Annotated in this window: 55 protein-coding genes (2 of these 55 cut by a window edge); 18 read left to right on the plus strand and 37 right to left on the minus strand. The window is 64.7% G+C overall.

Annotated features, from left to right (window positions below; genetic code table 11):
* From ACN6KF_RS17360 to ACN6KF_RS17390, 7 genes are all read right to left on the minus strand, one after another.
* On the minus strand, positions 1-2092 hold the 5' portion of the coding sequence (locus ACN6KF_RS17360; protein WP_434958038.1) for an FAD-dependent oxidoreductase. Its footprint begins 110 nt before the window's first position; 2092 of the gene's 2202 nt are visible here — the first part of the coding sequence; its start codon is at positions 2090-2092; the stop codon falls past the left edge of the window.
* Position 2093: 1 nt separating this feature from the next.
* The gene (locus tag ACN6KF_RS17365; RefSeq protein ID WP_434958039.1) at positions 2094-3302 is read right to left on the minus strand and encodes an acetyl-CoA C-acetyltransferase; all 1209 of its coding nucleotides are present in this window, start codon (positions 3300-3302) and stop codon (positions 2094-2096) included.
* A gap of 114 nt (positions 3303-3416) precedes the next feature.
* A complete protein-coding gene (locus ACN6KF_RS17370) occupies positions 3417-5195 on the minus strand; it encodes an acyl-CoA dehydrogenase C-terminal domain-containing protein (protein WP_434958040.1) in 1779 nt (592 codons plus the stop codon).
* Between the two features lie 18 nt (positions 5196-5213).
* Complete coding sequence (locus ACN6KF_RS17375; RefSeq protein ID WP_434958041.1) at positions 5214-5654, minus strand: MerR family transcriptional regulator; 441 nt, start codon at positions 5652-5654, stop codon at positions 5214-5216.
* 287 nt (positions 5655-5941) lie between these two features.
* Positions 5942-6082, minus strand: coding sequence for a GNAT family N-acetyltransferase (locus ACN6KF_RS17380; protein WP_434958042.1), 141 nt, complete (start codon positions 6080-6082; stop codon positions 5942-5944).
* An 8-nt stretch (positions 6083-6090) separates the two neighbouring features.
* A complete protein-coding gene (locus ACN6KF_RS17385) occupies positions 6091-6216 on the minus strand; it encodes a hypothetical protein (protein WP_434958043.1) in 126 nt (41 codons plus the stop codon).
* Positions 6217-6302: 86 nt separating this feature from the next.
* Positions 6303-6551, minus strand: coding sequence for a hypothetical protein (locus ACN6KF_RS17390; RefSeq protein WP_434958044.1), 249 nt, complete (start codon positions 6549-6551; stop codon positions 6303-6305).
* Positions 6552-6757: 206 nt separating this feature from the next.
* On the opposite strand from ACN6KF_RS17390, the gene ACN6KF_RS17395 reads away from it, so the two are divergent.
* The gene (locus ACN6KF_RS17395; protein WP_434958045.1) at positions 6758-7003 is read left to right on the plus strand and encodes a class I SAM-dependent methyltransferase; all 246 of its coding nucleotides are present in this window, start codon (positions 6758-6760) and stop codon (positions 7001-7003) included.
* Between the two features lie 40 nt (positions 7004-7043).
* On the opposite strand, the gene ACN6KF_RS17400 is transcribed toward ACN6KF_RS17395, so the two are convergent.
* From ACN6KF_RS17400 to ACN6KF_RS17490, 19 genes are all read right to left on the minus strand, one after another.
* Positions 7044-7175: a hypothetical protein gene (locus tag ACN6KF_RS17400; protein WP_434958046.1), complete on the minus strand. Its 132-nt coding sequence runs from the start codon at positions 7173-7175 to the stop codon at positions 7044-7046.
* A 62-nt stretch (positions 7176-7237) separates the two neighbouring features.
* Positions 7238-7906: an outer membrane protein gene (locus tag ACN6KF_RS17405; protein ID WP_434958047.1), complete on the minus strand. Its 669-nt coding sequence runs from the start codon at positions 7904-7906 to the stop codon at positions 7238-7240.
* A gap of 130 nt (positions 7907-8036) precedes the next feature.
* Positions 8037-9044 carry a nitroreductase family protein gene (locus ACN6KF_RS17410; protein ID WP_434958048.1) on the minus strand — a complete coding sequence of 336 codons (1008 nt, stop codon included), beginning with the start codon at positions 9042-9044 and terminating at the stop codon, positions 8037-8039.
* Between the two features lie 3 nt (positions 9045-9047).
* Positions 9048-10157 carry a GNAT family N-acetyltransferase gene (locus tag ACN6KF_RS17415; protein ID WP_434958049.1) on the minus strand — a complete coding sequence of 370 codons (1110 nt, stop codon included), beginning with the start codon at positions 10155-10157 and terminating at the stop codon, positions 9048-9050.
* Positions 10138-11349, minus strand: coding sequence for a hypothetical protein (locus tag ACN6KF_RS17420; protein WP_434958050.1), 1212 nt, complete (start codon positions 11347-11349; stop codon positions 10138-10140). Before ACN6KF_RS17420 ends, ACN6KF_RS17415 begins: the two co-directional genes overlap by 20 nt.
* On the minus strand, positions 11346-12266 hold the full coding sequence (locus ACN6KF_RS17425) for a HesA/MoeB/ThiF family protein (protein ID WP_434958051.1): 921 nt from the start codon (positions 12264-12266) through the stop codon (positions 11346-11348). Before ACN6KF_RS17425 ends, ACN6KF_RS17420 begins: the two co-directional genes overlap by 4 nt.
* Positions 12254-13207: a hypothetical protein gene (locus ACN6KF_RS17430; protein WP_434958052.1), complete on the minus strand. Its 954-nt coding sequence runs from the start codon at positions 13205-13207 to the stop codon at positions 12254-12256. The genes ACN6KF_RS17425 and ACN6KF_RS17430 overlap by 13 nt, the downstream gene beginning before the upstream one ends.
* A 10-nt stretch (positions 13208-13217) precedes the next feature.
* Positions 13218-14573 (minus strand): cytochrome P450, encoded by a 1356-nt coding sequence (locus tag ACN6KF_RS17435; protein ID WP_434958053.1) that lies wholly within the window; start codon positions 14571-14573, stop codon positions 13218-13220.
* Between the two features lie 133 nt (positions 14574-14706).
* Positions 14707-16647, minus strand: coding sequence for a caspase family protein (locus ACN6KF_RS17440; RefSeq protein ID WP_434958054.1), 1941 nt, complete (start codon positions 16645-16647; stop codon positions 14707-14709).
* 232 nt (positions 16648-16879) lie between these two features.
* Complete coding sequence (locus ACN6KF_RS17445; RefSeq protein WP_434958055.1) at positions 16880-17464, minus strand: amino acid synthesis family protein; 585 nt, start codon at positions 17462-17464, stop codon at positions 16880-16882.
* A 26-nt stretch (positions 17465-17490) separates the two neighbouring features.
* A complete protein-coding gene (locus ACN6KF_RS17450; RefSeq protein ID WP_434958056.1) occupies positions 17491-18075 on the minus strand; it encodes an amino acid synthesis family protein in 585 nt (194 codons plus the stop codon).
* Position 18076: 1 nt separating this feature from the next.
* Positions 18077-18949 carry a UPF0280 family protein gene (locus ACN6KF_RS17455; RefSeq protein ID WP_434958057.1) on the minus strand — a complete coding sequence of 291 codons (873 nt, stop codon included), beginning with the start codon at positions 18947-18949 and terminating at the stop codon, positions 18077-18079.
* Entirely contained in the window at positions 18946-20460 is a 1515-nt protein-coding gene (locus tag ACN6KF_RS17460) for a 6-hydroxynicotinate reductase (RefSeq protein WP_434958058.1), read from the minus strand. Before ACN6KF_RS17460 ends, ACN6KF_RS17455 begins: the two co-directional genes overlap by 4 nt.
* A gap of 147 nt (positions 20461-20607) precedes the next feature.
* Positions 20608-20970 (minus strand): hypothetical protein, encoded by a 363-nt coding sequence (locus ACN6KF_RS17465; RefSeq protein ID WP_434958059.1) that lies wholly within the window; start codon positions 20968-20970, stop codon positions 20608-20610.
* Between the two features lie 100 nt (positions 20971-21070).
* A complete protein-coding gene (mprF, locus tag ACN6KF_RS17470) occupies positions 21071-23698 on the minus strand; it encodes a bifunctional lysylphosphatidylglycerol flippase/synthetase MprF (RefSeq protein WP_434958060.1) in 2628 nt (875 codons plus the stop codon).
* A 103-nt stretch (positions 23699-23801) separates the two neighbouring features.
* On the minus strand, positions 23802-24164 hold the full coding sequence (locus ACN6KF_RS17475; protein WP_434958061.1) for a helix-turn-helix domain-containing protein: 363 nt from the start codon (positions 24162-24164) through the stop codon (positions 23802-23804).
* Entirely contained in the window at positions 24161-24748 is a 588-nt protein-coding gene (locus ACN6KF_RS17480) for a Smr/MutS family protein (protein WP_434958062.1), read from the minus strand. The genes ACN6KF_RS17475 and ACN6KF_RS17480 overlap by 4 nt, the downstream gene beginning before the upstream one ends.
* Entirely contained in the window at positions 24745-25980 is a 1236-nt protein-coding gene (gene mltA, locus ACN6KF_RS17485) for a murein transglycosylase A (protein ID WP_434958063.1), read from the minus strand. Before mltA ends, ACN6KF_RS17480 begins: the two co-directional genes overlap by 4 nt.
* A 41-nt stretch (positions 25981-26021) precedes the next feature.
* Complete coding sequence (locus ACN6KF_RS17490; protein WP_434958064.1) at positions 26022-26720, minus strand: Tim44/TimA family putative adaptor protein; 699 nt, start codon at positions 26718-26720, stop codon at positions 26022-26024.
* Between the two features lie 344 nt (positions 26721-27064).
* Between ACN6KF_RS17490 and ACN6KF_RS17495 the strand changes: the two genes are divergently transcribed.
* Positions 27065-27526: an FxsA family protein gene (locus ACN6KF_RS17495; protein ID WP_434958065.1), complete on the plus strand. Its 462-nt coding sequence runs from the start codon at positions 27065-27067 to the stop codon at positions 27524-27526.
* A 24-nt stretch (positions 27527-27550) separates the two neighbouring features.
* On the opposite strand, the gene ACN6KF_RS17500 is transcribed toward ACN6KF_RS17495, so the two are convergent.
* The 6 genes from ACN6KF_RS17500 to ACN6KF_RS17525 form a co-directional block, all read right to left on the minus strand.
* Positions 27551-28684: a Gfo/Idh/MocA family protein gene (locus tag ACN6KF_RS17500; protein WP_434958066.1), complete on the minus strand. Its 1134-nt coding sequence runs from the start codon at positions 28682-28684 to the stop codon at positions 27551-27553.
* Between the two features lie 248 nt (positions 28685-28932).
* Positions 28933-29691: a sugar phosphate isomerase/epimerase family protein gene (locus tag ACN6KF_RS17505; protein ID WP_434958067.1), complete on the minus strand. Its 759-nt coding sequence runs from the start codon at positions 29689-29691 to the stop codon at positions 28933-28935.
* 63 nt (positions 29692-29754) lie between these two features.
* On the minus strand, positions 29755-30873 hold the full coding sequence (locus tag ACN6KF_RS17510) for an ABC transporter ATP-binding protein (RefSeq protein WP_434958068.1): 1119 nt from the start codon (positions 30871-30873) through the stop codon (positions 29755-29757).
* Positions 30874-30878: 5 nt separating this feature from the next.
* The gene (locus ACN6KF_RS17515; RefSeq protein WP_434958069.1) at positions 30879-31766 is read right to left on the minus strand and encodes a carbohydrate ABC transporter permease; all 888 of its coding nucleotides are present in this window, start codon (positions 31764-31766) and stop codon (positions 30879-30881) included.
* A complete protein-coding gene (locus ACN6KF_RS17520; RefSeq protein ID WP_434958070.1) occupies positions 31763-32677 on the minus strand; it encodes a carbohydrate ABC transporter permease in 915 nt (304 codons plus the stop codon). The genes ACN6KF_RS17515 and ACN6KF_RS17520 overlap by 4 nt, the downstream gene beginning before the upstream one ends.
* A gap of 129 nt (positions 32678-32806) precedes the next feature.
* Entirely contained in the window at positions 32807-34090 is a 1284-nt protein-coding gene (locus tag ACN6KF_RS17525) for an ABC transporter substrate-binding protein (protein WP_434958071.1), read from the minus strand.
* Positions 34091-34269: 179 nt separating this feature from the next.
* Here ACN6KF_RS17525 and ACN6KF_RS17530 point away from each other — a divergent pair, with 179 nt between their 5' ends.
* The 10 genes from ACN6KF_RS17530 (at position 34270) to truB (ending at position 44733) form a co-directional block, all read left to right on the plus strand.
* Positions 34270-35337 carry a LacI family DNA-binding transcriptional regulator gene (locus ACN6KF_RS17530; RefSeq protein ID WP_434958072.1) on the plus strand — a complete coding sequence of 356 codons (1068 nt, stop codon included), beginning with the start codon at positions 34270-34272 and terminating at the stop codon, positions 35335-35337.
* On the plus strand, positions 35334-35696 hold the full coding sequence (locus tag ACN6KF_RS17535) for a hypothetical protein (protein ID WP_434958073.1): 363 nt from the start codon (positions 35334-35336) through the stop codon (positions 35694-35696). Before ACN6KF_RS17530 ends, ACN6KF_RS17535 begins: the two co-directional genes overlap by 4 nt.
* Positions 35678-36145, plus strand: coding sequence for a hypothetical protein (locus ACN6KF_RS17540; protein WP_434958074.1), 468 nt, complete (start codon positions 35678-35680; stop codon positions 36143-36145). The genes ACN6KF_RS17535 and ACN6KF_RS17540 overlap by 19 nt, the downstream gene beginning before the upstream one ends.
* 175 nt (positions 36146-36320) lie before the next feature.
* A complete protein-coding gene (gene rimP, locus ACN6KF_RS17545; protein WP_434958075.1) occupies positions 36321-37037 on the plus strand; it encodes a ribosome maturation factor RimP in 717 nt (238 codons plus the stop codon).
* A gap of 12 nt (positions 37038-37049) precedes the next feature.
* Positions 37050-38675, plus strand: coding sequence for a transcription termination factor NusA (gene nusA / locus ACN6KF_RS17550; protein WP_434958076.1), 1626 nt, complete (start codon positions 37050-37052; stop codon positions 38673-38675).
* Positions 38676-38681: 6 nt separating this feature from the next.
* A complete protein-coding gene (locus ACN6KF_RS17555) occupies positions 38682-39422 on the plus strand; it encodes an RNA-binding protein (RefSeq protein ID WP_434958077.1) in 741 nt (246 codons plus the stop codon).
* Positions 39423-39464: 42 nt separating this feature from the next.
* Positions 39465-42806, plus strand: a complete 3342-nt coding sequence (infB, locus tag ACN6KF_RS17560) for a translation initiation factor IF-2 (protein WP_434958078.1) — start codon at positions 39465-39467, stop codon at positions 42804-42806.
* A 105-nt stretch (positions 42807-42911) separates the two neighbouring features.
* On the plus strand, positions 42912-43361 hold the full coding sequence (locus tag ACN6KF_RS17565) for a hypothetical protein (protein WP_434958079.1): 450 nt from the start codon (positions 42912-42914) through the stop codon (positions 43359-43361).
* Positions 43362-43390: 29 nt separating this feature from the next.
* The gene (rbfA, locus tag ACN6KF_RS17570) at positions 43391-43816 is read left to right on the plus strand and encodes a 30S ribosome-binding factor RbfA (RefSeq protein WP_434958080.1); all 426 of its coding nucleotides are present in this window, start codon (positions 43391-43393) and stop codon (positions 43814-43816) included.
* Positions 43813-44733: a tRNA pseudouridine(55) synthase TruB gene (gene truB, locus ACN6KF_RS17575; RefSeq protein WP_434958081.1), complete on the plus strand. Its 921-nt coding sequence runs from the start codon at positions 43813-43815 to the stop codon at positions 44731-44733. The genes rbfA and truB overlap by 4 nt, the downstream gene beginning before the upstream one ends.
* Positions 44734-44907: 174 nt before the next feature.
* Here truB and ACN6KF_RS17580 read toward each other — a convergent pair whose 3' ends face one another.
* Positions 44908-46380 carry a class I SAM-dependent methyltransferase gene (locus ACN6KF_RS17580; RefSeq protein ID WP_434958082.1) on the minus strand — a complete coding sequence of 491 codons (1473 nt, stop codon included), beginning with the start codon at positions 46378-46380 and terminating at the stop codon, positions 44908-44910.
* 203 nt (positions 46381-46583) lie between these two features.
* Complete coding sequence (locus tag ACN6KF_RS17585; protein ID WP_434958083.1) at positions 46584-47510, minus strand: LysR family transcriptional regulator; 927 nt, start codon at positions 47508-47510, stop codon at positions 46584-46586.
* A 93-nt stretch (positions 47511-47603) separates the two neighbouring features.
* Here ACN6KF_RS17585 and ACN6KF_RS17590 point away from each other — a divergent pair, with 93 nt between their 5' ends.
* Positions 47604-48395 (plus strand): NAD(P)H-dependent oxidoreductase, encoded by a 792-nt coding sequence (locus ACN6KF_RS17590; protein WP_434958084.1) that lies wholly within the window; start codon positions 47604-47606, stop codon positions 48393-48395.
* A 21-nt stretch (positions 48396-48416) separates the two neighbouring features.
* Here the strand turns inward: ACN6KF_RS17590 and ACN6KF_RS17595 are convergent, their stop codons facing one another.
* From ACN6KF_RS17595 to ppk2, 3 genes are all read right to left on the minus strand, one after another.
* Complete coding sequence (locus ACN6KF_RS17595) at positions 48417-49334, minus strand: cation diffusion facilitator family transporter (protein WP_434958085.1); 918 nt, start codon at positions 49332-49334, stop codon at positions 48417-48419.
* A 169-nt stretch (positions 49335-49503) separates the two neighbouring features.
* Entirely contained in the window at positions 49504-49746 is a 243-nt protein-coding gene (locus ACN6KF_RS17600; protein WP_434958086.1) for a DUF2934 domain-containing protein, read from the minus strand.
* 234 nt (positions 49747-49980) lie between these two features.
* Positions 49981-50874 carry a polyphosphate kinase 2 gene (ppk2, locus tag ACN6KF_RS17605; protein ID WP_434958087.1) on the minus strand — a complete coding sequence of 298 codons (894 nt, stop codon included), beginning with the start codon at positions 50872-50874 and terminating at the stop codon, positions 49981-49983.
* Between the two features lie 200 nt (positions 50875-51074).
* Here ppk2 and ACN6KF_RS17610 point away from each other — a divergent pair, with 200 nt between their 5' ends.
* From ACN6KF_RS17610 to pstB, 5 genes are all read left to right on the plus strand, one after another.
* Entirely contained in the window at positions 51075-52394 is a 1320-nt protein-coding gene (locus tag ACN6KF_RS17610; RefSeq protein ID WP_434958088.1) for an ATP-binding protein, read from the plus strand.
* A 243-nt stretch (positions 52395-52637) separates the two neighbouring features.
* Positions 52638-53684: a phosphate ABC transporter substrate-binding protein PstS gene (gene pstS, locus ACN6KF_RS17615; protein WP_434958089.1), complete on the plus strand. Its 1047-nt coding sequence runs from the start codon at positions 52638-52640 to the stop codon at positions 53682-53684.
* Between the two features lie 172 nt (positions 53685-53856).
* A complete protein-coding gene (gene pstC, locus ACN6KF_RS17620) occupies positions 53857-54861 on the plus strand; it encodes a phosphate ABC transporter permease subunit PstC (protein ID WP_434958090.1) in 1005 nt (334 codons plus the stop codon).
* A gap of 11 nt (positions 54862-54872) precedes the next feature.
* Entirely contained in the window at positions 54873-55715 is an 843-nt protein-coding gene (pstA, locus tag ACN6KF_RS17625; protein ID WP_434958091.1) for a phosphate ABC transporter permease PstA, read from the plus strand.
* Positions 55712-56085, plus strand: partial view of a phosphate ABC transporter ATP-binding protein PstB gene (pstB, locus tag ACN6KF_RS17630; protein ID WP_434958092.1) — the 5' end (the start) only. Its footprint extends 454 nt past the window's final position; only the first 374 of its 828 coding nucleotides appear in the window; the start codon lies at positions 55712-55714; its stop codon lies beyond the right edge, outside the window. Before pstA ends, pstB begins: the two co-directional genes overlap by 4 nt.

The raw sequence follows: 56085 nt of genomic DNA on the forward strand, positions 1-56085 counted from the left end.
GCTTATCGCACAGGGCCACGAAGGCCTTGCTGCCCATGCCGTCGATATAGGACAGGGCTCCCCCCGTGAACGGCGCAAAGCCGAAGCCGAGGATGGAGCCGACATCCGCCTCGCGCATGTCGGTGATGATGCCGTCCTCCACGGTACGAGCCGCTTCCAGTGCCTGGACCACGAGGAAACGGTGCTTCAGGGTCTCCTTGTCGATGGTGTCGGGATCGAGCTTCACCGCCTGAAGATCCGACAGGCCCGGCCATAGCCGCTTGGAGGCGCCGGCGGGATAATCGTAGAAGCCCTTGCCGTTCTTGCGGCCGAGGCGGCCATGCTGATTGAGCAAAGCATCGAGCAGCTTCTCCTGCGCCGGATCGATGGCGGCCTCACCGAGATCCTTCTTGGTAGCCTGCAGGATCTTCCATGCCAGGTCGATGGCGATCTCGTCGTTGAGCGAGAGCGGCCCGACCGGCATGCCGGCCGCGCGGGCGACGTTCTCGATCATCGCTGGCGGCACGCCCTCGCCCAGCATCAGATGGCCTTCGCGGATATAGTTGAGCACGCAGCGATTGGCGAAGAAGCCGCGGCCGTCATTGACCAGGATCGGCGTCTTCCTGATCGCCCGCACGAAGTCGAACGCCACGGCGATGGCCTTGTCACCGGTCCTGGCACCCTTGATCACCTCGACCAGCAGCATCTTGTCGACCGGCGAGAAGAAATGCACGCCGACGAACTGTTCGGGACGGGCCGAGTTCTCGGCCAGCGAGGAGATCGGCAGCGTGGAGGTATTCGATGCGAAGACGGTATCCTCGCTGATCACTGCCTGGATCTTCTTGATCACCTCGGCCTTGACGGTGCGATCCTCGAACACGGCCTCGACGATGAGGTCGACGCCGGCGAGCGCGTTGAAATCGGCCGTGGCGGTAATTCGGCCGAGCAGGGCTTCCTTATCGGCCATCGAGGCGCGGCCCTTCTTGATCTGGCCGGTGATCAGGCCGTCGGAATGGGCCTTGCCCTTGTCGGCGGCTTCCTGATCGCGGTCAACAAGCACCACGTCGAGCCCGGCCAGTGCCGAGACATAGGCGATGCCCGCGCCCATGAAGCCGGCGCCGACCACGCCGACGCGCTTGAGGTTGGACGGCGGCAGGGCCGGACGGCGCGCGCCCTTGTTCAACTCCTGCATGGAGACGAACAGAGTGCGGATCATCGAGCGCGCCTCGGTCGAGCGCAGCACATGGGCGAAATAGCGCGATTCCACCGTGAGCGCGCGGTCGAAGGGCAGTTGGAGGCCCTCATAGACCGTCTGCAGAATGGCTCGGGCGGCGGGGTAATTATCGTAGGTCTCGCGGCGATAGAGCGCGTTCGCCGGCGGGAACACCATCATGCCGGCCTTGGAATAGACCGGGCCGGCCGGCAGGCGGAAGCCTTCGACATCCCAGGGCGCCACCGGCGAGCCACCGTCCCTGATCCATTCCTTAGCCTTTACAACCAATTCCTCACGCGGCGCGACGGCATGCAGAAGGCCCATCTTCTGGGCCTGGCTGATGCGCAGTTGATCGCCCTTGAGCAGCATCTGCAGGGCCTGGTCCGGCTTCATCAGGCGGGACACGCGGGTGGTGCCGCCGGCACCGGGGAACAGGCCGACCTTGACTTCGGGCAGGCCGACGCGGGCCTTGTCATTGTCGGAGGCGCCGATGCGGTAATGGCAGGCCAAGGTAAGCTCGAAAGCGCCACCCAGGCAGACGCCGTTGATGGCGGCAGCGAAGGGCTTGCCTGCGGTTTCGATGCGTCGATAGAGCTGGGAGAGAAAGCGGCTCTCGGCGAAGAAGGTCTCCATCGCCTTCTCTTCGCCGAGCTCGGCGCGCGCCTTGGCATAGCGCTGGCCCATGCCCTCGAGCATGGTGAGGTCGGCGCCGCCGGAAAAAGCGTCCTTGCCCGAGGCGATCACGCAACCCTTGATGGCGGCATCGGAGGTCACGCGATCGAGGATCTGGCCGAGTTCCTCCATCACCTCCACGGTGATGACGTTCATCGAGCGGCCGGGCATGTCCCAGGTGGCGAGAGCGATACCGTCGCTATCGACATCGAAGCGGAAATTGTTCATCTCAGATCCTCTCGATGATGGTGGCGGCGCCCATGCCGGCGGCAACGCACAGCGTGATCAGGGCGGTCGACTTGCCGGTGCGCTCGAGTTCGTCGAGAGCGGTGCCCAGGATCATTGCACCGGTGGCGCCGAGCGGATGGCCCATGGCGATGGCGCCGCCGCAGGGATTGACCTTGGCGGGATCGAGATCGAAGGCCTGCATGTAGCGCAGCACCACCGAGGAGAAGGCCTCGTTGATCTCAAACAGATCGATGTCGGCCTTGCTCATGCCGGCCTTGCGCAGCAGGAGTTCGGTGACGTCGACGGGACCGGTCAGCATCAGGGCGGTATCCGAGCCGATCGAGGCAGCTGCCCGGAGACGGGCGCGCGGCTTGAGGCCGAAGCGCTTGCCGGCCTCGGCCGAACCGATCAGCACGGCGGAAGCACCATCGACAATGCCGGAGGAATTGCCGGCGTGATGGACGTGGCTGACCTTCTCGACTTCCGGATGCGACTGTACCGCGACCGCGTCGAAGCCACCCATCTCGCCCATCTGCACGAAAGAGGCATTGAGCGAGGCCAGGGACTGCATGGTGGTGGACGGGCGCATATGCTCGTCCTTGTCCAGGATGGTCAGCCCGTTGATGTCCTTGACGGCGATGACGGAGTTGGCGAAGCGCCCCTCGCTCCATGACTGGGCGGTGCGGCGCTGCGATTCCACCGCATAGCCGTCGACGTCGTCACGCGAGAAACCATATTTGGTGGCGATCAGATCGGCGGAAATGCCCTGGGGCATGAACCAGGTCGGCACCGCGCTGGAGGGGTCGAGCGCCCAGGCGCCGCCCGAGGCCATCATGCCGATGCGCGACATGCTCTCGACGCCGCCGGCGACGACGAGGTCCTTCTGGCCGCCGGCGATCTGGCCGGCCGCAAGGTTCACTGCATCCAGGCCCGACGCGCAGAAACGGTTGATCTGCACACCCGGTACCTTCTCGCCAAGGCCTGCATGCAGGGCCGCGATGCGGGCGATGTCGCCGCCAGCCTCGCCGATCGGATCGACGCAGCCGAGGATGACGTCCTCCACCGCATTCTCCGGCAGCTCGTTGCGCTTGGCCACGGCCCTCAGCGTCTGGCTCGCCAGCGACAGGCTGGTGACCTCGTGCAGGGCGCCATCGGCCTTGCCCTTCCCGCGCGGCGTACGCACGGCGTCGTAAATGAAGGCTTCGCTCATTGGGTCTCTCCCTGGGAGCGCGAGCATCTTGCCCGCTTTTCCCGATCAGACATACAGCTTACAAGAGCGGACATCGCGACATGTCTGCATGTCGCCGAGATGGCCGCGCTCCAATCAAAACGCCTCGGCTTCCAGAGCCATCACGTCGCCGGCACCAGCCGTGACACGGGCCAGGCGCAGCCCGGTTTCCGGCAGCAGCCTGTCCGCGAAGAACCTGGCCGTCACCAGCTTGTTCCTGGCAAAGGCATCGTCTCCCTTCGCCAGCGCCGCCTTCGCCATCTGCGCCCACATCTGGCCGAGCGCGACCAGGCCGAAAAGGTGGAGATAATCGGTCGAAGCCGCGCCGGCATTGTCCGGCTTGGCCAGGGCATTCTGCATCAGCCACATCGTGGCCTGCTGCAGGTGGCCGGCCGAAGCCTTCAAGGGAGCAATATAGGGCTTGAGCGCCTCGTCTGCCTCATGGGCCTTGAGAAAACCGTTCAATTCCCCCAGATAGGCCATCATGGCGCGGCCACCGTCGCGCGGCAGCTTGCGCCCGACGAGGTCGAGAGCCTGAATACCGTTGGCGCCTTCATAGATCAGGGTGATGCGCGCATCCCGCACGAACTGCTCGACGCCGACCTCGGCGATATAGCCGTGACCGCCAAACATTTGCTGGCTATTGATCGCATTCTGCAGGCCGTTTTCGGTAAGGACGGCCTTGACGATCGGCGTCAGCAGGCCAAGCCGGTCATCGGCCGCCTGGCGCGCGGCCGCATCGGGGGAACGACGATGGATATCGGCCTGGAGCGCAGTGGCGAGCGCCAAAGCGCGGCCGCCTTCGTTGAGGGCCCGGGCGGTCATCAAGGTGCGCCGCACGTCGGGATGCACGATGATGGGATCGGCCGCCTTGCCCGCTTCCTTGGCGCCGGTGAGGGCCCGGCCCTGTAGACGGTCGCGGGCATAGGCAGCTGCGTTCTGGGTGGCGACATCGCCCAGCGCCAGACCCTGCATGCCGACCGCCAGGCGCGCCTCGTTCATCATCACGAACATGGCGGCGAGGCCCTTGTTCTCGGCACCGACGAGATAACCAATGGCCTCTTCATAGTTCATCACGCAGGTCGAATTGGCGTGAATGCCCATCTTCTCCTCGATCTTGCCGCAGGAGACCTTGTTGCGGTCACCGAGGGAGCCGTCGGCGTTGACCAGAACTTTCGGGCACACGAACAGCGAGATGCCCTTGGTGCCTTCAGGCGCGCCCTCGATGCGAGCGAGCACCAGATGCACGATGTTGTCGGCCAGGTCATGCTCGCCGGCGGAGATGAAGATCTTGGTGCCGGAGATCTTGTAGGAGCCATCGCCGACGGGCACGGCCTTGGTGCGGATCAGGCCGAGATCGGTGCCGCAAAGCGGTTCGGTGAGGTTCATCGTGCCGGTCCATTCGCCGGCTATCATCTTGGGCAGGTAGGCCTGCTTCTGCTCATCGCTGCCATGCTCCAGGAGAGCGGCGATGGCGCCTTGGGTCAGTCCCGGATACATGCCGAAGGCCAGATTGGCGCCCGACACGAATTCCTGCATCACCGAGTTGAGCACAGCCGGCAGGCCGGCGCCGCCATATTCCGCCGGGGCCGGCAAGCCGACCCAGCCGCCTTCGCGATAGGCTTGATAAGCCTGCTTGAAACCATCCGGCGTCGTCACCGCGCCATCGTCGGAGCGAATGCAGCCCTCGCGGTCGCCGCTGACATTGAGAGGCTGCAGCAGCTCCTCGCACATCTTGGCGCCTTCGCCGAGAATGGCGCCGACGGTTTCCGGGGAGACGTCCTCGAAGCCGGGAAGATTGTTGTACTTGTTGATGTCGAGCACGTCGTTGAGGAGGAACATCACATCCTCCACGGGAGCCTTGTAGCTGGGCATCTGTCTGTTCCTGTTCGACTATTTCTGCTGACGGGCGAGGCGGCTGCGCACGGTGTCGCGCGCATGGCTGAGTTCGGCATAAGCGTGGTCGATGTCGCGACGGCGACGGTCGAGCTCGGCGAGCTTCTCTTCGAACCGCTCGAGGGCGACGCGCAACTGCGTGGCCTGGCCATCGCCGAGATCATAGAGGTCGAGCATCGACTTGACCTCCTCGAGCGAGAAGCCGACGCTCTTGCCCATCAGGACAAGCTTGAGGCGTGCGCGATCACGACGGGAATAAATACGCTCCTGGCCCCGCCTCGTGGGGGTCAGCAGGTCCTTTTCTTCGTAGAAACGCAGGGTACGCGAAGTCACCTCGAACTCGGTGACCAGTTCGTGGATGGTGAACTGCTCCTTGCGCTGTCCACCCTTCCGCAGGTCGGCGGCTTCATCGGAGAAGGCCATCTCGCTCAGTGACATCGTACACCTCTGCATCGCGGATGAGGAGGAAATACATTCAGTTTACGTTAACGTCAAGATGCAGTCGCAAGAATGTGAAGCCCGCGAGGTCGAGGATTCACTCCGCCCAACCCTGCCCTCCGTGTTTTATCGGCGCCGTTGCCCATAGAGTTCGTAGAGCGCTCCGCTATGGGGCGGCGGCAGGCTGGTCGACCCCAACCGCTGCGGACCAAACCTTCTGGCTACGGCGATGGGGGCTGTGTTGCCGGAGTGGATGACATGGACGATCTCCTGCCATCCGAGCTCCTCTAGACCCAGGTGACACAACGCGCCGCAGCCTCCGTGGCATAGCCCTTGCCCCAATGGGAACGAGCCAGGGGCCAGCCGATTTCCGTGCCTGGCCAGCCTTCGGGCTGCCAGGGGCCGACGCGGCCGACCCACTGGCCCATCGCCGTCTCTACACCGAGAAGTTACTGAAGCCGCGCGTGATCCACGCGCCGGTCATCAAAGTCATCGCCCGCCACGCCGGCGCGCGCTCCATCAGGCCGCCAATGTAGCGCGCCGTCTGCGGAACCACCATCATCGCGGCCCATGGCTCGAAAATCCTCCGGCCCCGGCGGGCGCAGGACAAGCCTGGCTGTCTCGAGTGTGGGTCCCAGCATGGCTGCCTCAATGTCCCCCGTCGCCATGCCCGCAGCCGCCATGGCCATCCCCAGAGCCGACTGGAGCATCGGCACCGCCAGCATCCCACTCCGATGCGGCAAAAACGAAAAAGAGCGGGCGCAAGCGACGCCGCCTGTAGAGCTGCCGTCGCCTTTCCCAGGCCGCAGACCCCCACAGGATGGCAACTACCAGCCCCAAACCGACGAACAGGCCGCCGATGGCCAGCAAGGTCGTAGCGTAAACGTCGGTCGCCATGCTGCCTCCCGGCTTCACCCTGAGAACAAAGAGACGCGTCTCGGGAATCCTAACCGAAATCGACGCCGGGTCCAGAGCAACGCGTGGTGACGACCAGACGATCTTGGCTCCAACGCCTTGCTTCGACGCACCCTTGCGTTTCCCGGTGGCTCCGCCGAGCCGCAAAACGCCCTAGAGTCAGCGCTACATTTGACGTAAACGCGGCCGTGCTGCTGGCCGAACGCGGCTATCGGGTCCAGGGCATCGACATCTCGCCAACGGCCATCGCCTGGGCCAATGAGATCTTCAAGGCCGCCGGGCATGCCGGCCGTTTCGTCCAGGGCGATGTCCGCGCCATACTCGACATCGGAGCCGCGTCCTTTGCCCTGGTCTTCGGCGCCTGCCTGCATTGCCTGATCGGCGCCGACCGCTGCCTCTGCCTGGCAGAGGTGCGCCGCCTTCCAGCTGGATAGCGTCTTCATCGCCAGCACCATATGCGGCCCGCCGCCCTCGTCAGGGGCCTGCGCCCGCTACGATGCCGCTCATCAATGCCTCGTCGAGGATGGCGTTCCCACACGCACCCTCAGGCCGCTGCCCGCTCTCCTGGCGGAACTGGAGGAGGCCGGCTTCGAGGTGATCGACCATCGTATCCGCCGCAATCCCTGGTGTGACTGCGCCACAATCGTCACCCGCCTCGCATCCCTTGCTCAGAACTTGTAGCTCACGCCGAGCAGCGCCGTGGTTTCGTTGAAGCGGACCTTGCCGGAGGGATTGCCGCGCAGCCGCCATTTGCCGAAATCGGAATAGCGCACCTCGCCGCGCACCGACCAGTTCTCGTCGATCGCATATTCGAGGCCGGCGCCCACAGTCCAGCCCACGCGAGTGGTGCTCTGCGAGGACACGCCAGCCGGTACCGTGACGCGGTATTTCTCGTCGGCAAAGGCAACGCCGGCGGTCAGATAGGGCAGGAAACGGTCGAAAGCGTAGCCGAGGCGGCCGCGGACGGACCCCTGCCACTCGCTCTTGAAGCGGACGGCGTAGGGCGTGGCGGCGGCGATGCCATGGCGCGTCTTGGAAAGGGAGCTATAGTCGATGTCACCTTCCAGGCCGACCACGATATGGTTGTCGAACTGGTAGTTGTAGCCGGCATGCAGGCCCCCGACGAAGCCGACATTGTTGAAGCCCTGGCGATAGCCGTCGCTCGAGGTGATCTTGGCATTGCCGAAGGCAGCGCCGGCATGGGCACCGACATAGAAACCGGTCCAGCTATAGGGGGCGACCGGCGCGATCGGCTCGGCGGTGGCATAGCCAAGGTCGGCGGCCAGAACCGGAGTGGCACTCGCCAGGAGGGCGGCTAGGGCAAGACGCAGGCGCATGGGACAATCCAGGTTGAGCGTTCGATATCAACACTCATGCCACGAGCGGCGGCGGCTGTTTGTATCGGGAGAAACAGGAGAGGTTTTCGAGGCAAGGAAGGGCGGACGAGACGTCCGCCTCTTTCTTGCCTCAACCCACTCCCGTGAGATCGACGAGCAGGCTTTCGGCCTTCAGGCGCGCCTTGCCGACGGTTCCACCGGCCCGGCCGACGCGCAGGGCATTGATCAGCCGCCGCCCGTCCCCAATGCCGAAACGGCGCCGGCATTCGCCGGCACAATCGGGATCATCGGCGAGAACAGCCATCGGCCAGGCCGACAAGCCCACGCGGGTCAGTTCCAGCCAGCAGCGATGGAAAGCCCGGCCCGATTGCAGCGCTGTTTCCTCGAAGGGCCGGTGAAACAGCACGATGCCAGCGGCACTGAGCGTCTTGCCGCGCTCCCCGAAGAGGGCGGGTGCGAGCTTGAGACGATCGACCAGCGAGAACAGGCCTCCGCCCATTACCTGGCGCGCCAGGAAGCCTTCGATCGGGCTGAGGTGCAAGGCATCGAGGTTCATGCCGTCCTCGCCATAGGCCGGATCGGACCTCGACAGCCGCATCCAGCTCAACAGTTCCAGGCGAAAAGCCCTGTCGCGGAGGAGATGCAGGCTCGCCTCGTCCGCGAGGCCGGCGAGAAACGCCCTGTGTTCCGGTGCTGCCACCAGCGTGACGTCGGGCCGTTCACCGGCCCAGGTTTGCAAATCACGCGCCTTGCTTGTCTCGACTGCGAGAAAGGGCGCGCGCCAGGTGACCCGGCTGCGCAAGGCCTCGGCCATGCCGGACGGCTGCGTGCCTTCCGTCACCTCGAAGCGTGCCAGCCGCCGCAATCCGCCCGGGCCATCTTCATCGACTTCCGCAATGGTGCCGGCGCCAAGGCCGAGTTCGGCGAGGGTGATCAGCATACCCTCCAGCGCAGCGCCGCAGGAAACCGCTAAATCGCGTCCCTCCGGATCCCCCACGGCGAGGCGTCGGGCAGGATCGGCCAGGAGCGCGATGGAGCCATCGGCCTCGAAGCACCAGCGCGCCGGCTGGGTGTTGTGCACCGACGGCGCGAGGTTCGCACCTCCAACCAATCGTCGCTGCGTGGCGGCATCGAACATGGGTCACAGGACCTTGCGATAGAGGTGGAGGCGATGCAGCTGGCGGGCGCCGGCCTTCTCGGCCTGGCGCAGGCTTGCCCGGTTCACATCGGCGATCCAGGTGCCGCCGACGCTGCGATAGCCCGCCGCCTTCATGGCGGAGACGACATGGTGCAGCATCAGCGGGTTGACGCCCTCGCCGTGATAGGCCGGCAGCACACCCTGGAAGATGATCACGGCACGCGTGCGGGTCAGGCGATAGCGCAAATAATGCCAGGGCGTCGTGAGCTTGAAACGTGCGCCTGTCGCCCGGACGAGTGGGTTGAGATCGGGGATGGCGATCACGGCCCCGATCGGTTCGCCGCGCCTCTGCATCACCACGGAAATGCGCGGATCGATGATGGTCTTCATGTCGCGCGCCTGGAACTCGAATTCCTCCCAGCTCAGCGGCACGAACATCGGATTGTCGGCGAAGGATGCGTTGAGGATGGCATGCGCATCCTTGAGCCGCGCCGGCAGGGTCTTGCGATCGACCGGCGCGAAGGCATAGTCGCCACTCGCCAGCAGGGCCCGTTGCTTGGGGCCGAGCAGCATCGCCGGATCGATGGCGGTGAGGTCGAGCGCGGTGGTGCTCATCGGAAATTCCGCGCGGTAGCCGGCCCCCTCCAGCAGCTTCATCACGTGAGGCGGGCTGTAGATCTGGTCGGTATAGGGGGCCTGCTCAAACCCGCCGGTCTGCACGCCGGCCTGCTGCATCGCCGTCAGGTTGAAGTTGCCGATCAATTCGTCGAGGCCGCGCTCGCGCGCCCAGGCTTCCGCCTCGCCCAGCAAGGCCCGCGCGGCATCGGCATCGTCGGCACAGTCGAAATAGCCGAAAAGGCCGCGCTTCTGGCGGTAACGCTCGTTCGAGGCGCTATGGACATGGGCCGTGATCCGCCCGAGCACCCGCCCGCCCGCATGGGCGGTGAAGAAGGCCAGGTCGTCCTGCCCCGAGAACAGCGGATTCTCGCGCACCGACAGGAAGCGCTGGAGATCGTTCCGCATCGGCGAGACATAGAGTGTCTGCCTGCCATAGGCCTCGAAGGGAGCCGCAAAGAAAGCGTCGAAATCGCCCCTACGAATGGTGACCATCATGTCTCTCCGACAAGAGCATGGCGACACGCTGCATCGCCCTGAGCTCGGTCTCGATTGCCCTTCCCGACACCATGCCGGGGATCTTCAGGGCGAGCAGCGTCAAAGGCTGCCGGTCGGCCATCAGAATATGCGTGGCGCCATAGCGCTCGAACAAGGCCGCCATCTGTTCCTCGGGGCTACCGGCCGCCCATGTCGCCCGAAAATCTCCGGCCCGGCGCACGGGGTCACGCTCGAACAAAGCCGCGAGGGCCTGCCCGTCGAAATCCTTGAGGTCGGCGGCCTCCAGGGTCAGCGCGTCCTCCACCAACCAGATACGCCGCAGCATGGCCAGGAAGCCCGCAGCATCCATCGTGCCATGGCCGGCGATATGGGCGAGCAGGCTTCTCTGGCGTTCGGCCGCGGCCAGGTGCTGGCTGTCGCTGAAGATGGCGGCGAGCAGGCAGGCGGCAAAGATCACGGCCACGGTCTGGACGCCGCCCGTGAGGCTCAATCCCTCCATGACGGCGACGCCGATGCCCGCGGCGCAGGCCGAGGCCGCGAGTACGAGAAAGGCCCGGATGGTCTCGCCCTGGCTGAAATGGCCACGGCCCATGCCCACCACGATCCAGCAGGTGAAGAGAATGGCGATGCCGCCCAGCCGCACCGGAAGATCGAAGCCGTCGAAGCGGAAATCCGTCAGCAGTAATGGCAGGATCAGCACCAGCGGCAGGATCATGCGGTCGACAAGCCAGTTCTCGCTTGCCGTGAGCGAGGCTCTATCACGGCGCAGCAGCATCCAGCCCGCCAGGGCGAAGCCGGCGAGCTGGGCAGCGCACAGGAACCAGGAACGTCCGGGCTCGACCAGGCTTTCGGGGCAGAGCGCCAGCACCAGCAGGACGATCGTCGCCGCCAGACTGGCATATTTGACCGTTGGCCCGGCATGGCGGCGCAGCAGTCCTTCCGCAATCATGATGGTTGCAAGCGGCATCAGGGCCGCCGCGATGAACATCGCCGCCGAGAACAGGCCGATGCCGGTGAGCCAGCTCAGCACCCGGGCGCCGAGCAGGATCATCACCAGCCAGAGTCCGAACCGGACCCGGCGCGTCGCGATGTCGGTGCTGCCGCCTCGCCGCAGGACGGATGTCACCACGGCAAGCCCGCCGATGGCCGATATCGACACCAGGCTGTCGGCAATGAGCTGGGCCTGCGTCATGCTCCGCCCGTGAGCTTGCCGAGAAAGCGCCGCACCACCGGGCGCAGCAGCGCCGCCACCGCGGCATTGCGCGGGTGCTCGACGCGCGCGCGATAGGGGTTGAAGAACCAGCCCCGGCAATCGGTGGCGGTATGCCGGCCGAGGATGAGTTCGATCGTCTCATAGGCCATCAGCATGCCGGTGGTCACCACCATAGGGGCAAAGGACATGCGGCTGCGCTTGCCCGCCGCCACCTCCCCCGCCAGGGCAAGATCGATGTGATGCCGCGAGGAGGAGTGCACCATGACATGCTCCGCCTCGCGCAGGAACGCCTGGCTGCGCTGCTCGGGACTCACCTGGTTCCACTGTGTCGCCAGCGTAGGATAGCCCAGCCTCTCCTCCGGCATGGGATCGCCGGGCCGGGTGACATAGACGGAGGGCAAGGGCGAGGCATAGGCATCGACGACCGTCTTGCCGAGCGCCTTCGCCCGCCGGTAGAGCAGGAGCGAGGCGGAAAGGTCGTCGGTGCCGTTCACGACAACGTCGCAGCGGGCGATCAGAGTGTCGGCGCTGCCTGGCCAATCGCGGCCATGTACCTCGATGAGGAGATCCGGATTGATCCGGTGGCACTGGTCGCGCGTCGCCTCGGCCTTGGGACGGCCGATTGTGTCGAGATTGGCGAAGACCTGGCGGTTGAGGTTGGAAAGCTCGAATGCATCGAGGTCGGCTAGATCGAGCCCGCCGACCCCGGCTCGCGCCAGAGCGAGCACGCAGCCGCCGCCCATGCCGCCGGTGCCGCAGACGAAGATGCGGGCATTGCGCAGCCGCTCCTGCTCCGCTTCGGTGACGAAGCCGATATTGCGGGTGATGAAGCGCCCATAGTCGAAATCCTCGCGGCTCTCAGGCCTTGCCAGGTCCGGCTTGGCTATTTCCGGCATGGACGCAGCTCCCCCCATTGACGATGCGGCGCCAGCCAATAGACCAAGGGCAGGATCAGGCCCTGCAGCCCGGCGAAGGCGGCGGAGAGCAGGAGGCCACGCAGCGATTCGCGCGGCACGCTCTCGGTGAGATACCGGCGGGCCGCCCCGATATCCATGACGCCGAGCTGGAGAATGTCGTCACCACGCTCATAATCCAGCACAGTACGGCAATAGTCGTTGAAACGCGTGTCGCGATGCTTGGCGGCCTGTTCGAAGCTCTTTTTCAGGGCATCGGACCCGCCGGTATAGGCATTGGCGATCACGAAGCGCTCCTCGTCGAATTCAGCCTCCTCGCCCACGCCGAAGACAGCGCGGTGGCGCTGCAGGATCTGTCGGGCCAGCAGAAGATGGGTGAAGCTGCGCCCGTCGGTACCGGCCGGATTCGGAAAGCTTCGCGAATAACCCTCCGCCACCAGGCCGATCACGGCGGGAACCTGGGTGACGTTGGAGATCCAGAATGGCCTGAGCTGGTTGCGGGCCAGCAGGAGGAGGCTGGTCAGGCCGTAGAGAACCCAGGAAAGACCCTGGCTGCGCTCGGCCGGATCGACCATCACCAGGCCGAGATGGATAACGCGTTCCGGGCGGCCGTTGAGGTCGACATCCATCATCGCCAGGGCGTTGAAGGCAACCGGGCGCGGATTCTCTCCCCGGCGATAGACGATCGTGACGATGCTACTGCCCAGGGCCCGGCGGCCGCCGGCGAAGACGCCATAGTTGAGAACCTGCCCCGGCAGATTGGCCGCCGCCACGGCGGACAGGTCCTGCCGCACGCCTTCGAGCGCGTCATCGTCCATCCACAGGCCCGGACGCTCGAGGATGCGGACCTCCAGGCCCGCGCCCGCGCGCAGGCCGAGGTCGAGGTAGTCCTGGGTCAGGGATTGCAGCCAGACGCCGAGCATGGATGGCTCCTCAGGCGCTTCGCACGAAGAGGGGCATGCCGCCGCAGGGCCTCAAGGTGATGCTCATTTGCGGATAGATGGCATGATCGGGGTCGGGCGCAAAGCGCAATTCCCGCATCAGCGTGGCCAGCAGCACCGTCGCCTCCATGGTCGCCAGCTTCATGCCGATGCAGATGCGCGCGCCACCACCGAACGGCATGTAGGCGAAGCGATGGCGCTTGCGGATTTCCGCTTCGTCGAAGCGATCGGGGTCGAAGCCAGCCGGATCGTGCCAGTGCTTGGCATGGCGCTGGAGGACATAGACGGCGATGGTCAGGTGATCGCCCTTGCCGATGGTCAGGTCTCCCAGCCTGGTGGAACGGATGGCCGTCCGACCGACAGCCGGTGTCGGCGGATAGAGGCGCATAGTCTCCTGGATGACGCGCCGATGCAGGTCGAGCCGATCGATCGCCTCGGCGGTGACCGGGTCCTTCCCGCATATCTCCTCGGCCTCGGCGTGCAGTTGCTCCTGCAACTGGGGTAGATTGGCAAGGATGCTGAGCGCCCAGGTGACCGCCAAGGCTGTGGTCTCGTGACCAGCACCGACGAAGGTCACGACATTGTCGACCACCTCCTCCAACCGCAAGGCCTTGCCTGTTTGCGGATCAACGGCCCGGCCGATCAGGCTGGTGAGACTGTCCATCCCATCGACAGGCGTCGCTCGCGACTCGGCGAAGGCCCGGGCGGTCTCCCGCAAGCGCCGGATCGCGCCTCTTCCGCGATGACGCAGGCGCGGGAACCATTCGGGGAGGCCGACATAGTCGGAAAACCCCACCACGCCATGCGTCCGGAAATAGCGGTCGACGTCCTCGATGGTCCTGTCACGGTCGTAATGGGGGCCGGGATCCCCGAACAACGTCTCGACCACGATGTCCAGCGTGGTGGCCATCATGACCTGCATGACATCCACGCGGCTGCCATCCGGCAAGGCCCGCAACGCAGCGGCCGTCTGGCCGACGAATTTGCTCATCGACGGCACGAGGGGAACCAGTTTTTCGTGCCGGAACACAGGAGAGGCAGCTCGCCTTTGTGCACGCCAGGCCTCGCCTTCCGCCGTCAGCAGCCCTTCTCCCATCGCTGGCTTGAGGATCCGGTTCACCAGGGTCGACTTGACGTAGGACTCGGCATCGTCGAGCAGCACCTGTCTGGCGAGCTCGGGGCTGGTCACCGTGATGAAGCGCCCACCCGGCCAGCGCATCACGCTGACATCGGTCTCGAACATGTCGGCAGACCACATTTCCAGCGGATTCTTCAACGCGGCAGCCAAACTCCGCCACGTCCCGAGCGGCGCGGGCGGCGGCGTGACGGTTGAGGGATAGAAGGTCATCGAGCGCAAGCCCGGGCGCGCCTAGCGCCATAACCACCGCGATTTGGGAGACCTCGATTTTCCGACCCGATCGAATAGGACTCTGATTTTCCGAGGGCGCCTACGAAACGGACGGGTCGCGATGCCTGAATCGTCATTTCGCCAGCACGAAGGCTTGCAGCGCTGCCAGCGTATCGGCCCCATAGCTGCCATCCGCAGCACGATTGAGCAGGCCCGCCTTGGCCAGCCGCTGTTCGACGGCCTTGCGCAGTTGCGGCGTGAGCGAGGTCGAGGCCTTGTCGATCAGAAGACCGCGTGCCACCGGCGAGCCACCCCTCAAGGCTTCCAGACCATAATCGGCAGCCTTGCCGGGATCACGCTTGATGCCGCCCGCGCCCGCCATCAGGAAAGGGATCAGGCTGGCCTTGGCATTGAGGTTGCCGATCGCAGCTGCTCTCTCGAAGAAATCCGCGGCCTTGCCGAAATCACGCAGCCCGCCAATGCCATTGGCCGCCATGTTGCCGAGCATGACGTTGCCGTCGCCGTCGCCCAGTTCGGCGGCGCGTTGGAACAGCTTGCGGGCCGTGGCGAAGTCCTTCACCGCGCCGGTCTGACCCAGCAGCACATAGCCGACCCGCAGCATGGTCTGGGTGTGCTCGGTCTCGACGAGCCGGTCGATCCATTGGCGCGCCTCGCCCGCGTTTTTAGGAACTCCCGTGCCCTGCAGGTAGAGCACGGCGAGGAAACCCATCGCCTGCGGATCGCCGGTATCGGCCGCCTTCCTGTACCACTGCGCCGCCTGCACTGCGTCGCGTGGGCGGCCAGTGCCGTTTTCGAACTCGATGGCGATGTTGCGGATCGCCGAGACGTTGCCGGCCGCTGCCGCCTGATCGAACAGGCTCACGGCACGCGCCAGGTCGACAGGTCCGCCCTCGCCCGTCTCCAGCATCAGTGCCAGATCCGACATGGCCGAAACCGAACCCGCAGCGGCGGCCTTCGTCAGCAGGTCCCGAGCCTCGGTATCGCTGCCGGCGACATCGAGCGCTCGCGCCAGCTGGAACTGCACACGCCGATCCTCGGGAGCGGCCGCGAGTGCCGCCCGGCAGGCCTCGACGGCCAGCCGGGGCTGGATGCGGTTGAACTCGACACCGGGCACGCCCGAAGGGCGGTCCATGTCCTGCGGCGAAGCCGCCATCTTGTCGCATCCTTCCACAGCAGCCCGCGCCCCGGCATCCAGCGGCGCCGGCGTCGGCGTTTGTGGCGCCACCGTCGTCGGAGTGCTGGGCGCGGAGATCGCAGGAGCGGTCGTAGCCCCGCCGGCAAAATAGAAATCGCCCAGCAGCGAGAAGGTGACCTCGGGCAGTTGCCGCTCATTGGTGGCCTTGTAGACATTGGCGGCGACACGGCGGAACAGCGCGCCGATTTCGACGCCCGGCTTGTCGACTTCTCCCAGAAAGGCTGCCGCAAAGGGGCTGTTGCGGCCGCCTCCATCGGCGGCAACGGCCCCCGGCTGGGTGGAATAGGCGATCACGCTGCCCGCCGTCTGCTGGATGCGGGCCAGCCCCCGGCTGACGCCGAGGGAGCGGGTCGGGCTGGCCTTGGACAAAAGCTGCTGGGCCAGGGGGTTGTCGCGGCAGGCATCGAGCATGACGATGCGCACGCCGTTGGCACGCTGCAAGTCGGACAGGATGTCGTCGACCCGCGCCATCTCGTAATTGACGTCACCGACCCCGGTCAGCTTGGCATCCACCGGCATCAGATAGTTCGAGCCCTGGAACTGGAAACCGTGGCCGCCATAGTAGAACAGCGCCGCGTCGGCGCCGTCGGCTTCATTGGCGAAGCGCCTGAAGGCATCGTCCATGCCGCGCTTGTCGAGATCGTAGCCCTCGACCACCGTAAAGCCGACCGCCTTCAGGGCCTTAGCGACATCGGTGGCATCGTTGCGGGGATTGGGCAGCGGCACCGTATTGCGATAGGCCGAATTGCCGATCACCAGGGCGATACGCTTGTCCGCCAGTGCGGGGGTGGAAAGCGCCGTACAGCAGATAAGGGCAAACGCGAGGCCGGCGAGCACGGGCCGCAGAGGAAATCGCATCGTCGAAGCTCCCTGTCGCTCTTGCGCCGGACCGTCGACCGAAGCCGCATAATCGACAATGCCCAAGGGAACAGATCGTTGACGGCGGCGTCAAGGCCATCATGCGAGGCCTGGGAAACACCGCGGCTGGGACCGCGGACGTCCCGTCCGTCTCTTCCTTTCCCGCAAACGCCGCGGTTCCAAGGAGCGGACGAGGACGTCCGCGGTCCCAGCCGTGTCGCTTGTTGATCCCCTACCGCAAGCCGTCCTCGCCCTTGATCTCGGCCTTGGTCAGGCCGCCGACACGCGGCAGGGGACGGCCGCTGTCGGTGACGACGATCGCCACCAAGATCTCGTCGGCACGCGGCGCGTCGGGCACGCGCACTTCCATGGCATCGAAATGGCTGCGCACATAGGCAGCGTCCTTGTGGCCGAGCGGCACGTCGAGCACGCCGCCGAGGCCGCAGCGCTTCTTGGCCGACGGGATCAGCGCCGCGCCCTTGCCGAGTACCTTGCGCACCGGCGTGCCCATCCTGGGATGCAGGATGGCGGCGGCATGTTCAAGCTCGCCATTCTCGCCCACGGCCGCGGCCTTGCCATAGCTCTCGGCATCAGGCCCCTCGATGCCGAGGGCGGCGACCGCCCGCTCGGTCAGCAAGGCGCCGAGCTCCTCGCCGATCTCCATCAGCGGCGTGAGATCCTCGACATAGCGGCCGGCGAAGGGATTGGCGATCACCGCGATCGCCGCCGCCCGCCGGGTCGGCGGCTCGACGGGGCGGTCCATCTCGCGGCGGACTTCCTCGACGAAGGTGACGAGCTTGCGGATGCTGGCCGGCATGACGGCGTTTCCTTTCCAGAACAGAGTTACCGCAGCCCATCCACGCCCTTGACGTCTTTGGCCGCGAGGCCGCCGACGCGGGCATGGATGCGTGCTCCGGTGGTCATCACCAGGACCAGCAGGAGTTCGTCCGCCTTGGGCCCGTCGGCGAGCCCCACTTCCATGGCGTCGAAATGGCTGCGCACATAGGAGGCGTTTATATGGGTGACGGGCACGTCGAGCCGCGTGCCGGGTCCGCCGAGCTTCTTGGCCGAGGGCACGATCGCCTTGGCGTCCCCGAGGATCTCGCGCATGGCGTAGCCGCCGGGCACATGCCAGAGCGCGCCATGTTCGAGTTCGCCTGCGGCGCCGACGATGGCACCCTTGCCATAGCCCTCGACCTCCCCGGCCTTGCCGCCGAGCGCCGCCAGCAGTGCCTCGGCCATCTCCACGCCGAGCGGCTTGAGCTCCTCCATGAAGGGCGCGATCTCCTCTACATAGCGGCCTGCAAAGGGATTGCGGATCACGCTCAGAATGGCGCCGCGCTTCAGCGGCACGGCGCTGACGGGGCCGCCCTCGTGGAAAATCTCTTCGACGATGATGGCGCGCTTGCGCAGAACGATTTCGGGCATGTCAGGCGGCTTTCGGTTGCAGCAGAGTGTTGTCAGTCGACACCAGCGCGGTGACGCCGGCAAGATGGAGGGCGGCGGCGCGGATCAGCCCATCGTTGAGTAGGCCGCGAGCCTTCGCCTCCCCCGCCCGCAGCGCCGCGGTTATGTCCTCATGTGTGAGGGAGCCGACATCCCGCGTCACCAGGCGTTCCCCGAGATCGCTGTCGGGCTGCAGTGAGGACGCCGGCACCCGCAGGATGCCGGGATGGCCGAGGATATCAACCGCATTGGCGATGATGGTGGCCGCCGCATCCGCCGCCGCCGCATCCGCGGCCAGAACGGTAACAGCGTCGGCAATACCCAGGGAGAAGCTGCGCCCACGCCAGCCGGAGGTGGCGATGCCACCGATCCCCTCGCCCGCCCGTATATGGCTGCGGGCGAACAGACCAGGCCTGTCGGGGCGGTCGACAAGGCCGATGGCGAAGTCCTCGCCCTCGGCCAGATGCACGGCAATGTCGCCGCCATTGTTGACGAAGGCGCGGCGCAGGGGCGCCGCCCCCCGCATCGCCGCCAGGATCTCATCCGCCACGGCGCCGGCCACCGCCGCCATCGGCGTGATGAAATGGCTGCCGGCATGGGGGGAGACCGCGGCCTGCATGCGCCGTGCAACCACGCCCTGCGCTGGCAGGCTCCTCGCCGTCTGAGGCGATCGCAGGAGGGGGAGTTCCTCGCAGAGTGTCTCGAGCAGACCGTCGAAACGCTGCATCGCGGCGCCATAGGCTGATTGCACCGCCTCGGGCTCGGCCTGCGCCTCGATGATGAGATCGATCGGGCCATGCTGCAGGTGCAGGCGCCTGTTATCGCCCAGGAACGCGGCCTGCGGCCCGGCCCTCATCCGTGCGACCTCCGGGCCGCATGCGGGGCGAAAGGCCAGGGATTGTCGGCGCGCTGGGCGAGATCGACCCCTTCGCGCAGGCTGGAGAGTGGCCTGATATGGCCCATATGCCCACCCATCGCCTCGTAATCGTCGAGCCGCAGCGTGAACTCGATCGGCGCCACCAAAGCCGGCGTCGGTACATAGCCGAAGGCGTTGTCCGGCAGGCGGGTGACGTCGACCATGAAGGTGATGCCGCCGCCCGGCCAGACATAAACAGGCGCACCGCCGCAGGTGACATAGGTCAGGGCATCCTTGACCGAACGGGTCAGCCGCACCGGGTTTTCGGTGACACCCGCCCTCAGGGACCCGCCGGCGCCGCCGATAAACAGCACCGTAGCGAGAGCCGGCTCGCAATTTTCGGCAATGCGCTCCACCGATTCGACCAGGGATGTCGGCAGGTCCCGCCGCACCGGCCGCAGCGTCTCGTCGAGTTCGTAATAGCCGTGATGCTCGCCGGTAGTGCTCACCATCAGCAGGCGCAGGCCCGGCCAGGCCGTCTTGGGGTCGAATGGGCCTAGAATGGCGAGAGGATCATCGATATTGGTGCCGCCCCAGCCGGTACCGGGCTCCGCCACCTGGAAATAGCGCCCGGGCGTGGAGCGCCGCCCCTTGAGCTTGATGCCGGTGTCGGGGATGTCGAGCAGCTTGCCGGCCTGATGCTCGGACAGAACGCCGGTGATGTGATCGTCAACCACCACCACCTCGTCAGCCTTGCCGAGCCATTGCCGCGCGAAAATGCCGATGGTGGCCGAACCGCAGCCGACGCGCATGCGCTGTTCGAGCTGCCCATTGACCACTGGCGCCTTGCCGGCCTCGATGACCAGGGTGGCGCCACCATCCACGGTCATCTCGATCGGCTTGCGGTTGCATAGGTCCAGCAGGGCGTCGCAGGTGACGCGCCCCTCCTTCTTGGAGCCGCCGGTGAGATGATGCACGCCTCCCAGCGACAGCATCTGCGAGCCATATTCGCCGGTGGTGACGTGGCCGACCGCTTCCCCGTTCACCCGCACCGTGCTCTGCTCGGGCCCGACGAAGCGATCCGTGTCGATCTTCACCTTGACGCCGCAATAGGAGAAGATGCCCTCGGTCACCACCGTGACCATGTCGACGCCCTCGACCTGCGAGGACACGATGAAGGGCGCCGGCTTGTAGTCGGGATAGGTGGTGCCCGCGCCGATGGCGGTGACGAATTTCTCGGGACTCGGTACCAAAGAGCCGTCCCATCCCCTCGCGCTGCCGAAGGGCACGAGGTCACCACCTTCGGAAACAGTACGCTCCAGGAGGATGTGCGGATCGACCCGGACCAGCGTGCCATTGTCATTGGCATAGCGGTCGCAGGCCCCCGCCATGCCCGGCTTGATGTAGCACATCACCGGACAGGCATCGCAGCGGATCTTGCCGTCTGCCGAGACTGCCGGAGCCGGCGTCTCGAACTCGCTATGGGCGGAAAACTCACTGTAGGACGGCATGGAGCGAGCCCCCGAAGGCGGGTCAAATTCGTTTGTATACTAACGATAGTCGACCCGGACTCCCCTTTTGTCAAGACTGCGGGCAAAGCCTTCTGCGATGCCTGCCCGGTGATGTGCTCCACCCAGCCGGCCATGACTGGATAGCACCTATTGCCCGAAGCCGCTTTCCTCAGCGGATATATCCTTGCAGGCGCCGCGATCCTTCTCCCCCACCATCCTCTTGTCGCGGATGACAGCCCGTCTGGACAGATCGATCTCCCACGCCACAGAGCCCTCATTCGCCGTGACCGTGCTCGCGCCGAACACCGCCCTCACCTTTCTCTCGCTGCCGGTCTCGGGAACATGGACCCCAAGCGTTCCCGATGACGCATCGAGGGCGAAATTGAAGATCTGTGGCTCTTTCGGGGGATTGGGGAAACTGCACGACAGATAGGTCGGCGCCCCTAAGGCAACGGAGACCGGCAGCATTGTCAGGCAGATGGTCAGGCCGGCTCGCGAAAGCAGTTTCATGCGACAAGCTCTCAATTGGCAGGTTGATATCGGCGAGGCCAAACATTGACCGACATCCGTCATTGCGCGCGCAGCGAAGCAATGACGTCGGCCGCTGCGCCTACCCCGTTTTCTCCGGTCCCTTCTCGATCAAGGTGGTGACGTCCTGCAGGATGTGCGGCAAGGCAAAGCCCGCCGTACAGGCAAGATAGCGCGGCTCGAAGCGGGGATTGAAGCGGGCCTTGAAACCGCGCAGCGCGTCGAAATTGGCGATGTGATCACCGAAGCGGAACAGCAGCGGTGTGACGCGTTGCCAGGCCGGGCCGAGATTCTCGCCGGCCTGCGCCGGGTTGGGCGTCAGGCCGAGATCGAAACGCCGGGCGCCCCGGGCCTTGGCGAGACGCAACAGGCGCAGCAGCATGAAATCGAGCGTCGAGATGCCGAGTTCCGGCAGATAGCGCAGGATGTCGACCGCCCATTCCTCATTGTCGGCACTGCGCATCACCACGGCAAAGCCGACGATCTCGCCCGCCCGGCGCAGGATGGCGCAGTCATTGGTCCGGATCCAGCCGGGCGAGAAGCGTCCGACAACGAAATGGCCTTCGCTTCGGCCGGTGCCCGCGAGCCAGGAACGGGACACGGCTTCCAGCGTCGGCATGATCGCGGCCGTGGCGCCGGCGGGAACCAGATCCAGACTGAGGGCATGGATATCGGCCCAGGAGAAAATAGCATTGGCGCCGCTATAGGGCTCTTCCGCCAGGCCGGCGAGATCGAGCGTGGCGTGATCGCCGATCGGCGTCAGCGTCAGGCCGGCCTCGAGATAATCAGCCCGCATCCGCGGCGAGGCCGAAAGGATTACCGGCCACAATCTTTGCTGCTCGGCCCTCTCGCCGAAGACCCACAGCAGATCCTGCACCAAGGCGGGATCACCCATGGGATCGCCCAGCGCGATCGAGGACGCCCCGGCGCGGGCCACCACCATGGCAGCGTTGCCCTGATCGTTGGCGAGCAGCATCTGGCCGGGCAGCAAGGCAAGCCGGGCCTCCGCCGAAGGCACCCGCGCGACCAGGCCGGATATATCGATCGAAGCTGATGGCACCAAGCCGATACCGCCCTTCCAATAGGCACTGAGAATGCCGATGACGATGGCGGCTGTGACAGCCAGGCTGGTCGAGCGCAGGAAGCGCGACATCTCATCGCCATAGCCGAAGGCGACCCACAGCTCCGGCGTGTAGTCGACGAAGCGGAAGGCAAAGAAGCCGATCCACACCGTCACCGCCAGCATGGCCGTGATGGCGCCGAGCAGGAGCGGCGAATAATCGATGCCGAACACACGCGAGCCACGGGGAAAGGCCGGACGGCTGAGGGCAAGCACCAGCAAGGCGCAGCACAAGGTCAGCATGAAGCGCCAATCGGCGCTGCGCAGCAAGGTGGCGACGGTGGCGATCACGAGGACGAGCATCGCCGCGCGCCAGGCGGCCTCCATGCGCCGGATCAGGCCTCGCGCCAGGAACAGCAGTGCCACGCCCGACAGCGACGCGATGATGTGGGCCGTTTCCACCACCGGCAGCGGCACCAGGTTGGAGAGCAGGATGCGCCGGGCTTCGGTGGCCGGCACCGCGCCGGTGATCAGCAGGGCGCCGCCGGCAAGGAACATGGCGCCCGCCACCAGGATCGGAGCGAGCGGCTTCATGATGCTGGCGACCTGGTCCACCATCTTGCCGACGACATGGCGCCGGCGCGCCAGCTCATAGGCCCCCAGAATCGCCAGAGCCAGGGCGAAGGGCACGAAGTAATAGATGACGCGGTAGAGAATGATGCGGCCGAGCAGATCATCCTTGGCGATCATCGGCAGCGCGATCAGCATCGTGGTCTCGAACACCCCGATGCCGCCCGGTGCATGGCTGAGCACGCCGAGAAAGGCTGCCAGCACATAAATCACCATGAAGGTGAAGAAGGGCACGTTCGCCGCCTGATCCGGCAGCAGAATGTAGAGCGCGCCGGCGCCGGCACAGACGTCGAAGACACCGAGCACGATCTGGGCGACGGTGACCTTCCCGCCCGGCAGCGGCATCGACCAGCCCTCGACCGCCACCACGCGCTTGCCTGTCGAGACATAGCCGACATAGCCGACGATCACGGCAATGATGGCGACGCCGATCGACATGTTGAGGGACAACGGCAAATGGTCGACGCCGGCCACCGACCCCGGCACCAGCACCAGGCCGAACGCCAGGACAGCCCCCATGCCGAGCCAGAAGGTCAGCGTGCACACCAGGGTCAGGGCGGCGATCTGCGGCGCAGACAACCCCGCGCCACCATAGACCCGGTAGCGCACCGCGCCGGCGGTCAGCAGAGGCACGCCGAGCGTGTAGCTGATCGCATAGGAGGTGAAGGAGCCGATGGCGGCGGTGGAATAGGGAATGTCCTTGGCGCCGATCTGGCGCAGCGCCAGGCCGTCATAGCCGGTCAAGGCGAGATAAGACAGCGCCGTGAACAGGATCGAGAGGGCGATCGCCGTCGTCGGCGTGGCGGTGAAGGCGGCCACCACCTTCTCCGGCTCGACGCCGCGCAGGATCGACGCCAGCACGATGAGCGCACCGACGAACAGCCCGATCGACAGGATCGGCCCGACATAGCGCCAAGGCACGCGGCGCAGCAGCCGCCGAAAGGTGGAGTGCTTCTCATTCCCGGGCGGCAGGACGAGCAATCGCGCGGCCGGCTTGTTCTCGTCCTTGTTCGCCGTCACATACCAACTCCCGAGCTACTCGAACGGCTTGCCTTATGCGCGCAGGAAGACCGAATTGTGAAGAGGGGCGTGATGCGATTTGGCATGCCTGGATATCCGGCCTTCATGTTCCATCGATCGCCTTCAACCGGGCCAGCATCGCCTCGACCTCGGCCTCGGGCAGTTTCGCGATGTCCTGGGCCAGCCGGTTGGCAAGCTCCGTGGCCTGTGGCGACAGACCGGCGGTATCGACCACGACGCGTGGGTCGGACAGCGCAGCCAGGCGCTGCAGGTCCTCGGCTTCGTCCCAGATGATATTGAAATGGGTGATGATCCGCTGCAGCAAGATCCAGGTCGGTTGCCCGCGCTTGCCATGCTCCAGGGCCGACAGATAGGCGGCCGAGACGCCGAGCGCCTCTGCCATCTCCTTGAGGCTCTGGCCGCGGGCGGCGCGCAGGGCGCGTAATCGGGCACCAAAGGGGGTCATCGTTCGCCAAGCCTGCGGATGCGGCGCAGACGGACATAGAGGGCGCCGCTGCCGCCATGCCCGTGATGCGCCTCCTCGAAGCCGAGAATCAGGGGCCTGAGATCGGGCATGCGCAGCCATTGCGGCACGACGCGGCGCAGCACCCCGCGCTCATCGCCCGAAAACGCCATATCGCCGCCACCGCCCTTGCCGGTGATGACCAGCACCATGGAATAACCACGCATCTGGGCAATGGCGAGAAAGCCCCGCAGGGCGCCGTGAGCCTCGACCTGGCGCATGCCGTGCAAATCGATCCTGGCATCGATGGCTCGCGTGCCGCGCACGACCTGGCGCCGCTCATGTTTGTCGATGGGTGCTATCGGCGGTATCGGCGGTGCGGGAGGGGGCTTGACCGGACGGCTGGCCGCGGCTTTCGGCTTCGCCGCAGGCCTGGCGGGAGGTGAAGCAGGCTCCGGTGGCGTTTCCGCTGCCTTGGCTGCAGCCGTGGCCAGCTTGCGGCGGCGGCGTTTCAGCGGGATGATTTCCCGGGTGACGAAGGCCCAGAGTTCGCTGTCCTCGGCGGTTAGCCCCTTGCGGCGGGTCATGGCCGCGCCTCGGGGCCATTATCCGTACTGGGGGAGGATTTGGGCCACAGCACGTAGAAGCCGCCGCCATGGCGGACCGCACCGGCAACCGCACCGGCCTTGGCGCCCGATCCGAAGAAAATGTCGGCCCGCGCCGGCCCTATGATGGCCGATCCGGTGTCCTGGGCGATCATCAGCTTGCGGACAGGTTCAGGTTTCACACCGCCGCCGACATTGGGAATTGCCGTCTCGACGAAGACGGGCAGGCCGTAGGGCCAGATCTTGCGATCGATGGCGATGGAGCGCAGCGGCGTCACCGGCAGCCCCTCGCCGCCGATCGGGCCGGCATCGGCGCCAAGGAAGGGGGCCACCTTGAAGAAGACGAAGGATTTGTTGTGCCACATCACCTCGCGCGCAACCTGGGGGTCGCGCGCCAGGAAATCCCTGAGGCCTGCCATGGTGACGTCGCGGGGCGGGATGTTGAGCCTATCAGCCACCGCCTTGCCAATGGCGGAATAGGGCTGGCCGTTCTTGCCCGCATAGGCAAAGCGCACCACGCTGCCCGTCGGCAGCCGCAGGCGTCCCGAGCCTTGCACCTGCATGAAGAAGCGGTCGACGGGATCGGCGACATAGGCAATCTCGAGCCCTCGCCCGTCCAGGGCTCCCTCTTCGATCGCCTTGCGGTCCGGATAGATCTCCAGGCTGCCGTCGAGCTTTCGCCGGGCTGCGCTGTAGCCTTCGAAACCGGGCGGTATGGCGTTGGGTTCGAAGCTGACGAGATCCGCCGGCCGGTCATAGAGCGGGGTCTGGAACTCGCCTTCGCGCACCAGCGATCCCCGGAGCTCAGGTTCGTAATAACCGGTGTAGAATGCTTTTCCGCCGGTGGGCCCGCTGCCCTTCTGCGTGGTGATGCGCCAGGCATTGAAATGGGCCTGGAAGAACGCGCGGGCCGCCGGGCCATCCAGCGCTCCGCGCTTCAGGGCTTCGCGGCAAAGGCCGGCCAGATCTGTCGGGACCGGCACGCCGGCATCGAGGGCGGGATTGTTCGCGGCCTGCGAGCGACAGGACGCGAGCCAGACCTGCCAAGCCTCGGCGTGATCGTCCCGTTTCCAACCCGGAAGCTTGCCGAAGGGCACTAGCGCGGCCGTCGCTCCCGCCGGAAGCGGAGGCGGCAGCGGACGTTCGCCGGCCCAGGCTAGGCCGGCCGCAACGAAGAAAGCGGCGAAGGGCCCGATTCGGCGCAAGATTCCCATGACATCGATACCGTGGCCCGCCCGCCTCTATCCGACCGCGCTCAACCGCCGGTCGCCACGAGGCGCCAATTCGGGTCCTTGGTGCTGGTATCGCGCGCGAATGTCCAGGTATCGGAGACGGTCGCGACCTGATCGGCGCTGCCATCGACGACCGCGCCGTTCCTGTCCTTGGTGGCGCTGATCATCTGCGAGACGAAGCTGACGGTCAGTTCGGCAACGCGCCCCTTGACGCCGGCGGCGACGATGTCGGCCTTGTCGATCGACACGAAATTGGCCTGCACCGTCTCGCCACGCGCCTCGCGCTCGGTGATGTCCTGGGAGAACGCGTCGAAATTCTCGCGCGACAGCAGGTTCTTCAGTGTCTTGCGGTCACCATTGTTGAAGGCGGTGACGATCATCTCATAGGCCGCCTTGGCGCCCGGGACGAAGCTCTGCGGCTGGAAGCTCGGATCGACGACGGCAATCGCATCGAACCCGGCCGCGAGGGGCGTGTCCTTCTCGGCGAAACCTTCCCAGGGGAAGGCGGGTGTCGGCGCCTGGGCTTCGATAGGGGATTCGGCCTCGCGCTGCGGCGGGTTTACGGCCCTGTCGTCGCGGGTCGCAGGCTGGGCGTCTCGCCGCAACCCTTCGAATGTTGGAGGCTCGGCGCCGGTGCGCTCCCCAAGCACGGAACGGAGTTTGAAGATCACGAACACCGCGAGCCCCAGAAACACCAGCGTGATGATATCGAAACTACCCATTTGTGCCTTCAGCATCCCCACCGACCGAGTGACGACTCGAAATAACGGCTCAAGTCCCCTGTGGCAATGCCACAATCCTCACCTATATGGTGTTTATCGAGCAGTTTGCCAGCTTCATGCTACCATGAAGGGCAAACATGGCCAGCATGCGGCGTGTGCCGCTGCGCAAGGCCCAAACAGAGTTTCCCGGTGGGGCCGACGACGGCCCCACCGGGAAACTCTGCAAATGTTTGATATCTTGCAGGGGGGGCTCCGACAAAGCGGTTGCTGTTTGGCGGGACCACCAAGACCCGCAAGGACGCATTTTCGGCAAACGCGTCCTTGCTTCAGGAGAAAAGACACCGATGATCGCACGCAGCTTCAATGTTCCCGCTGGCTGGGCTTGGCTCGGCCTGGCCGGACTTGTGATCCTGCCTTTTGCGGAAATCGCCGCCTTCGTCTGGGTCGCGGGCCGGATCGGCATCGCCCTGGCGCTGATCGCCCTGGTGGCGACCTCCTTCATCGGTGCCTCGCTGCTGCGCCGGCAGGGCGGAAGCGTGTTCTCGCGCCTGCTGCGTGCGATGCAGGGCGGCGAGCCAAGCAACGGCGCAGCCCGCGAGAGCATGATGGTGGCGCTCGGCGGCGTGCTGATGATCATCCCCGGCTTCGTTACCGACATCATCGGCTTCGCGCTCCTTCTACCGAGCCTGCTGCGGCAATGGCGTGAAGGCCCTGTTCCGGCCCCGCAGGGTCGCGCCAGCACCGCGAGCAGCGATCCCAAGGTCATCGACCTCGGACGCGACGAATGGAAGCCGGTGGACGAATAGGACCGGCCTCCCCCTCAGCAAATTTCAGGCCAGAAGCCCCCTCGCCTCCTCGTCACCGAGCGGCGCGGGCCGCTCGCAACCCTGCTCGATCAGCACCGGCCGCTTCTGCTCGGCAGCGGTGAGGACACCTTCCATCACGGCGAGGACATGCAAGCCGATATCGCCGTTGGCGCGATGAGGGCGGCCGTCGATGATGCCGCGTGCCATGTCGGCAAGGCCGAGACCGCGATAATTGGCATTGACGGGATGTTCCGCCGGCCAGTTCGGTTGGCCGAAACGGTCGCCAGACGAAGCATGGCTTTCCCAGGCTTCGCGCGGGCGGGCGAGCGAGACCTCGCCGCCGAACCAGTTCGGATCGGGCACGCGCAGCGACGCATCGGTGCCATGGAGCTCGATCGGCAACTGGCCATGGGCCCAGACGTCCCAGCTTGCCAGGAAGGTGATTTGCGCACCGGACTTGAAGGCGAGCAGCGCCTGGATGCTGGTCGGCGTCTCTACCGCGATGCTCTGCCCCTTGAACGGCGAGCTCTCGGTGGTCACCACCCGCTCCTCAAAGCCGCTCTGGCTCAAGGCCATCACCGAAGCGACCGGCCCGAGCAGATTGACGAGGGTGGAGAGGTAGTAGGGACCCATGTCGAAGACCGGGCCGGCGCCCGGCTTGAAGAAGAACTCCGGATTGGGGTGCCAGTGCTCCATGCCGTGCCCGAGTACCGCGGCGGTACCGATCAGCGGCCGGCCGATCTCGCCGGCATCGATGCGCAGCCTCGCCTGCTGGATGGCGGCGCCGAGCACCGTATCGGGTGCGCAGCCGACCCTCAGTCCCTTCGACTTCGCCGCCTCCATCAGCGCGATGCCATCGGTGAGGCGCGTGGCGAGCGGCTTTTCGCCATAGACGTGCTTGCCAGCCGCAATCGCGGCACGCGAGACCTCGGCATGCGCCTCGGGCACGGTGAGGTTGAGCACGATGTCGACATCGTCGCTCGCCAGCAGCGCTTCGATGCTGCGCCGCTGCAGATTGTATTTCTGGGCCTGTTTCTTCGCCGCCTCCTCCCTGAGGTCGGCGCAGGCGACGAAATCGAAATCGCGAAACAGGGCGGCGTTGAGAAGATAGATGTCCGAAATATTGCCGCAGCCGATCAATCCGACGCGCAATGGCATGGGAAGCTCCTGAATATCTGGGGTGCCGATCTCCTCAGCGACATCGACGGCAGTCGGTGGCGCGGGATCGGCATTGAATTTGAAAGTTATGAACTGGTCGCGGCTTCATAATCTGCCATCCCCGGCCGAGCCGCTCGCGAGCGCAGCGAGAGAGGGCGAGGGGATCCAGGGGCTGAAGGGCTCGATCTGTGCCCCTGGATCCCCTTCCCGCCGCCTGTGGTGGCGCCGGGGATAACAGCTTTTCCCGCTCACACTCCGGCGAGCTTGCGCATCGCCTCGGCACTCACCGTGGCAAAACGCCTGAGGTCAGAGGGATTGTCGTGCTCGGCGACCATGATCTCGGCGCCTGCAGCCACACAGAGCGGCCAGATCGTCGCCCAGTCGACCACGCCGGTGCCGACATCGGCCCAGCCATCCTCGTTGACCTTCTCGCCGGCCGGCGCGATGTCCTTGACGTGGACAAGCGGCATGATGGCGCCATAGCGCGCGATCCAGGGCTTGGGATCGGCATTGGCCCGCACGATCCAGGCGATATCCGCTTCCCATTTCACGCCGTCGACCAGCAGATGTTCGATCGGATAGGAGCCATCCGGCAGGGCGATGAACTCGAAATCATGGTTATGCCAGGCAAAGGTGTAACCGGCCTCACCGGCCTTGCGCGCCACCGCCGCCAAGCGATTGCCGAATGCCTTCCAGCCCGCCGCATCCCTGGGGCGGGCATCGGGCATCAGATAGGGCGCCACGATCGTGCCGATGCCGAGCGCTTCGGCGATGCGCAGATTGCCGTCGAGATCGGCCTCCAGGCCATCGATACCGAAATGGCCGCTCTTGGCCGTCAGGCCGAACTCCTTGAACAGGCGGGCAGCGGCGGGCACGTCCTGGTAGAAGGCGCCGTAGGGCTCGACATTGCTGAAGCCAGCCTCGGCGATCGTCCTGAGCTGCCCCTCGAGTGGCGGGAAGTTGCGGCCCGAATAGAGCTGGAAAGACAGGGGATATTGCAGAGCCATGACAGATCCTTTCATGAAATGAGAAAAATCAACGGGTTGGGTGGCAATCGCGGCCGGGCTTTTTCACAGGCGCTCTCCGCTTTCCGCGTCGAACAGCGAGGCACGCCCGACGTCGAAATGAAAACCGATCTCGTCGCCGGGCCCGCTTTCATTGTCGCCGTCGACGCGAATGGTGGCGGGCTTCCCGGCAAAGCTGGTCCACAGCACCGTCTCGGCGCCCATCGGCTCGACGATGTCGATCCTGCCGCGGGCGGCATGTCTTCCCGCCGATGCAGGGCCGACGTCGATATGCTCGGGCCGAATGCCAAGCACGGCCTTGCGCACACCCGGTTCCACCGAGAACGCATAGGCCGCAAGGTCGATGCTCTCGCCATCCGCCTCGAAACGCCAGTGTCCCGGCGCCCCCGAAAGCTGGCCCTCGATGAAATTCATGCCGGGCGAGCCGATGAAGCCAGCCACGAACTGGTTGGCCGGCTTGTGATAGATCTCAAGCGGGCTGGCGAGTTGCTGGATGACGCCGCCCTTCATCACGGCGATGCGGTCGGCCAGGGTCAACGCCTCGATCTGGTCATGCGTGACGTAAATCATGGTGTTGCCGAGGCTTTGGTGGAGCTTCTTGATCTCCACCCTCAGTTCGTTACGCAGCTTGGCGTCGAGATTGGACAGGGGTTCGTCGAACAGGAAGACGTCGACATTGCGCACCAGAGCGCGGCCGATGGCGACGCGCTGGCGCTGGCCGCCCGACAATTCGGAAGGCTTTCGCTGGAGCAAGGCATCGAGTTGCAGGAGCTTGGAGGCCTTGGCGACGCGCTCGGCAATCTCGGTCTTGGGCACGCGAGCCATTTTCAGGCCGAAGGACATGTTGCCCTCCACGCTCATGCGCGGATAGAGCGCGTAGGACTGGAACACCATGCCGATGCCGCGATCGGCCGGCTCGGCCCAGGTAACGTTCTTGCCCGAAATCCAGATCTCGCCATCGCTGATCTCCAGGAGGCCGGCGATGGCATTGAGCAAGGTGGACTTGCCGCAGCCCGAGGGCCCGAGCAGCACGATGAACTCGCCCTGGCGGATGTCGAGCTGGAGATCGTCGATGACAGCCACCGCGCCGTAGCGGATCGCCAGATCCTTCACCGAGACCGAGACGTCCTTCACCGAGGCAGATGTATTCGCGGAAACGTTCATGATGCTTACCCCTTGACCGCGCCGGCGGCGATACCGCGCACGAACCAACGACCGGAGATGAAGTAGACGACGAGCGGTACGGCGGCCGTGAGCAGGGTCGCCGCCATGTTGACATTGTAGGCCCGCTCGCCCGTGGTCGAATTGACGATGTTGTTGAGCTGTACCGTCATCGGCGAATTGGCGCCGCCCGCGAAGGTGAGGCCGAGGATGAAGTCATTCCAGATGCCGGTGACCTGCAGGATGGCGGCGACGATCAGCATCGGCGTCGACATCGGCAGGATGACGTGGAAGAAGATCTGCCAGAAGCCGCCGCCATCCACGCGCGCCGCCTTGAACAATTCGACCGGCAGGCTCGCATAATAATTGCGGAAGATCAGCGTCATCAGCGGCATGCCGAAGATGGTGTGCACGATCACGATGCAGGGCAGGGTCTGGAAGATGTTGGCGAGCGAGGAGATGCGCACCAGCGGATAGATGAAGACCTGATAGGGAATGAAGGCGCCGACCAGAAGAATGCCGAACAGGAGGTTGGCGTAGCGCACGTTCCATAGCGACAGGGCGTAGCCGTTGATAGCGCCGGCGGCGATGGAGATCGCCACGCTCGGAATGAGGATCTTCGCCGAATTGAGGAAGCCAACGCTGATGCCATTGCAGGCCAGGCCCGTGCACGCACTCGACCAGGCCGTGCGCCAGGCCGTGAGGTCGAAGGCCTGTGGTGGGGCGAAGATCTGGCCCTGACGGATCTCGTCCATAGTCTTGAGCGACGTCAGCACCATCACCACGGCCGGCAGCAGGAAGAAGGCAGCGGCGACGACGAGAAAGATGTAGAGGCCGATGCGGCCGGGGGTAAGGCGGGAGGGTTTGCGCCCGCGTTGCGTCTCGAGGGCGCTCATGCCGGCCTCCTCGACTGCCGGCGGAAATAAGTGTGGTAGAGCCAGGGCGAGATCACGCAGATCACCGTGATCAGCATCACGGTCGAGGCCGCCGTGGCGAGGCCGATGTTCTGGCGCTGGCCGAGATTGTCCATCACGAATTTGGCCGGCATTTCGGAGGCCGTGCCCGGCCCGCCATTGGTGAGGGCGACTACGAGGTCATAAACCTTGATCACCGCGATCGAAAGCAGCACCGTCGCCGTGGTGATGGTGGGGGTCAGGATCGGTAGGACGATGGAGACATAGACCCGCCAGGTTGGGATACGGTCAATCTTCGCCGCCTTCCACAACTCCGTATCCACCCCGCGCAGCCCCGCCAGCATCAGCGCCATTACCAGGCCCGAGGCCTGCCAGATCGCGGCAATCACCAGTGCAAACACGGCGAGATTCGAATTCACCGCCCAGTCAAAGGTGAAGCTCGTCCAACCCCAGTTGCGCACCGTGTTCTGGATGCCGAGATTGGGGTTCATCAGCCACTGCCAGACCAGGCCCGTGACGATGAAGGACATCGCATAGGGATAGAGGAAGATGGTGCGGAACGTGTTCTCGAAGCGGATCTTCTGGTCGAGCGCCACCGCCAGCAAGAAGCCCACGATCAGGCAGCAGATGATGAAGAGCACGCCAAAGACGGCCAGGTGCCACACCGAAACCTGCCAGCGATCCGAGGCAAACAACCGGACATACTGATCGAAACCGACAAAATTGTAGACCGGCAGCAACTTGGAACCGGTGAAGGAGATGACGATCGTCCAGATAACCGTGCCGATATAGGCGGCTACGACGATGATCCAGGCCGGTATCAAGGCCAATGCCGCCATGCTCAGTCGGCGAGGACGACGATTTGGACGCGACAATCTTGCAGGTTCGGCCATTGCGACCTCCTTCAGGATCCATCTTGTGGTGAGAATGGGGGCCGGTCTTCTCGGCTCCGCCGCGAGATGGAGCGAGACCGGCTTGTCCGTGCGTCGGGCAGGCGGGTCCGAGGACCCGCCTGTAGGAGCCTACTGCGCCGACTTCAGCGCATTCGCGAATTTGGCGGTGAAGTCTTCCGGGGTCTGGCCCTTGTCGTTCCAGAAATTGGTGACGACATCCTCGAGCGCGCCGATCAGATCGGCGCTGGACAGCATGTCGACCACCGGCGTCTGATGCGCGGGATCGGCGAGGAGCTTCATGCCTTTCTGCGCACACGGGTCGAACTTGCTGGCATCGACATCGGTGCGCACCGGCATCGAGCCCTTCTGAATATTGAACAACACCTGGGTCTCAGGCGACAGCATGGTCGAAGCGAGGAGGTTCTGCGCCTTGAGCTGGGCCGCGTCGGTGGTCTTGGGGAAGACGAAGACGTCGCCGCCGATCACCAGCTCCTTATCGTCGATGCCGATCTGGCAATAGAAATCCTTGCCGGCCTCCTTGTTCGCCGCCTTGAATTCACCCTTGGCCCAATCGCCCATGAACTGCACGCCGGCCTTGTTGGTGATCAGCAGAGCCGTGGTATCGTTCCAGTTGCGTCCCGGCGACCCGGCATCGGTGTAGGCACGCAACTTGCCGAAAATCTCGGCCGATTTCTTGAACTCGGGTGTATCGATAGCGGTGGCATCGTTCTTGGCATAGAGCCGCATGAACGTGTCCTTGCTGACCGATTGCAGCACGACATTGAACAGCAGCCGCTCCTGCCAGGGCTCGCCGCCCTGTGCCAGCGGGATAAAGCCGGCCGCCTTGATCTTGTCGAGAGCCACGAAGAAATCGTCCCAGCTGGTCGGCACTGTGGTGACACCGGACTTGTCGAGCACTTCCTTGGAATAGAAGGCCCAGTTCTGGCCATGCACGTTCACCGGAACGGCATACATATGGCCCTCGCGGCTCGCGGCTGCGATGAAGGAAGGCGGCAGGAAGGACTTCCAGTTGCCTTCCTCGGCAACCTGGTCGACGGTATTGAGCAGGCTCTGGCTGACCAGATCGTCGAACTGCTTGCCGGTGTTGAACTGCGAGGCAGTGGGCGGATTGCCACCGACGATACGGTTGATTGCAGCCGAGCGCGCGGCCTGGCCGCCGGCAACAGCCGAGTCGACCCAAATGCCCCCGGCCTTGGTGTACTGGTCGGCGAAGACCTTCACGGCGGCGGCCTCGCCGCCGGAAGTCCACCAATGCATCACCTCGGCCTTGGGCTTGTCCTGAGCCATGGCCTGCCCGGAAATGCCCTGCCCGGCAAACGCCAGCGCGACAAGCGCACCGGCAAGCATCGAGCGCGCCGGAGCCCGCTGCAGAATCGCCCTCAATTTTTCCATGGACATCCTCCCTGAAGGATCGCATGCTGTGCTTATGTAATCGATTGCATGCGCCGGGATATTGATTGCGATCGGCGTTCGTGTCAAGGGGATCGGCGCAGGGCTCCGGTCGCACCCGCAACGAGCAGATGACGTGACTTTTACGAAGTTTCGTCAACAGGTTAGAGTACGGTAGTCTGATGCCGCCCGCCAAAGAACGAGCCAAACGCATTCAAAGACGCGCGTTGCGCGACGTCTCCAAGATCCGCATCGGCGACGTGGCCCGCGCCGCGGGGGTCTCGACGGCCACGGTCAGCCGTGCCCTCACCTTTCCGGATCGGGTGCAGACGGAAACGCGCGAGCGTGTGCTCGCGGCCGTGCGCGAGCTCGGTTACACGCCCAACAGCGCCGCCCGGCAGTTGCGCGCCGGCTCCTCGCGCAGCGTGCTGGTGGTGGTCGGCCCCCGGCGCAATCCGCCCTTCTTCAGCGAGGTGCTGCGGGGGATCGACACCGCTCTGTCCCAGGCTGGCTATGCCGTGCTGATGGGCAATCTCGATAGCATCGACGGCAAGGAGAAATATCTGGTCGACCTCGTTTTCGGGGGCCATATCGACGGAGCGCTGGTGCTTGCGAGCACCGTGCCCTCGCATGCCGGGCGCACCATCGCCGATTCAGGCATTCCCATCGTCGGCATCTGCGCGGAGACCGATGTTGCCGGCATACCGGCCGTGGTGGTCGACGACGAGATCTGCTGCCAGGCCCAGACGCGCTATCTCCTCGACAGGGGCCACCGGCATCTGGCCTATCTCGCCGGCCCGAAGGGCAATTACAACGAGCGCCATCGCTATGCCGGATTCCAGGCCGAAATCGCCGCCGCCGGCCTCGGGCCCGATGATTTCGTGCGCTTCGAGGGCAATTATGATTTCGCCTCCGGCGTCGCCTCGGGCAAGGCTTTTCTGGCGCTGGAGCGCCGGCCGACCGGGGTGGTCGCCACCAGCGACGAAATGGCGATCGCCTTCATGACGACCATCCGCAGGGGTGGGCTCAGGGTACCCCAGGACGTTTCCATCATCGGCTTCGACGGCATCGAACTCGGCGATTTCGTCGAGCCGACCCTGACGACCATTCGCCAGCCGCGTTTCGACCTCGGATCGACCGGGGCGAAGCTGCTGCTCCAGTTGATGCAGGGCAACGCTGCCTCGCAACAACTGACCACGCTGAAGGGCGCGCTCGACGAGCGCGAGAGCGCCGGATGGGTGAAAACGTGACCGGCACCGGGACGAGGCCGAAGATCGCGCCGTCGAGCGCCGTCTCCCTGCCCCCGCGCGGACCCGACTGGTTCGAATTCGATTACGCCGTCAGCAGCGACGGCCGGCTGATCTGCCTCGAAACCAGCCACGATATCGCCAGGCAGGGCCGTGAATCGTTTCTCAAAAGCGCTCCGACGTTGGGCCGGCTATCGATCTTCGACGGCGAAAGGCAGACGGAACCAGCCCATTTTCCGATGCCATCGAACACCTGCAATGCGACGGCGAAGGCAAGATCTGGTGCGGATATTGGGACGAGGGTGCTCTCGACAATCGCGCCTGGAGCCGCGGCGGCCCCGGCATGGCGCCCAGCGGCCTGATGCGCTTCGATATAGGTGGAAGGGCCCTCTGGTCACAGGGCGTCGCCACCACAGACTTTGCCATGGTCGACTGCTATGCGCTCAATGTCGGACGCAGGCAGGTCTGGAGCTGTTGCTACACGGACTTCCCCATTCTCAGCATCGACCTGTCTGGGACTCACCGGCTCCGGCCCAACGCGATCGAGGGCGCCAAGGCTATCGCCATCGATCGTCACTTCGGTCTGCTGGCCGGCGGCTATGCGCAAGAAAGCCATCGCCTCGTACTGTTCCGATGCGACAAGCACGAGATCAAGACCCTTGCTGCCTACGATCTCGATCTGGGCTTCAGCCGCGAACGACCGGCGCAGCTTTTCACCGCTCGCCAAGATACGCTGCACATCGTATTGGATGATCAATGGTACAGATTGAGCGTCATGGATGTGGCACTGGTCGCCGGGGTCTTTTACTGAAGCAAGGGATCCGAAGCGCGCCCGTCAACAAGGTGAACGATTCCTTCCTTGCATGGCGACGAAAAATCCCTATATTGCGTTTGTCTCGATGAGACATCTCATAGACGGTCTACTTGATCGTTGGTTTTGAGAGTGGGCCCCACCCGGGACCCGCTCTTTTTGTTTCGAGGGTTGCGTGAACGAACCCGAAGCCATTGTCAGCAAGGCCGATTCGTCGGCTGACGCGTTGAACGAACCGCGCCGTCTCACCGAGACGGGCGTTGCCGCACGCGTGGCAGAGATCACCGAGCGCACCATTATGCCACTCGGCTTCCGCCTCGTGCGGGTACGCCTCAACGGCAATAATGGCGGCACCGTGCAGATCATGGCCGAACGGCCCGACGGCACCATGACGGTGGACGATTGTGAGCTGATCTCCAAGACGCTCTCACCCGTCCTCGACGTCGATGATCCGGTCGGCAAGGCCTATCACCTGGAAGTCTCGTCGCCGGGGATCGATCGCCCGCTGGTGCGCGTCAGCGACTTCCAGCGCTGGGCCGGGCATGAAGCCAAGATCGAGATGACCCTGATCGTGGCCGGTCGCCGCCGTTTCCGGGGCATCCTGCTGGGCGCCGAAGGCAGCAAGGCAAAGATTCGCCGTGTCGATGCCGGTCCCGGTGAGGCCACCGATGTGGAGTTGAAGGTCGACGAGATGAGCGAAGCCCATCTCATCCTGACCGACGCGCTGGTGACGGAATCGCTGCGCCGCGCCAAGGTCGCCTCCAAGGCGCTGGCCGCGCAACTCGAGGCTCAAGAAACGTCGGAGCTGGAAGCGGACGAACTGGAATCGGACGAAACCTCCGATCCGGAGACGCCGTCCAAGAAGCCGCATAGACAACCAAAAACCCGCTGAGAGGAAAGAATCATGGCCGTCAGCGCGAACCGCCTGGAACTATTGCAGATTGCCGACGCCGTCGCCCGCGAGAAGGTGATCGATCGTCAGATCGTGCTCGCCGCGATGGAAGACGCAATTCAGAAGGCCGCCCGCTCCCGTTACGGTCAGGAGACGGAAGTCCGGGCCGAGATCAATCCCAAGACCGGCGAGATCCGCTTGTCGCGCCTGCTGCAGGTGGTTGACCAGATCGAGAACGACGCCGTCCAGATCCTGCTCGAGGATGCACGCCGCAAGAATCCGGCTGCCCAGATCGATGACTGGATCGCCGAAACCCTGCCGCCCTTCGATTTCGGCCGCATCGCCGCCCAGTCGGCCAAGCAGGTCATCGTGCAGAAGGTGCGCGAGGCCGAGCGTGATCGCCAGTTCGACGAGTTCAAGGACCGCGTCGGCACCGTGGTGAACGGCCTGGTCAAGCGCGTGGAATATGGCAATGTCGTCGTCGATCTCGGCCGCGGCGAAGCCGTGGTACGCCGCGACGAATTGCTGCCGCGCGAGGTCTTCCGCCCCGGCGACCGCATCCGCGCCTATCTCTTCGACGTGCGTCGCGAGCAGCGTGGCCCTCAGGTCTTCCTGTCGCGCACCCATCCCCATTTCATGTCCAAGCTCTTCGAGCAGGAAGTACCGGAGATCTATGACGGCGTGATCGAGGTGAAGGCGGTGGCCCGCGACCCCGGTTCGCGCGCCAAGATCGCCGTGATCTCGCGCGATTCCTCCATCGATCCGGTCGGCGCCTGCGTCGGTATGCGCGGTTCGCGCGTGCAGGCGGTGGTCGGCGAACTGCAGGGTGAGAAGATCGACATCATCCCCTGGTCGCCCGACGTCGCCACCTTCATCGTCAACGCGCTGCAGCCGGCCGAAGTGTCGAAGGTGGTGCTCGACGAGGATTCCGAGAAGATCGAGGTCGTCGTACCCGAAGCCCAGCTTTCGCTGGCCATCGGCCGCCGCGGCCAGAATGTGCGCCTGGCCTCCCAGCTCACCGGCTGGGACATCGACATCCTCACCGAGGCCGAGGAGAGCGAGCGTCGCCAGAAGGAATTCGTGCAGCGCACCCAGACCTTCATGACCGCCCTGAACGTCGACGAGGTCGTCGGCCAGTTGCTCGCCTCCGAAGGCTTCCGCACGGTTGAGGAAGTCGCCTATGTCGACCCTTCCGACGTGTCGTCGATCGAAGGCTTCGACGAGGAAACCGCCGGCGAGATCCAGACCCGCGCCCGCGACTACCTCACCGCGGTCGAGGAAGAGTTCGATGCCAAGCGCAAGGCGTTGGGCGTGGAAGATGAGTTGAAGACGGTCGAAGGCATCTCCACCGCCATGATGGTGGCGCTGGGCGAGAACGACGTGAAGTCCGTCGAGGACCTTGCCGGCTGCGCCACTGACGATCTCGTCGGCTGGACTGAGCGCAAGGACGGCGAGACCACCAAGCATGCCGGCTATCTCGACGGCTTCGAGCTCAGCCGTGACGAGGCCGAGGCGATCATCATGGCCGCCCGCGTCAAGGCCGGCTGGGTCGAGGCTCCGGCCCAAGCCGAGGAAGAGACTGCCGAGGAAGAGGCTGCCGACGAGGAAGCTTCTACACTCTCCGAGCATGGAGCATGACCCCTCGTGTTGACAGAGCGCATCGAGGAAGACGATGACCGCCGGGCGCGCGAGCGCCTGTGCGCGGCTACGCGCCTCGTACGTCCTGTCGACACGCTGATACGCCTGGTCGCAGCGCCCGACGGCACCCTGACCCCGGATCTCAAACGCGTCCTGCCTGGACGCGGCGTCTGGGTCACCGCCAACAGGGCTAGCGTGCAGGAAGCCATGCGCAAGCGGGCCTTCGCCCGCCTGCTCAAACGACCGGTCGAAGTGCCGGCCGATCTGCCAGGCATCATCGAGCGGCTGTTGCAGAAGGCGGCGCTCGACATGCTAAGCTTCGCCAATAAGGCCGGACTCGTCCTCTCCGGCTTCGCCAAAGTAATGAATGCAATCGAATCCGAACGCGTTTCACGGCGCCTCGTGGCCCTGATTCAAGCGCGTGATGGGGCCGAAGATGGCGGCCGCAAGCTTGCACAAGCCGTCAAACGGGCCTATTGGGATAAAAATGCACCTAACTTCATTACGATTTTCGATTCTGCCCATTTGGATTTGGCATTAGGGCGGACAAATGTGATACATGCTGCGCTCTGCGCGGGCCCGGCGGTTACCGGTTTCCTGGATCGCGTTGCAGCGCTTGCTTTCTGGCAGGATGGCGGACTGGCCTCGGCTGAGCCACGTCCATCCTCCGAAGCCCCGCTGCAGGCGGACGACGAACCCTCAACGCAAGATGCCGCCCCGTCGCGAGACGGCGACGACGTCAGCTGAACTATCGAATGAAACGGGGCGACCCGCAGGATTTGGCACGGAATGACTGATACGAAAAACCCGGGCGATACGCTGACTGTTACGCCCACCAAGACGCTGACGCTGAAGCGGCCCTCGAGCGCGCCGGATACGGTTCGCCAGAGCTTTTCGCATGGCCGCTCGAAGACTGTCGTCGTCGAGACGGTGAAGCGCCGTCCGTCAGGCCCCGTTACTCCGCCTGCCGCGCCGCCGCCTGCTGCGCCGCCACCGCGGCCGGTGCCTCCTCCGGCAGCAGCAGCGCCCCAGCCGGTTCCGCCCCCCCGGGCCGCCGAACCGGCGCCCGCGCCGCGCCCGGTGGAAGCGCCCAAGGCTCCGGCGCCCGCGCCCGTTCAGCCTGCACCCGTTCAGCCTGCGCCGGTCGTTGCCGAGAAGCCAGCCGCTCCGGCGGCTGCCGCTCCTGCACAGGCACCCGCTCCCGCACCGCAGGTGGAAACACCGGCGCCGCGCCCCGCAGCCCCGGCTCCGGCTGCAGCGGCACCGGCGGCTCCCCGCCCCGCGGCTCCGGCTCCGGCCGCTCCTGTGGCCCCCCGTCAGGCTACTCAGACGCAGGGACGTCCAGGCGCACCTCAGCAGGGTGGACGCCCCGGACAGTCGCCGTCCGGTCGGCCCCAGGGCCAGCGCCCGGGCCGGCCCGGCGCCGGCATGGTTCTGCGCACGCTGTCGAACGAGGAAATGGACGCCCGCACGCGTGTGCTGGCCGAAGCCCGTGTCCGCGAAGCCGAGGAGCGCAAGCGCGCGGCCGAGGAAGCCGTGCGCCGCGCGGCCGAGGAAGTCCGCCGCGAGGAAGAGCGCAAGGCGGCCGAAATCCGCAAGCGCGAAGAAGATGAGCGTCATCGCCGCGAGGAAGAAACCCGCCGCCATGGCGAGGCCGAGGCACGCCGCCATTTGGGCGAAGCCGCGCCTGCGCCCCGCGAGGGGGCTGCACCGGCTCGGCCGGGTGGCTATGGCGACCGGCGCGAAGGTCCCGGCGATCGGCGGCCGCCCCGCGAAGGCGGCAGTTCCTTTGGCGATCGGCGTCCGCGTGAAGGCGGTGCCGGGCCAGCAGGTGAACGCCGTGGTCCGCCGCGTGAAGGCGGTGCCGGCCTCGGTGACCGTCGTGGTCCGCCGCGTGAGGGTGGTGCCGGCTTTGGCGAACGCCGTGGCCCGCCGCGCGAAGGCGGTACCGGCTTTGGCGACCGTCGCGGCCCGCCGCGCGAAGGTGGTTCCAGCTTTGGCGACCGTCGTCCCGGCGGTGGTGGCTTCGGGGCCAATCGCGGTGCTTCCGCCTTTGCTCCGTCCGAACCGGCAATCACGCCGCCCGCGGGCCGCAATGTCGGTGGTCCGCCGCGCGCTCGTGCCGTGGTCGAAGACGATGATGGCGCCCGTGGCGTACGTCGTGGTCCCGGCGGTCCCGGTCGTGCCGGCGCCGCTCCCCCTCGCCGTGAGGCTACACCGCGCACGACCGAGCAGAAGGGTCGCGGCCGACTGACCGTGACCAGCGCCACGGGTGAACAGGACGAGCGTACGCGCTCCGTCGCCTCCTTCCGTCGCCGTACCCAGCGCATGACCGGCCATCGCCATGTCGAGGCCAAGGAAAAGATCATGCGCGAAGTGGTGATTCCGGAAGCGATCACCATCCAGGAACTCGCCAACCGCATGTCGGAACGCGCGGTCGACGTCATTCGCCTGCTGATGAAGCAGGGCGAGATGAAGAAGATCAACGACGTCATCGACGCCGATACGGCGCAGTTGATCGTCGAGGAGCTCGGCCATACGGCCAAGCGCGTGTCGGAAGCCGACGTCGAGGAGGGCCTGTTCGATACGGCCGACATCGACGATCATCTGGAGTCGCGCCCGCCGGTCGTGACCATCATGGGCCATGTCGACCACGGCAAGACTTCGCTGCTCGACGCGATCCGCTCCGCCAATGTCGTCTCCGGCGAAGCCGGCGGCATCACCCAGCATATCGGCGCCTATCAGGTGACCTCGCCGCTCGGCGGCAAGATCACCTTCATCGATACGCCCGGCCACGCCGCCTTCACGGCCATGCGTGCCCGCGGCGCCAAGGTGACGGATATCGTGGTGCTGGTGGTCGCGGCCGATGATGGCGTCATGCCGCAGACGGTGGAAGCCATCAATCACGCGACGGCGGCGAAAGTGCCGCTGATCGTGGCGATCAACAAGATCGACAAGCCCGACGCCAAGCCGGAACGCGTGCGCACCGAACTGCTGCAGCACAACATCCAGGTGGAATCGATGGGCGGTGAGACCATCGAGGTGGATGTTTCGGCCAAGCAGCGCACCAATCTCGACAAGCTGCTGGAGATGATCCAGCTGCAGGCCGAAATTCTCAACCTGCAAGCCAATCCGGATCGTCCGGCCGAGGGCTCCGTCATCGAAGCCAAGCTCGATCGTGGCCGGGGCCCGGTTGCGACGGTGCTGGTGCAGCGCGGCACGCTCAAGGTCGGTGACATCGTGGTCGCCGGTGCCGAGTGGGGCCGCGTGCGTGCCCTGGTCAACGATCTCGGCGCCACCATCCCCCAGGCCGGCCCGTCCCTGCCGGTCGAGGTGCTCGGCTTCAACGGAACGCCGGAAGCCGGTGACCGTGTTGCCGTGGTCGAGAGCGAAGCCCGTGCTCGCGAAATCACCGAGTACCGTACGCGTCAGAAGCGCGAGAACACCGCTGCGCGCCTGAGCACAGGCCGCGGCACGCTCGCCGACATGATGGCGGCGGTGAAGGCCGGCTCGGGTGCCCGCGAACTGCCGCTGGTCGTCAAGGCCGACGTGCAGGGTTCGTTGGAAGCCATCATCGGTGCCCTCGACAAGGTGGGTAACGATGAGGTCAAGGCCCGCGTCATCCATTCGGGTGTCGGTGGCATCACCGAATCCGACATCGGTCTGGCGGAAGCCTCCGGTGCCGCTGTGATCGGCTTCAACGTCCGCGCCCACAAGGAAGCCCGCGAGGCTTCCGAGCGGACGGGTACCGAGATCCGCTACTATAACATCATCTACAACCTCGTGGATGACGTGAAGGGCGTGCTCTCCGGCCTGCTGGCTCCGACGCTGCGCGAAGAGTTCCTCGGCAATGCCCAGATCCTCGAGGTGTTCAACATCACGAAGGTCGGCAAGGTTGCGGGCTGCCGCGTCACCGACGGCCACGTCGAGCGCGGTGCCAATGTCCGCCTCATCCGCGACAACGTCGTCATCCACGAAGGCAAGCTCTCCACGCTCAAGCGCTTCAAGGACGAGGTCAAGGAAGTCCAGGTCGGCCAGGAATGCGGCATGGCCTTCGAGAACTACCAGGACATGCGCGCCGGCGACGTCATCGAGTGCTACCGCGTCGAGGAAATCAAGCGTACGCTCTGATCGATCTCGGCAGAAAATTACGCAATGGCCGGGGGAACCCGGCCATTGCCGTTTTATGAAGAATGAATCCGCTCCTTCGCGACTGCGCGATCTGGACTAAGAACTATGCCCTGTCTTGATCGCTCTTCTTTGATGTCGATGCCACTGGGCATCGTCACTGTCTTGCTCCGCGGGCTTGCTCTCTGGTTCGCGATGACGGTCCCAGTTCTGGCCGAAGTCTGCGACAAGGTTGTCGGTGACGCATGGAGCCCTGATGATGGTCCAGCACTATTTCGCTATAGTTGGACCGCAGTAGTACTTGTCTGCGTCGTCGGAGCATGGTTCTCGCGCCAACCCTGGCTCTCATTCCTGGTCGCGTCGACTGCAACCGCGATGATGCTCTTCAGCCTGCTAGGAGCGCTGACAGACGAGCCGGTTTACAGTTTTGCCGTCGGGGAAGGCTGTATTTCGCGCGAACTTGATATCATAGACATGCTTCTCAACGCTGGTTCGGCGTTGGGTTGCGTGCTTCTCGGGTTTTGGCAGCGGCGCAGCCGCGCTATGATCCGGACCTGAGGAACAACGGAACTTCAACGAAAGCAAAGATGCCCCGTCTTACCCCCTCCTCCTCCAAGGCCCCCACGCAGCGGCAGTTGCGCGTCGCCGAGCTGATCCGCCACGCCCTCGCCGAGATCCTACAGCGCGGCGAGATCGTGGATCCCGTGCTTGAAGGCAAGGTCATCACCGTGCCTGAGGTCAGGATGTCACCCGATCTCAAGGTCGCCACCGTCTATGTGATGCCGCTGGGCGGCGGGGATGGCGAGGCTGTGATCAAGGCCCTCGCGTCCCATGCCAAATATCTGCGCGGCCTGATCGCCCGGCGGGTGACCATGAAATACGCGCCCAATTTCCGCTTCCTGATCGATACGACCTTCGATTACGCCTCCAAGGTCGACACCCTTCTGCGCCAGCCGCAAGTCAGCCGCGATCTCGAGCAAAGGCTGCCCGGCCAGGAGGAGGACGAGGCATGAACGCGCCCCGTTCAACCCGTGTCGAGGTCAATGGCTGGATCATCCTCGACAAGCCCGTCGGCATGACCTCGACCCAGGGCGTCGCCGTGGTCAAGCGCGTGTTCAACGCCAAGAAGGCGGGCCATGCCGGCACGCTCGATCCCCTGGCCTCCGGTATCCTGCCCATCGCCCTCGGTGAAGCCACCAAGACGGTCCCCTATGTCATGGACGGCCGCAAGGTCTATCGCTTCACCGTCACCTGGGGAGTGGAGACCAACACCGACGACACCGAAGGCGGCCCGGTGGCGACCTCCGACCTCAGGCCTGAAAAAGCAGAGATCGAAGCCTTGCTGCCCCGCTACACCGGCGTGATCAGCCAGGTCCCCCCGCGTTTTTCCGCCATCAAGGTGGATGGCGAGCGCGCCTACGACCTTGCGCGTGACGGCGAGGAGGTTGAGCTCGAGGCCCGCAATATCGAGGTTCATGCCCTGCGCATCGTCGAATTTACCGGCGAGACCACCACTTTCGAGGCCGAATGTGGCAAGGGCACCTATGTCAGGGCGCTGGCGCGCGACCTCGGCCGCGACCTCGGCTGCTACGGACATGTCACCGCTTTGCGCCGGGCCATGGTCGGTACCTTCGACGAGCAGGATGCGGTTACGCCCGACGAATTGCGCGCCATGAAGGAAGGCACGCCGGACCTGCCCCCGCTGGCGGAAGCCCTGCTGCCGGTGGAAACCGCCCTCGAGGCCCTGCCGACCCTGATGGTTTCCCAGCACGACGCCAGCCGCCTTGCCCGCGGCCAGGGCGTGATCCTGCGAGGCCGCGACGCGCCGGTCTTCGAAGGCGTGGCGGCAGTGATGTCCGGCGGAACGCTGGTGGCGCTCGCCGAACTCGAGCGGGGCGAATTGCTGCCCAAGCGCATCTTCAGACTATAGAGAGCGTCGTGCCAAAAGGCGGACACCGGTTTTTGCCAAAACGAAGCGGCAACAGCTCCTTGCAGCGTCGGACCTGATTCCTGAATCGAGTCCGGTGCTGTTGCGTCTTGCGGGCCGGTGACCTCGCCGTCCCGGCAGCCGGGGGTCGGCTCATTTGCGATAGACAGAGGGATTTCAGGCTTCCTGAAACCACTCCGCTCTTCGCAAGGGCAAGATCGACGGCCCGTGGATGCGCCGGGTTGCCACGGTCTGGAACACGTTGATGCCGCCACGCTGGAAGCTGATGCAGCACATCGACAGGTAGAGCAGCCATAGCCTCGTGCGTTCCCAGCCGACCATGGCGCTGGCCTTCTCCCGGTTCGCCCAGAGATTGTCGACCCAGTGCTTGAGGGTCAGGTGAAAATGCATGCGCATCGGCTCGATATCATGGATCTCGAAGCCATGCCGCTCCAGATTGGTCGCGGTCATGCCGATATGATCCATCTCGCCCCCCGGGAAAATATAGCGACGGATGACTCTCATATAGGCCGTTTCCCGGCCGAACTTGGACATGTCGAACAAGGCACGCCGAACACTGGCCTGGTGGAGATAGCGGCCGTCGGGCGTCATCAGTTCACGCATGTGGATGAAGTGGCGGTCGTGATTCTTCAGCCCCACATGCTCGAACATCTCGATCTGCGCGACCGCATCGAACTGCCCCGATGGCTCGATGGTGCGATAATCGCGCAATTCCACCTCGACCTGGTCTCCCAGCCCCTCCCGTTCGATTTTCGCGCGGCAGAATTCCAGCTGGCGCTGCGCCAGGGTCACGCCATAGGCCGTGACGCCGTAATGCCGGGCAGCGTGGCAGACCAGCCCGCCCCAGCCGCAACCGATGTCGAGCAATCGGTCACCGGGTTTCAACTGAAGCTTCTGGCAGATGCGGTCGAGCTTGGTCTGCTGGGCATCTTCAAGCGAGGATTCCGGACTCGGGAAATAAGCCGCCGAATAGACCATCTCCGGATCCAGGAACAATTGATAGAACTCGTTCGAGACGTCGTAATGGAACTGGATCAGCTCCTTGTCGTCCCGCCCCTTGGCATAGCGCATCGGGACCGAGCCATCAAAGCTGGGCAGCGGGGCTGCCTTGGCCATCCGGCCAAAGAGGAATGGCGTGGCAAACCCCAACAGCTTCATTTTGGGAAATGACCGACCTGTGGCGAGTGCCTTGCTGTGATTCCAGCGTTCTGCCGCCTGCAGAGGACTTCCACCGACAATATCGACTTCCTGTTCAGCGTATAGCTCGAACAACGTCATCAGCCTCGGGCGCGTCAACATCCTGCGTATCGCTTCGGGGGAGCGCAGCACAAAGCGGATGTCGTCTCTGGCATGAGGCCCGAGCGGCAGAACTTCGCCGTTCCACAATTCGAGACTGAGATCCGCCCCAAGTTTGTCGGCGACCTCCCCGACGAGCTTACGCGTAACTGCAAGACGCTTTTCTTCGAGATTCATGGGCGCCGCTTCATGGGTTGGGAGGCTTGCCTGCACTCGCCCCACCCGACGTGAAGGCAATGCAGCGACGCTTCCCGAATCGACCGGCTCGGGCAGACGTCTCTCCGTCACCTTTTTGACAGGTTTAATATTACCTGCAACCCATGGGTGCATCATGTCGCGGCCGCAACGGACAAGGACGATATGAGGCTACGGCGCTTGGCGTGATATCTACGCCTTCGAGGCCTTGCCGTCCTGCGTGGCCGCGACGCACTGGTCTTCGAAGGCGCGGCAGTGGTGATGTTAGGCGGCGCGCCGGGAGCGCTCGCCGAACGCGCGCGCGGCGAATTGCTGCCCAAGCGCATCTTCAGCACCGGCCCTCAGATCGACTTCGCATCGAGGCCTGGCAACTGGGCGATCGCACTTGCGAGAAACTCGATCAGCAGTCTGACGCGCGCAATGCCGGCACGCTCGGGCACGATCAGCATGTTCAAAGGCGTGGGCACCGGCACATAATCGGGCAGGATCGGCTCCAGCCGACCTTGCTCGAGGAGATCATCGACCAGCCAGACATGGGTCGGGCCGAAACCACGGCCGGCCGCGAAAGCTTCGCGCGCCGCAAGTCCGTGATCGACCTGCAGGCGTCCGCCAAAGGGCACGGCATGGCGGCTTCCGTCCGGCCCCTCGAGAACGAGCATCTCGCTGCCCGCGATGTTCGACATGCGTATGCCCTCAAGCCCGGCCAGGTCTTCCGGCGTCCGTGGCCGCCCATACCGGGCCAGAAAGTCAGGAGCTGCCACGAGAACCCGACGGCTGCGGCCCAGCGACCGCCTCTTCATGGAGCTCTCGTCGAGCGGCCCGAGCCGCAGTGACAGGTCGACGCCTTCCCGGACGAGATCGATACGTTCGTCGGTGAGGCTGAATTCGACTCTGATATCGGGATGGCGGTCCTGGAAGGCGAAGAGCAGGCGGGCGACATGCCGAACGCCGAGGGCGGCCGTGCAGGACAGGCGGACCGTGCCGGCATGCTCTCCCTGCCCCTGTCGAGCCTCGTCGCCGGCCTGTTCGACGAGGCGCAGGATCTGGACGGCATGGGCATAATAACGGCTGCCTTCCTCGGTGAGCGAGACGCGCCGGGTCGTGCGGCTGAGAAGAGCCACGCCCAGCGCATCCTCGAGCTCGCTCAGGTGCCGCGTGACACTTGACTGGCCGATATTCAGCTCGCGTGCGACCGCAGAAAAATTTCCGCGCTCGGCGACGCGAACAAAGCTGCGAATGCGTTCCAAAGTGACGTCTGATTTATCCATAAATCGGCATAGTACTATGCATTCTCCAGGTATAGCGGATTATATGGACCTTCCCTAGCTTTGAGGAATGATTTCTCATTCCCGGAAACACCCATGAAAGTCCTGCTCGTCTTCGCGCATCCCGAACCCCGCTCGCTCAATGCAAGGCTTCGCGACGTTGCCATCGCCGAACTCGAGGCCCAGGGCCACGAAGTTCGTCTGTCCGATCTCTATGCCGACAAATGGAAATCCGAAGTCGACCAGGCCGATTTTCCGGCACTGGAAGCCGAAGCCAGACTGATACCGGTGCATGCCTCCAAGAAAGCCTTCGAGGCCGGCACGCTAACCGACGACGTCAAAGCCGAGATCGAGAAACTGCTATGGGCCGATGTCCTCATCCTGCAGTTTCCGCTCTGGTGGTTCACCATGCCGGCCATCCTCAAGGGCTGGGTCGACCGCGTCTTCGCCTATGGTTTCGCCTATGGCGTCGGGGAACATAGCGACCAGCGCTGGGGGGATCGCTATGGCGAGGGAACCCTGGCCGGCAAGCGCGCGATGCTCATCGTGACGGCCGGCGGCTGGGAAGAACATTATACGCCGCGCGGGATCAATGGCCCGATCGACGACCTGCTGTTCCCGATCCATCACGGCATTCTCTATTATCCCGGCTACGACGTACTGCCGCCCTTCGTGGCCTATCGAGCCGATGGCCTCAAGGAAGCGGGTTTCGAGCCGCTGGCCGAGCGCCTGCGCGACAGAATGCGAACGCTGCCATCCGCGTCGCCCATTCCCTATCGCCGCCAGAATGCCGGCGACTACCTGATCCCGACCATGCAACTGCGAGCCGGGCTCGAAACGTCGGGCGAAACGGGCTTCTCGCTGCATCGGCGCGCGCCCGCCGATTGAGCCTGCCGGCCCGGATGGCCGTCACAACCTGGTTTCGCCTTCGTCCTCGCGCAGGGCCCGGTCCTCCATCTGAATGGTGACATGGCCGATGCCGAATTCGTGGCCGACAAGCTGGCGGGCTGCGACCAGAACCTCGCGCGCTTGGGTCATGTCGGCCAGCACCAGATGGCCACTCATGGCATCGAGCCCCGAGGTTATCGTCCACACATGCAGGTCATGCACGGCGACCACGCCGGGAATTTCGCCCAGCTTCTTCTCGAGCAGGGAGAGATCGACGGTAGGTGGCGTGCCTTCCATAAGAATATGCACCGCCTGCTTCAGCAGGATCCAAGTGCGCGGCACGATGAACAGGCCGATCCCCGCGCCGATGATGGGATCGACCAGCGTCCAGCCCGTCAGCATCACCACGAGGGCGGCGAGGATGACGCCGAGGGAGCCGAGCATGTCGGACAGGACCTCGAAATAGGCCCCCTTGACGTTGATGCTCTCGGAAGAGCCCCCGGACAGGAGCTTCATGCTGATCAGATTGACCACCAGTCCCGCCATGGCCACGGCCAGCATCGGGGCCCCGAGGATTTTGGGCGGGTTGAGGAAGCGCTCATAGGCTTCATAGAGGATGTAGACGGTGAGCAGCAGCAGCACGACGGCGTTGGTCAGCGCCGACAGGACCTCCATGCGGACATAGCCATAGGTCTTCTGAGGCGTGGCCGGCCGTTCGGCGAAACGGATGGCGATCAAGGCTAAAGCGAGGCCTCCGGCATCCGTTAGCATATGCGCGGCATCCGCCAGCAGAGCGAGGCTGCCTGTCCACAAGCCACCGATGACCTCCGCCGCCATGAAGGCCGAGGTCAAGGCAAGGGCGGTCAGCAAACTGCTCTTGTGACGGCCCGCTGCCGTCTCCCCGCGCGAGGCCACCCCGTGCGCATGCCCGTGTCCCATCCATGCCCTCTTGCAATTGCCGCACAACGCAAGCCGCGATGCAGGGGAAACATAACTCCTCTAGCCGCTAGAGGAGCAAGACACAAAGGCGATGGTTCGGGTGAATATGCGCCAAACCGTCCAGAATGAAGTGCGTGATCCGTTCAAATCACACAGCGCTTTTGCCGACTCAGTGCTTGCTGGCTTTCCGCTTGGCTGCAGGAATAGCCTTCCGCTCGGGCTCGGGCTCGCCTTTCGCGTTCAGTTCGTGCACGTCATAGAAGCGGGAGGTCAGCGTCGATTTTGCTTCCTCGCCGACGATGAATTTCTTGGCCATCTCCCAGTGGCGAAGATCGCTGCCTTCCGGACACCCTTCGCGCAGCCAGATCTCATAGGCCTTCATTCGAATGCGCTGTTCGGTCGTATGTGGCATCGCTGCGCTCCCTCGTCGCGTTTAACGGAGCGGCCGACGCAGAGGCGCGTGGCGGGCATTGCCGATCAGACATATCACGGCATCCGCCCGCCCCGCATTGCCCGGCCGCTGCGGGGGAAACGCAGGGCGGGCCGGCTGGTTCCCCGACAAGCGAGGTTTCTGGGGCCCAAGGCCTGGCACGAAATTGGCGCGCCGATCTGAAGATCGGTACAGCGTGTTTCGATCTATTCCGCGTCAGACCTCCCCACCCTTGGCAAGGAAGTCTTCGGCGCTCAGCACGATCTTCGAATCCTGCGCGCCCACCAGCTTCTCGTCCTTGTCGGGATAGGGCAGGCCCGCCAGCACGCTGCGGATTGCGGCAAGGCGCGTGCGCAGCTTGTCATTGGCCTTGACGATGGTCCAGGGGGTGTCGACCGTGTCGGTCGCTTCCAGCATGCGGTCATAGGCCTGCGAATAGGCTTCCCATTTGCCCACCGCTTGGTGATCGATCGGCGAGAGCTTCCACTGCTTGAGGGGGTCCGCATAGCGCGCATGCAGGCGCTTGAGCTGCATGGCCTGGCCGATGGTCAGGAAGAGCTTGAACAGGCGGATGCCGTCGCGCACCAGCATCGCCTCGAATTGGGGCGCCTCGTGCAGGAACTTGTCGGTCTGCTCCGGTGTGCAGAACCCCATCACCGGCTCGACCCCACCGCGATTGTACCAGGAGCGGTCGAAGATCGCGATCTCGCCCTTGGTCGGCAATTGGCTGACATAGCGCTGGAAATACCATTGCCCCTGCTCGGTGGGCGTCGGTTTCGACAGCGCGACCACGCGGGCATCGCGCGGGCTCAGATGCTGGGTGAAGCGGTGGATGGCGCCGCCCTTGCCTGCGGCGTCGCGCCCCTCGAAGATCACGACCACGCGCTCGCCCTGCGCCTTCGCCCAGGTCTGCGCCTTGAGAAGCTCGATCTGCAGCGCGCGCAGGTCCCGCTCATAGGTCTTGGATTTCAGCTTTTCCTTATGCGGGTAATTGCCCGAACGAAAGGCGGCGTCGTCGATCTCCGGGGGCAGGTCGAGATCATCGAGACGAAACCCGGCGATCGCCTTCATGAGCGCTTCGTCCGCCTGCTTACCCGCCTTCTTTGTCATGGAACCTCTCCAAATCCGCACGATCGTCGTGAAACTGTCATCGCTCTGTCTACATTGCCAGCATGAACGATTTCCACAATGCCCAGAGCAAAGCGCGTTCTAGTAGAAACACCCTTTTGCTCTGGCTCTCTGGTTGGACACGTCTTTGCGATTCGAGATGAGTCCGTCAATTCGCAAAACGCCTTGGATGGAAAGCCGCAATGTCGATGGTGATGGAACGCTCCTGGCTCTTGACGAAATTGGCCTGGAGCGGTGTAGCTGGTCCGGTGGGCTCGAACCGAAACATCCTGAACCGCATCTGGGGCCGCCGCTGGCTGGTGCTCTCGATCGCGCTGCTGCTGACCGCCCTGGTGCTGTGGGACGGCGCCAATCCCTGGCATGGTCTGCTCATCTTCGCCATGATCGTCGCGGCCACGGGTACCCTTCCCTCGACCGGCGGACATGACGGCAGCATCAGGCCCCCTCTGCCCGAAAGCGGCGGCAAGCCCTCCTTCGACGATCTGGTGATGGCCATCCCGGACCCGGTGATCGTGCTCGATTCGGAGCTTGCGGTTCGCTACTTCAATCGCCGCGCCCGTGACATCGTCCCCAATCTGCGTATTTCCGAAGCCCTGACCTATGCGCTGCGCGTGCCGGAATTGGTCGATGCCATCCGCTCGGCCCTCGACACCGGGGCCAGCCGGCAGATCGAATATTCCGAGCGCGTGCCGATCGATCGTGTCGTCGAGGCGCAGATTTCCACCATTGCGGGCGAGAGCGGGCGCACCGCCTTCGTGGTAATCGTGCTGCGCGACGTCACCCAACGCCACCGCGTCGAGCAGATGCGGGTGGATTTCGTCGCCAATGCCAGCCATGAACTGCGCACGCCGCTGGCTTCCCTGCTCGGCTTCGTCGAAACCCTGCAGGGCCCGGCGCGCAACGACGTCGCCGCGCGCGAAAAATTCCTCGACATCATGCGTTCCCAGGCCAATCGCATGTCCCGGCTGATCGACGATCTCCTGTCGCTCTCGCGCATCGAACTCAATGCCCATGTCCAGCCCGACAAACCGGTCGAACTCAGCGCCGTGGTCGGCCATGTCGCCGACACGCTCGGTCCCCTCGCCCAGGACCGGGGCGTCACGCTCAGCCTCGACAAGCGCGTCCCGACGCTGGAGGTTCGCGGCGAGCGGGACGAGCTGATCCGCGTCTTCGAGAATCTGGTCGAGAACGCCATCAAATATGGCGCGTCCGGCGGCAAGGTCGAAATTGTCATCGATTCGCTGCCCAAGACGCAGGGCAAGGGCCGCGAGGCCGTGGTGACGGTGCGCGACTACGGTCCGGGCATCGAGGCCGAACATGTGCCGCGCCTGACCGAGCGCTTCTACCGGGTGGACGCGGCCAAATCCCGCGAGAAGGGCGGCACCGGCCTCGGCCTTGCCATCGTCAAGCACATCGTGGCACGCCATCGCGGCCGGCTCGGAATCGAAAGCGCGCCCGGGGAAGGCAGCACTTTCTCGGTCCGGATCGATCAGATCGGCTGAGAAGGCGCGTCTATATGATGCCGCCGGTGTTTCCGGGACTTTTTACAATTGCGTCGCGTCCTTTTTGGCGACATCGCAACATTTCCCCTATCATATTGAAATATAACAATTATAAATGTCATAAAACGATAGTCGAACTGTCATAGAACCGTTGCTGCCGGCTTTTAGGAGTCGCGACGTAGACAGGATTGCCGACCGGTGAACGGTCGCCGTGCCCTGTCCAGAGAACAACGGAGATAGACCGTGAAGCTTTCCTTTCTTGCGCTCGCCGCTTCAGTAGCCCTGTCGAGCACGATCGCTGCCACTGCTGCCTATGCCGCCGACATCACCGGCGCCGGCGGCACCTTCCCCGCCCCGGTCTACAATGCCTGGGGCAGCGATTTCAAAGCCAAGACCGGCACCGCGCTGAACTATCAGGCGATCGGTTCGGGCGGCGGCCAGACCCAGATCACCAACCGCACCGTCGATTTCGGCGCTTCCGACGCCCCGATGGCCACCGACAAGCTGGCTGCCGCCAAGCTGCTGCAGTTCCCGACCGTGATCGGCGCCATCGTTCCGATCGTGAACATCGAAGGTGTTTCCACCGACCAGCTCACGCTGACCGGCCCGATCATTGCCGACATCTACCAGGGCAAGATCACCAAGTGGAACGATCCGAAGATCGCCGAGCTCAACAAGGATGTGAAACTCCCCGATCTCGACATCGCCCCGGTCTACCGCGCCGACGGCTCGGGCACGACCTATGTGTTCACGTCCTACCTTTCTGCCGTGAGCCCCGACTGGAAGAGCGGCATCGGCGCCGCCACCTCGGTGCAGTGGTCGGCCGGCTCGGGCGCCAAGGGCAATGACGGCGTCGCTGGTGCGGTGAAGAACACCCAGGGCGCCATCGGCTATGTCGAATATGTCTATGCTGCCAACAACAAGCTGACCACCACGCAGCTCCAGAACAAGGACGGCAAGGTCATCAAGCCGACCGTTCCGGCGTTCCAGGCCGCCGCCTCCAAGGCCGACTGGAAGGGTGCCAAGGACTTCGCCGTCTCCATGATCGATGTCGGTGGAGAGACCTCCTGGCCGATCGTCTCCACCACCTTCATCCTGTTGCCGAAGGATCCCAAGGACGCCAAGCAGTCCGCCGAAGTCCTGAAGTTCTTCGACTGGGCCTACAAGGATGGCTCCGCCACCGCCGAAAAGCTCCACTACATCCCGCTGCCCAAGGACGTCATCGACACCGTTCGCACGGCCTGGAAGAGCGAAGTGAAGGCTGCCGACGGCAAGGCTGTCTACGAATAAGTTGAACGCGACCCGGCGCAACCTTGCGCCGGGTCGTCTTCCCAAAAGCGTTTTGCGATTTGGCGGAATCGCCAGGAAGCACAAAGACGCGTCGAACCAAAGAATCGGAGCAAACCAGCGTTTTCGTCTAAACGCGGTTTGCTCCCGTCGAAACACAGGCCGGAATATCGCCATGAGCGCCATAGCCGACTCCTCGCTGGACGCATCCAACTCGGCTGCAAAGGTCGCGCAGGGTTCTCCCTCGCCCGGCGCCAAGACGGTTCCTGGCGCCAACCTGGATCCCATCTTCAAGGCCGCCCTCTATGGTTGCGGCTCTCTCGTGCTTATCCTGCTCTGCTCGATCGTCGTGCTGCTGTTCTATGGCGGCTGGCCGGCGCTGGCCCATTTCGGGCCGAGCTTCTACTGGTCAACCGCCTGGAACCCCGTTACCGAGAAATTCGGCGCCGGCGTGATGATCTACGGCACGCTGTTCACCGGCCTGCTGGCGCTGATCATCGCCCTGCCGATGTCCTTCGGCATCGCCTTCTTCCTGACCGAGATCGCGCCGCAGAGCGTGCGGCGGCCGATCGGCATTGCCATCCAGCTCCTGGCGGCCGTGCCCTCGATCATCTTCGGCATGTGGGGCTCGCTGATCGTGGCGCCGATCCTGGCCCAGACGATCTATCCGCCGATCATCTCCGTCCTCTCGCATGTGCCGGTGCTCGGCTATCTGTTCAAGGGCCCCACCAACGGCGCCGGCATGCTGACCGCCGGCATCATCCTGGCCCTGATGATCATTCCCTTCATCACCGCGATGTTCGTCGAGATCCTCGAAGCCGTGCCCGCCATGCTGAAGGAATCGGCCTATGGCGTCGGCGCCACCACCTATGAGGTCTTCCGCAACGTCTCGGTGCCCTATGGCCGGACCGCGCTCGTCGGTGCCGTGATGCTCGGCTTCGGCCGTGCCCTCGGCGAGACCATGGCCGTGACCTTCGTCATCGGCAACGCCAACCGCATATCGGCATCGCTGTTCTCCTCGGGGGCGACCATCGCCTCCACCATCGCCAACGAATTTCCCGACGCGCCTGCCGGCTCGCTGCGCAGCCAGTCGCTGCTGGAGCTCGGTTTCGTGCTCTTCGTGATTTCCTTCATCGTGCTTGCGATCTCCCGCATGCTCGTGCGCAGCAACGCCAAGTAAGGGAGAGCATCATGGCCCATCTCGCCCACGGCAACGCCCGCCTCGCCCGCCGTCGTGCCCTCGACTACGCCTACAAAGTCGTCTCCATCGGCTTTGCCGCGATCTCCCTTCTGGCGCTCGCCTGGATCCTGTACACCCTACTGCGCGAGGGCCTGCCCTCGCTGACCTTGGACCTCTTCACCAAGGACATGGCTGATGGCGGCCTGCGCAATGCCATCGTCGGCTCTTTCGCCATGGTCTTGCTCGCCCTCCTCATCGGCGCGCCGATCGGCATCATGGCTGGCACCTTCCTCGCCGAGGCGGGGCGCGGCAGCAAGTTCGCCGACGCGGTGCGCTTCATCAACGACATCCTGCTTTCGGCGCCGTCCATCCTGATCGGCCTGTTCGTCTACCAGATGATCGTGGTGACGACGGGCGGCTTCTCCGGCTGGGCCGGCGTGGTCGCCCTCGCCATCATCATCCTGCCGGTGGTCGTGCGCACCACCGAGGACATGCTGGCCCTGGTGCCGATCAGCCTGCGCGAAGCCGCCTTCGCGCTGGGGTCGCCGATGTGGAAGGTCATCACCTCCGTGACCTGGCGCTCGGCCCGCACCGGTATCGTCACCGGCATCCTGCTGGCCCTGGCCCGCGCCGCCGGCGAGACCGCACCCCTGCTGCTGACAGCCTTCGGCAATTCCAACTGGTCGCTCAACCTCGGCAATGCCTTTGCCAGCTTGCCGGCCGCCATCTACCAGCTCGCGCCTTATCCCGACCCCAAGGCCGTCTCGGTGGCCTGGAGCGGCGCCCTCCTCATCACCGCCGGCGTGTTGGCGCTCAATATTCTGACCCGCTTCGTGCTCGCTCCCAAGAAATGAGTGATCCCATGTCCGCTACTCCACAAGCCTCCATCGCGGTTGCCGAACGCCCCATCGCCAATCCAGCCGCCGCCGTGAAGCTCAAGGTCGAGAATCTCGACTTCTTCTATGGCGAGAAGCATGCGCTCAAGGGCATCAATCTCGACATGATCGACCGGCAGGTCACGGCCATGATCGGCCCTTCCGGCTGCGGCAAGTCCACCCTGCTGCGCGTGCTCAACCGCATGTACGACCTCTATCCGGGCCAGACTGCCAAGGGCCGCGTGCTGCTCGATGGTCAGAACGTCATCGGCAAGGAGATCGATCCGGCAGTGCTGCGCGCCCGCATCGGCATGGTGTTCCAGAAGCCCACGCCCTTCCCGATGTCGAT

Source organism: Labrys methylaminiphilus subsp. lupini (assembly GCF_051161885.1).
GTDB lineage: Bacteria > Pseudomonadota > Alphaproteobacteria > Rhizobiales > Labraceae > Labrys.

Excerpts from the sequence above, each read along its gene's own strand:
- ACN6KF_RS17530 (WP_434958072.1), top strand. The coding sequence starts at position 34,270 with ATGCCGCCCGCCAAAGAACGAGCCAAACGCATTCAAAGACGCGCGTTG.
- ACN6KF_RS17455 (WP_434958057.1), bottom strand. The coding sequence starts at position 18,949 with ATGAGGGCCGGGCCGCAGGCCGCGTTCCTGGGCGATAACAGGCGCCTG.
- ACN6KF_RS17450 (WP_434958056.1), bottom strand. The coding sequence starts at position 18,075 with ATGCCCGAAATCGTTCTGCGCAAGCGCGCCATCATCGTCGAAGAGATT.
- truB (WP_434958081.1), top strand. The coding sequence starts at position 43,813 with ATGAACGCGCCCCGTTCAACCCGTGTCGAGGTCAATGGCTGGATCATC.
- ACN6KF_RS17500 (WP_434958066.1), bottom strand. The coding sequence starts at position 28,684 with ATGCCATTGCGCGTCGGATTGATCGGCTGCGGCAATATTTCGGACATC.
- ACN6KF_RS17540 (WP_434958074.1), top strand. The coding sequence starts at position 35,678 with ATGGCGCCCAGCGGCCTGATGCGCTTCGATATAGGTGGAAGGGCCCTC.
- ACN6KF_RS17390 (WP_434958044.1), bottom strand. The coding sequence starts at position 6,551 with ATGGCGACCGACGTTTACGCTACGACCTTGCTGGCCATCGGCGGCCTG.
- ACN6KF_RS17435 (WP_434958053.1), bottom strand. The coding sequence starts at position 14,573 with ATGACCTTCTATCCCTCAACCGTCACGCCGCCGCCCGCGCCGCTCGGG.
- ACN6KF_RS17365 (WP_434958039.1), bottom strand. The coding sequence starts at position 3,302 with ATGAGCGAAGCCTTCATTTACGACGCCGTGCGTACGCCGCGCGGGAAG.
- ACN6KF_RS17475 (WP_434958061.1), bottom strand. The coding sequence starts at position 24,164 with ATGACCCCCTTTGGTGCCCGATTACGCGCCCTGCGCGCCGCCCGCGGC.
- ACN6KF_RS17580 (WP_434958082.1), bottom strand. The coding sequence starts at position 46,380 with ATGATGCACCCATGGGTTGCAGGTAATATTAAACCTGTCAAAAAGGTG.
- ACN6KF_RS17465 (WP_434958059.1), bottom strand. The coding sequence starts at position 20,970 with ATGAAACTGCTTTCGCGAGCCGGCCTGACCATCTGCCTGACAATGCTG.
- ACN6KF_RS17380 (WP_434958042.1), bottom strand. The coding sequence starts at position 6,082 with ATGGGCCAGTGGGTCGGCCGCGTCGGCCCCTGGCAGCCCGAAGGCTGG.
- ACN6KF_RS17520 (WP_434958070.1), bottom strand. The coding sequence starts at position 32,677 with ATGGCCGAACCTGCAAGATTGTCGCGTCCAAATCGTCGTCCTCGCCGA.
- ACN6KF_RS17495 (WP_434958065.1), top strand. The coding sequence starts at position 27,065 with ATGATCGCACGCAGCTTCAATGTTCCCGCTGGCTGGGCTTGGCTCGGC.
- ACN6KF_RS17440 (WP_434958054.1), bottom strand. The coding sequence starts at position 16,647 with ATGCGATTTCCTCTGCGGCCCGTGCTCGCCGGCCTCGCGTTTGCCCTT.
- ACN6KF_RS17600 (WP_434958086.1), bottom strand. The coding sequence starts at position 49,746 with ATGCCACATACGACCGAACAGCGCATTCGAATGAAGGCCTATGAGATC.
- ACN6KF_RS17425 (WP_434958051.1), bottom strand. The coding sequence starts at position 12,266 with ATGCCGGAAATAGCCAAGCCGGACCTGGCAAGGCCTGAGAGCCGCGAG.
- ACN6KF_RS17490 (WP_434958064.1), bottom strand. The coding sequence starts at position 26,720 with ATGGGTAGTTTCGATATCATCACGCTGGTGTTTCTGGGGCTCGCGGTG.
- ACN6KF_RS17375 (WP_434958041.1), bottom strand. The coding sequence starts at position 5,654 with ATGTCACTGAGCGAGATGGCCTTCTCCGATGAAGCCGCCGACCTGCGG.
- ACN6KF_RS17510 (WP_434958068.1), bottom strand. The coding sequence starts at position 30,873 with ATGAACGTTTCCGCGAATACATCTGCCTCGGTGAAGGACGTCTCGGTC.
- ACN6KF_RS17385 (WP_434958043.1), bottom strand. The coding sequence starts at position 6,216 with ATGATGGTGGTTCCGCAGACGGCGCGCTACATTGGCGGCCTGATGGAG.
- ACN6KF_RS17460 (WP_434958058.1), bottom strand. The coding sequence starts at position 20,460 with ATGCCGTCCTACAGTGAGTTTTCCGCCCATAGCGAGTTCGAGACGCCG.
- ACN6KF_RS17420 (WP_434958050.1), bottom strand. The coding sequence starts at position 11,349 with ATGACGCAGGCCCAGCTCATTGCCGACAGCCTGGTGTCGATATCGGCC.
- ACN6KF_RS17595 (WP_434958085.1), bottom strand. The coding sequence starts at position 49,334 with ATGGGACACGGGCATGCGCACGGGGTGGCCTCGCGCGGGGAGACGGCA.
- ACN6KF_RS17430 (WP_434958052.1), bottom strand. The coding sequence starts at position 13,207 with ATGCTCGGCGTCTGGCTGCAATCCCTGACCCAGGACTACCTCGACCTC.
- ACN6KF_RS17445 (WP_434958055.1), bottom strand. The coding sequence starts at position 17,464 with ATGCCGGCCAGCATCCGCAAGCTCGTCACCTTCGTCGAGGAAGTCCGC.
- ACN6KF_RS17585 (WP_434958083.1), bottom strand. The coding sequence starts at position 47,510 with ATGGATAAATCAGACGTCACTTTGGAACGCATTCGCAGCTTTGTTCGC.
- ACN6KF_RS17610 (WP_434958088.1), top strand. The coding sequence starts at position 51,075 with ATGTCGATGGTGATGGAACGCTCCTGGCTCTTGACGAAATTGGCCTGG.
- ACN6KF_RS17410 (WP_434958048.1), bottom strand. The coding sequence starts at position 9,044 with ATGTTCGATGCCGCCACGCAGCGACGATTGGTTGGAGGTGCGAACCTC.
- pstA (WP_434958091.1), top strand. The coding sequence starts at position 54,873 with ATGGCCCATCTCGCCCACGGCAACGCCCGCCTCGCCCGCCGTCGTGCC.
- ACN6KF_RS17505 (WP_434958067.1), bottom strand. The coding sequence starts at position 29,691 with ATGGCTCTGCAATATCCCCTGTCTTTCCAGCTCTATTCGGGCCGCAAC.
- rbfA (WP_434958080.1), top strand. The coding sequence starts at position 43,391 with ATGCCCCGTCTTACCCCCTCCTCCTCCAAGGCCCCCACGCAGCGGCAG.
- ACN6KF_RS17400 (WP_434958046.1), bottom strand. The coding sequence starts at position 7,175 with ATGGTCGATCACCTCGAAGCCGGCCTCCTCCAGTTCCGCCAGGAGAGC.
- ACN6KF_RS17515 (WP_434958069.1), bottom strand. The coding sequence starts at position 31,766 with ATGAGCGCCCTCGAGACGCAACGCGGGCGCAAACCCTCCCGCCTTACC.
- ACN6KF_RS17590 (WP_434958084.1), top strand. The coding sequence starts at position 47,604 with ATGAAAGTCCTGCTCGTCTTCGCGCATCCCGAACCCCGCTCGCTCAAT.
- ACN6KF_RS17415 (WP_434958049.1), bottom strand. The coding sequence starts at position 10,157 with ATGATGGTCACCATTCGTAGGGGCGATTTCGACGCTTTCTTTGCGGCT.
- ACN6KF_RS17405 (WP_434958047.1), bottom strand. The coding sequence starts at position 7,906 with ATGCGCCTGCGTCTTGCCCTAGCCGCCCTCCTGGCGAGTGCCACTCCG.
- mltA (WP_434958063.1), bottom strand. The coding sequence starts at position 25,980 with ATGGGAATCTTGCGCCGAATCGGGCCCTTCGCCGCTTTCTTCGTTGCG.
- ACN6KF_RS17480 (WP_434958062.1), bottom strand. The coding sequence starts at position 24,748 with ATGACCCGCCGCAAGGGGCTAACCGCCGAGGACAGCGAACTCTGGGCC.
- ACN6KF_RS17565 (WP_434958079.1), top strand. The coding sequence starts at position 42,912 with ATGCCCTGTCTTGATCGCTCTTCTTTGATGTCGATGCCACTGGGCATC.
- infB (WP_434958078.1), top strand. The coding sequence starts at position 39,465 with ATGACTGATACGAAAAACCCGGGCGATACGCTGACTGTTACGCCCACC.
- ACN6KF_RS17525 (WP_434958071.1), bottom strand. The coding sequence starts at position 34,090 with ATGGAAAAATTGAGGGCGATTCTGCAGCGGGCTCCGGCGCGCTCGATG.
- ACN6KF_RS17370 (WP_434958040.1), bottom strand. The coding sequence starts at position 5,195 with ATGCCCAGCTACAAGGCTCCCGTGGAGGATGTGATGTTCCTCCTCAAC.
- nusA (WP_434958076.1), top strand. The coding sequence starts at position 37,050 with ATGGCCGTCAGCGCGAACCGCCTGGAACTATTGCAGATTGCCGACGCC.
- ppk2 (WP_434958087.1), bottom strand. The coding sequence starts at position 50,874 with ATGACAAAGAAGGCGGGTAAGCAGGCGGACGAAGCGCTCATGAAGGCG.
- pstC (WP_434958090.1), top strand. The coding sequence starts at position 53,857 with ATGAGCGCCATAGCCGACTCCTCGCTGGACGCATCCAACTCGGCTGCA.